The organism is Streptomyces sp. NPDC031225, from assembly GCF_055570355.1.
On sequence record NZ_JBVIHJ010000001.1, the window covers coordinates 230,532 to 271,488 of the forward strand.

The window sequence follows — 40,957 nt, forward strand, 5'->3', positions numbered from 1 at the left end:
CGCGGACACTCGGTCGGCTCAGGCACTCCTGACCCTTTTCCGCGCGGCCACGCCCTGATTCCCCGGGCCGGCCGGGTTCCGCCGCCGGCCGGAGGACTCGGCGCTTTAGAATCGCCGCCATGCCCTTGCGACCGGTGATGGTGAACATCAAGGCTCTCGATGCCCCGGCGGTCGGCCGGTTCTGGGCGCAGGCGCTCGGCTGGACCGCTCACAGCCCCGGTGCGACCACCTACGTCGGCCCCGGCAGCACTCTCGTCTGGCCGGACCCGGTCGCCCTCGGCATCGACGTCGTCCCCGTTCCGGAGCCCCGGACGACGCCGAAGAACCGTGTGCACCTCGACCTCGCCACCACCTCCCGGGCCCATCAGGCCGAGCTGGTCGCGCGTCTGGAGGCCCTCGGCGCGACGCCCGCCCACGTGGGCCAGGGTGACGTCCCGTGGACGGTCCTCGCCGACCCCGAGGGCAACGAGTTCTGTGTGCTGGAGCCCCGGGAGGTCTACCGGGACACCGGGCCGGTCGCCGCGGTGGTGGTCGACTGCGCCGATCCGCGTGCCATGGGCCGGTTCTGGGGCACGGCGACCGACTGGACCCTGCACGAGGTGACCGACGACCAGGCGGTGCTGCGCTCCGCCGGGGGCGGCGGCCCGTATCTGGAGTTCCTCCGCACGCCCGGCGAGCAGACCGGGCCGGACCGCGTCCATCTCGACCTGCTGCCGTACCCCGGTGACGACAAGGCGGCGGAGGTGGCCCGGCTGCGGGCCCTCGGCGCCACCGACCTCGACGTCGGCCAGGGCGACGTCCCGTGGACCTGCCTGGCCGACCCGGAGGGCCACGAGTTCTGCGTCCTCGCCCCGTCCTGACCCGCAGCCCGGACCGACCGGGGGACCACGTCACCCTGTCCGTTCCGCCTCCCGTCGGCGGCGGACGGCGCTGAAGACGCCGAGCGCGACGAGAGAGGCGAGTGAGCCGGCACCGACGGCCGTGCCCAGCCGGAGACCCGGCGGGTGGAAGGTGCAGGTGACAGTCCCCGGCTCCCCGGCCAGCGGTACGGCGATCAGCCCGTGGTACTCCCCCGCACGGACGGCGGGACCGTCGCCCGCGGCGCAGCGCCAGCCCGCGATCCGGGGCGCCGCCAGGACGGCGATCCCTCGGCTGCCCGCCGGGAGCTCGGCCCGGACCGTGCCGCCGGAGCCGGAGACGGTCACCTCGGTGGCTCCGGTGGCCGTGAGCTGTCGTGCGGCGGCGCGCAGTCGCCCGGTGTCCAGACATCCGACGGCATCGTCCGGGACGACCCCCAGGCGGCTCGGCGCCAGCTCGATGGTCAGCCGCCCGGAATCCGGGACCGTACCGAGACGCTGCATGGCGGCGATCTTGGTGAGGGGCCGCCAGTCGGCCCGGAACCGCCCGGTCAGGCCATGGGCGGAGGGGCCCGTGAGCCGGGCGGTGCCCGCGAAATGCGGTGCCCAGAGGTAGATCTCGCTCCCCGCCCGACACTGCGCGGCGATCGTCGCCTTTCGGCCGATGCGCACACCCTGCCGCTGGTCGGTGCTGCGGTCCGGTCGCCTCCCGGCGCTGTTGCGGACCGTGAGGCGGGGCACGGTGTAGACGCGGGAGCCCAGCAGGAGCTCCTGGTTGCGGTAGGGCGACGGCCCGAACGCGGGGCCTGCGGCGGACGGCCGTACCGTCACCAGGGGCGGGACGGCCTCCCTCGTCACGGTCACCCCGCTGCCGTCCTGGGGGAACCAGTTCTGGTGCGGGTCGGGCGGGGAGTGCACCCGGGCGCCGACGGAGAAGATCACGTCCGTCACCGCGTTGTCCAGGCTCTGCAGGCTGCGGCCCCCGGAGGTCCAGCCGCCGCCGAGGGCGGTGAGCGTACTGCTGAGCACGGCGGAGGTGTGGCTGCTGTAGTACTGGGCGCCCTGCCCGCCGACCTCCAACGGGTCGTTGCCGACGGTCGGTTCCCGGCCCGGGTCGGTCCGGTAGCGGGGCCAGCCGTCGGCCCGCGCGACCGCGTCCGCCTGTTGCTGCTGCCGGTCGCCCCAGGGGGCGTAGTCGTCCATGTGCCCGAACCGCATCCGGGTGGCCACGGCCGAGGTGGCGGTGGCCTCACCGAGCTGCGCTCCGACGAGCAGTACGGCGGCGAGCGCAGCCGGTGCCATGCGCAGCACCGGGCGGTCACGGCCGAGCAGGAGCAGCCCGAGCAGCGCGCCCGCGGCGGCCAGGAGGAACACCGGCCAGGCGAAGGAACGGACCAGCTGGCTGCCGCTCGCGACGAGCGCGATCAGGGTGAGCAGGACGGCGGCCGCGCCCAGGGCCCGCCGGTCGAGGGGGCCGTAGGAGAGCGTGTGCCAGGCGGCGATCACCAGCAGCGCGCACACCACGAAGGCCTGGCGGTACGAACTGCCCTGCGGCTCGGCGAAGGCGTGCCAGAGCAGGTGGGTCGGGCCCCACTGCATCGACGCGGTCACGACGACCACCAGCAGTGTCCACCCGGCGCGCACCCTGCGGGGAGCCGCCCTGTGGAAGGGCAGGGCGAGGGCGAGCAGCAGGGCCGTGGTGCCGACGTAAAGCGCCGGGGAGCCGAAGCTGTACGTCGTCGGCAGCAGCCGGGCCAGCAGGTCCGTCGTGCCCACCGGAGCGAAGTGCGTGAACCTGCCCACGGAGGCGTGCGCGCTGCCGAAGTACACGACCGTCACCACGGGTGCGGCCAGGCCCATGCCGAGCGCGAAGGTCAGGACGGCGCGGCCCGCCGCGGTGAGCCCGCGGCGGCGCGGGAGGCCGGCGAGCCACAGCCGCAGCAGGAACACGAGAGCGGCCGCGAGGGTGGCCATGTACGCGGTGTAGAAGTTGGCGACCCAGACGGCCGTCACGACCAGCACCCCGACGAGAGGGCGTCGGCCGTCCAGGATCCACTCGCCGACCAGGCACAGCAGTGGCAGGGCGATCAGCCCGTCGAGCCACATGAGGTTGTACGAGGCGGTCGCCACCGTCCATCCGCACAGGGCGTAGGACGCGCCGAGCAGGCCGGCCGCCCACCAGCGCCCGGGGCGCAGCCGCAGCAGCAGGCAGGCCATGGCGGCCCCGGCGCACGCGATCTTCAGCACGGTGATGACGTACACCGCGAGGTCGATCTCGGCCCTCGGGAACACCGCCACCAGCGGGGCGAACGGGCTGGTGAGGTAGGTGCCGAGGTCGGGCAGGAAGCTGGTGCCGAATCCCGACTGCCAGTTGACGAGGAGCCCGCCGGTGGCCCGCCCGTGCAGCAGGTCCCACAGGTGGGCGTGGAACGGCACGTACTGGTTGCCCAGGTCGTTGACGTTCCGCGTGCGTGGGCCGAAGGGCCGGCTGCGGGCGACGGCGTCGGCCGCGCAGAGCACGACGACGGTGATCGCCGCCGCGAACAGGGCAGCCCGCGCCGGTTCACGCGCCGGTCGCGGTGCGGGTGGGTGCGGGCGGTCGCCGACGACGTCGTCCGCGGTCCTCGGTCCGGACGGGACGGTCGGTCGCACGCCCTGGTCACTGGTGGTCAATTCAGGCCCCCGTCCGGGGCTTTCACCCCGTGCGTTGTTGCTGCGACGGTTTAGACGGGGGGTGAATACGGTTGGTTGTGCCACCAGCGATGGCCGTGAAGTGAATTCCGCGCGACCCGGAAGCCAACTCCGGCACAGGGGGACGCACCCGGCCGCGCGACCTACGACGGAGGAGTCGACATGAGCGAGAGCACCACCCGCGAGGAGCGTTTCGAGCGAGGCCTGGAGATGCTGGGGAGCGTCAACCCCGAGGTCGGGCAGCGGATTCTGGACTCGCTCGCCGACATCAGCCCGGAGATGGGCCACCAAATCGTCGCCTGGGGGTTCGGCGAGATCTACTCCCGGCCACAGCTCGTACCCCGTGACCGCCAGCTGGTCACGCTGGGCATGCTCACCGCGCTCGGCGGCTGCGAGGCCCAGCTGGAGGTGCACATCCACACGGCGCTGAACGTGGGTCTTACCCCCGAGCAGATCGTGGAGGCGCTGCTGCAGTCGGCCGGTTACTGCGGTTTCCCGAGGGCCCTCAACGCGATGGCGGTGGCGAAGAAGGTCCTCGCCGAGCGTGGGCTGCTGCCCGTCGGACAGCACCCCACGGCGGACGGACCGGCTACCTCTGCCTGATCCTGAGGAAGGTGACCGAGTTCGCCGGGAAGGTGTACGAGAACTTCCCGGCGACCCCGTCGAAGGTGGACGTCACCGGGGCGACCGCGGTCGACGTCTCGCTGTTCACGGCGTCCGGCGCGGCCGCCAGGGTGGTCACCCGGGCTCGGGACGCGACCTTGGCACGGCCCAGGTCGATCGCCGTACGGGCCGCCGCGTCCTGGGCGTTGACGACCTTGACGATCAGGTCACCGGTCTTCTGGTCCCTGGTGGCGACCTGGCGGAACGGCTCGGCCGGCTTGTCGTCGGTGAAGCTGCCCCACTCCTGTCCGTCGAGGTAGAGGGTCACCTGGCGGCCCCGCACCTTGACGTCCACGTCGTAGGCGCGGCCCGTCTCGACCGATCCGGCCTTGGAGATGAGCGTCGACTTGCCGCCGTCCACGGCCTGTTCGACGGCGGACTGGGTGTTGTTCCAGCCGCCGAGGTTCCACCAGTAGTAGTTGCCGGTGTCCTTGACGCCGAAGGCGACGAGGAAGCCCTCCTTGCCGGACTTCTTGGTGGCCTTCACATGGAGGTCGTAGTCGTGCCAGCTCGGGTCGCCGGCCGAGACCATGGTGTTCTCGGCGTTCACGTCGCTCTGCACGTACTGCCCGTCCTGGACGCTCCAGCTGCCGCCGCCGGTGTGGGTCCACCGCCCGGCGTCACCGCTGAAGTCGTCGGTGAGCAGCGCGGTCCCGTCGGCGCCGGTGACCTTCACATCGTCGTAGGCCGCCGTGGTCGCCCAGGTCGACAGGCCGACGGCGCCGCTGATCGGGGCGAGCAGCGAGGGCGTGCCGGTGGCGGTGGAGGGCACCACGCGGTCGCCGACGTTGTTCATGAACAGCTTCTGGACCTCGTAGTTGGCGGAGTTCCAGGAGGCGTGGTTGTTGAACCAGACCAGGTCCGGGCGCCACTGGACGTAGTCCTCGTTGGCGAACAGCGGTGCGTAGGAGGCGAGTTTGACGACGTCGGCGTTGCGTTCCAGGCCGGTCATGAACGCGGCCTCGGTGAGGCCGTTCTTGAAGGTGTTGCCCTGGGACGCGTACTCGCCGAGGAAGACCTTCGGGCCACTGCGGTCGTAGGAGTCGTAGCGGTCGTTGTTCTGAAGGAACCACTGCGGGCTGTTGTAGTAGTGCTCGTCGACCATGTCGACCTTGGCGTCCTTGTTGAGCTGCCAGGCCGTGTCGAAGGTCGAACCGGAGTCGTCAGGACCGGAGTTGGAGATCACCTGGACGTCCGGGTGCTTCGCCTGGATGGCGGCGCGGAACTCCTTGAACCGGGCGAAGAACTCGTTCGGCAGGTTCTCCTCGTTGCCGACCTCGATGTGCGTGAGGTTGAACGGCTTGGGGTGCCCCATCCGGGCGCGCACCTTGCCCCACGTGGAGCTCGCCGGTGCGTTGGCGAACTCGATGAGGTCGAGGGTGTCCTGGATGTGCCGCTTGAGCAGTGCCTCGTCGGCGACGGCCTGGTTCTGGCCGCAGCCGGTGACCAGGGCGGGGACGACGGGCAGCGGCATGGCGCCGATGTCCTCGGAGAGGCGGAAGTACTCGTAGTAGCCGAGGCCGTAACTCTGGTTGTACCCCCAGACGTTGGAGTTGGTGGCGCGCTGCTCGACCGGGCCGACGGTGTCCTTCCACTGGTAATCCTGCCGCACCCTTCTGACCTGGGCTTACGGAGGCTGAAACGGCTGTGACCTGCTAGGACGGGTTGCAGAGGCGATCGGAGGCAGTCAGAGGGAAACGCTCTGATTCGACCCCGGTTCGACCCGGGTCGCTCGGAGGCAGTCAGAGGCGATCCCTCTACAACTCGCCTCCGGGAGACCCGAGTTGACGGAGATCGATCAGGAGCGGCAACCTCGACGGCTCTCTGCTCCCGCCTTGGTCGAGTTGCGATGGGGACGCCTGCCTCCTGAACGGAGCCAGGCATACGAATGCCTCCAGGACGGCAGTCCTGGAGGCATCGCTGGCACCGGTCGGAGGTCGGTTCCGGGTACCACCCGTGGTTTTAGCGGGCCTGGGTGGCACCCTCGTCTTTGCGAGACGACCTCACCGTGCCCCAACACAGTCATCAGGCACAACCACACCGGCAGACAACTGAACCGCTCGACCGCCTGGGCCTTCACCGGCTTCGCCCGGCTGCGGCCGACCTCGTCCTTCTCGGGGATCTCACCGGCCGCTACGCGACCGGCAGTTACAGCAGACTCGGCTCCGACGGCCGCACCGTGGTCGCGCGTCAGGACCGGGAGGGTGCGGCCGGGCACGGGCACCGCATCACGGCGGCCATCGCCTGCCATGTCGCCCGGTCCGGCGGCACCATCGACGAGCTGACCCGGCTGTTGCTGCACCCCGACCACGACGGTGGCCGACATGCTCAGCACATCGCGCTGCGTTCGGGGCAGGCACGCGCCCTGGACTACATCCGCCGGGTGTGGGCCAGCGCCTCGGCCGTGGTCACTGGAACGCGCGTGCTGGAGTCGCGTCACCACGCCTACGAGGTCCTCGCCGCGCTGCGGGATCGCATCGAGACCACGCCCTGGCGCGGCGAGCGAGGACGGACCGCACTGCGGGTGCTGCGGGCCCATCTGAGCTTCGCCGAGACCGCCGGCGGCCCGCTGCACCACGCCAGCGAGCGGCAGACCGCGGAGGAAGCAGGGATCTCCCGGACGACGCTGCGCGCGGTCTACGAGACGGTCCTCAAACCAGAAGGCTGGCTGCGTCGTCTGCGGGTCGGTCACAGCCGGGAAGGCTCCACCTGGTACCTCGACCACGCCGGCACGGGTAACCCTCGTGCCCGCGCTTCACTGTCTCGTTCCCGGACCACTCAGTACCCCCCCGACCTGGCACTTGAGGAGTGGACCACCCCTGAGACAGGCATGACGGCCGACATCGACTCCACCGTCGTCGCCCGCCTGATGGGCCACGACGCCTTCGCCCGCCACGGTCTCGGCAGCTCCGCCCTCATGGTCATCGGGGCACTGCACGTCCAGCCTGCCCAGACGGTCAGCGATCTTGTCTCTACGGCCTCGGTGTCCCGGGCCACTGCCTACCGGACCTTGCGGCGCCTGGCCGACCACGGTCTCGTCCACCACGACGGCGAGACCTGGACGCTCGCCCCGCGCGCCGTGGAGGGCTTCGGTCTCAGCCCTCTGGATGCCGCTTCGCAACCAGGCACACGTCCAGCACTGGGGTGGGAGGGCATCGCCCGGTTCTACGGCACGGCGGGTACCGCGGTCCGACGCAGGACGCTGCATGCAGCCGAGCGAGCGGCCTACCGGGAGGCACTGGACCGCCTCGCGGAGCACCGCAGCAAAGCTGTGGTGATCGTCCGCGACGGGCGCCAGGTCCTGGTCCCGGCACCCCGGCCCGATGAGATCCCATCCACGTGGCAGAGCACGGGCGGACGCGTCCTCGACCCGGCCACCGGCCGGCCTGCCGCCGACTGGCGCATCGCCACGGACGGCCGGCTGATCCTCATCACCCCTGCCGACCAGCGCAGTTACGACGAACTGGCCGCCGCCCATGCCGAAGCCCTCAGCGAATGGAACTCCGCAGCATGAACCCACACCCCCCGAGCACACCCGCCGACGATGAAATACCGGCTCTTCAGTCTCTGCGTGAACGGTATGAAGCCGGTACCACGGTCCAGGAACTCATGGCTGTCAGCGGCCTGTCGTACGGCACGCTCCTCAACCGGCTGCACGAGGCCGGGACCGTGATGCGCACCTCGTGGCAGACCCGCCGCATGCGCGCGGACCCCGAAGCGCGCCAACGACTCGCCGACCATCTGCGCACCCTCTACGAGCAGCACGGCGCGACCCTCACCGAACTCGCCTCAGCCGCGGGAGAGACGAGGACCGTCGCGCGAGGCCTGCTCGTCGAGGCCGGCGGCACCGTGCGCACGACGCAGCAGACGCTGCAGATCCGCTTCGCAGCGCGGGCCGCCGAGCGGCAGAAGCTCGCGCAGTCGTTGCGGGCGAAGTACGAGGCGGGGGCCACGGTTCCGGAACTCGCTAAGGAGTGCAGGTACTCCGTCGGCACGGTCTACCGGCTCCTGCACCAGGCGGGCACTCGCATGCGGGCCAAGCACCGCCACGGACCCGCTCGCCGTACGCAGAGGCGGTCATGAACCCCCGCCCTCTTGCGGATCCTCCCGGCGGAGCCGTTCGCCTCAAGTGCCCACCCGCTCACCATCCCAGCCACAGCTGCGTGCCGAGGGCCCCTCCCTCCGCTTGGCAACGCCCGAAGAACGTGTCGACGCCGTCGACAGCCCGACCAAGATCAACACTCCAATTAATGTTGAGGAGATCAAGCACACGTGAACGAGAACACCCGTCACAAGACCCTGGCCGCGGCCACGGCGAGCGTCTGGGAGGCGTTCGTCATCGTCGTCGGCATGCTCAAGGGCGGCACCGGCAAGACCACCTCCGCCTGGTTCATCGCCCTCTACTACGCCGTCGTCCTCGACCTGCCCACCCTGCTGCTGGACGCCGACGCGACGAGCCAGTCCGCCTACGACTGGTTCAAGGTCGCCCAGGCCGCCGGCTTCGAGATCCCCGCCAACCTGGTGGTCGAGCGGTATCCGTTCGAGGACATCGCCGAGTACATCCGTGACAAGCGCGCCGAGTTCGGCGCGATCGTGGTCGACGCCGGCGGCGGCAGCGCCAAGTTGTTCCACGAGGCCGTCACCGAGGCGAACCTGCTGCTCGTGCCGGTCGCCCCCACCAAGATCGAACGCCGCAAGCTCGTCGCCACCTTCGACGAGGCCGAGCGCGCCGCCGCCCGCAACGAGCACGGCGTCACTGCCCACGTCGTCATGGTCAAGGCCGACGACCGCACCGCTCTTCCCCGCAACGCCCGCGAGAACCTCCTGGAGCCTCGCGAGGGCGAAGGCATCGGCCCCGACCGCGACGAACCCTTCCCCCTCGCCGACACCGTCATCCACGCCTGGGTCCACTACATGGAGGCCTTCGGCGAGATCCCCACCGAACTGAGCGAATACGCCGAGCTGATGAAGGAGCTGAGCGCGGCATGACCGACAAGAGCGAAAGGCCGAAGCCTCCCCGCCGTACCGGTCGCACCCTCGGTGCAACCAGGACGACGACGTCCCCTCCTCCGCCTCCCCCGTCTGCCGAACTCACCCCCGAGCAGTTCGCCGCCGAACGGGCCACCGCCCAGAGCGAATCCAATACCGCCGCGCAGACCGCACCTTCCGTCGTTCCCGACGAGGGAACTGTGCAGGCCCGCGCTGCGACGGTGCCCGAGGTGTCGGAGGCCTCCATCCAGCCCGGTGCCGGGGCTGTACCAGGGGAGCCCGCGCAGGATGCTGCCCCGAGCGTGCGGGCTGCTCTAACCCCCGCAGAGCGCGAGGCGGGCACGGGCTCCGTCAGGGAACCGGTGGAGCAGTCGCCAGCCGTTCAGCCGGAAACGTCTGCCGATCAGGCCGCCCTGTCGGCCGATTCCACTTCCCAGCCGGGGCCGTCTCCCATCACTTCCCGGGCGCCCAGCACGGCTCCGGCTGCCGAACTGGCCGTCCGCACGACGCATCCCGCTACAGCAGCCGGTACGGCGTTCCCCATGCGGGATGACAGCCCTGCGGGTCACCAGGAAGAAGAACCGCGCACGCAGGAAGCCAGCAATGGAGCGCCCTACGCGCACGGTTCGGGCCGTCCGAAGGACATTCCCGAGGCTGCTGTCGTTCTCAACCAGCGCATGATCACGCGCGAAAGCCTCGACTCGTCGGTCCCCGCCGCGTTGAAGCTGAAGAGACGGATCAAGCGATTCGCGCTGGACAACGAGCTCGATCATCTGCCGATCGGTGACATCGTCGCCGTCGCGCTGGACGACTGGCTCACCGCGCGCGGCTTCTGAGACACGCGCCACCGAGGTGGCCGCGAACGCTCGTCTCGTTCGCGGCCACCCGTCCGCCCGACTATTCCACTAGTCCACTAGGCGGCTAGCTAGCCGCCTAGTGGATCCCATCGGAGTGCTCCGTGCCCGACCTCTCGCACCACGCTCATCAACTGCGCGCCATAGCGGACGCTCTCGAAGCGCAGTCCGACACGTCCGCCGACCCCTTGGCCCCCCACGCAGACACACTGGAGATCATCAACACCCGCCACACCAGCCGGGGGCAAATCAACTACGCCGTCCCCGACGGCCTTCAAATTCAGCGACGCATCCGGCGCTACCACGCGGACCGCGGAATTCAGCACGGAGACATCGTCGCGCTGGCACTCGACGCGTTCCTTCGCGCCAAGGGCTACCCGCCCGATCTCAACGCCGCCAACACGGACGCCACGTGAGCACAACGAACTATCAGCTTCTGCTGGAAGACAGCGCTCCTCGGTCCCGCCCAGCAGAGCCGACCGCCGAGCAGTGGCGCCGTGCTGGTCGCGCTGTTCCTGTGCGCGGGCATCCTGCGCGTCGGCCGGCCGTTTGGCCTCGGCGGCTGATCGACGGCATACGGTTGCGAGTCCAGACCGGTGTTCCCTGGCGGGATGTGCCCATCAAGTACGGGCCGTTGGGCCGGGTCTGCGACCTGTTTCGCCGGTGGCCGGTGACGGCCCGTACGCCGAGGGGCGGCCCCGGCCGGGATGGCTGGGACTGGCGTCACGACGTACATCACCGGAACACGCCTGCACGGGCCAGCCGCAGTCCGGCTGCCGCACGCAACGGCGGCGTTTGACCACTTCACGACTACGGACGGAGGGTCCGGGAGAGCGCGAGAGGGCTGCGGCCCTCTCGTCAAGACGACCTGCACGCCTGGACCGTGGCCTGCAGGTTTCGCGGGATTGCCGTGCTGCGCGATAGACAGTATTTGAGATGCCGGTGCGTTCCACTTCTTGATCAGACTAATGGCCGTTGGATAGGCTCCACCGATACGGTGGGCGACGCACGGGGAACATCCTGTGTGCAGCCACCGGCGGGGGGGGTGGGCTGTGTCTGACTCGATAGCCGTGCCGACGGGTGTCCAGCCAATCAGCTTCGACGTGCACGCAGTCCGCGGGGGAAGTCCCGGCGGAGCCCGTGACGACTTCGAAACGATGATCGCTCAGCTTGCCGCCGCGACGGCCCCAAACGTACGGTCCATCGCTGCCAACCCAGGCGACTGGGGTATCGACGCCTTCGCCGGGAACCTCGGCGGAGCGATCACAGTGTGGCAGTCCAAATACTTCATGCCGGTCACCACCAAGAAGCACGTGCAGCAGGTCAAAGACTCGCTCGACAACGTGCTGAAGGCAGCCGTCAAGAACGGCCACACCATCGCCAGCTGGATTCTGTGCATCCCCTCCAGCATGGACGGCCCCATGACCGCATGGTGGGACACGTGGACGAAGGCGAGGGAGAAGGAGCACAGCCTCGTCATCCAACTCTGGGACGAGACCGCCCTCCGGAAGAAGCTGCTTAGCCCCGAGGGCGACGACGTGCGTCGCGGCTTCTACGAGACGTACGCTCAGGCCGCCTCCGGACCTGCAGCCGTGGAGCACCTTCGGCTGGTACTCGACGTTGAGGACGACAAGGCAGCCGCCCTTGGCTCCGCTTTGTTCATTCGGCAGATGACCGAGGCCGGCCACGTAGAGCTGGACTCGGCCAAGAAGCAGTTCTTCAATGCCGACCTGGTGGCTCGCGAGATCGCGCACAAGGATGTTCCGGCGGAGGTGGCGGCGCTCAGCTCCGCCGATGCGACGCTCCACGGTCTATGGGAGATGCAGTTCAACGAATGCGTGGCCGAGGACGCGCTTCGCGTTCTCCACCCCCGTGTCTGGCGGGATGTACGCAACGAGCACGACAAACTGCCGAAGTCGCTCCGCCTGGAGCTGGTGCACAGCTGGGGGCTGGTCCACCGGCTCGTGGACAACCGCAAGGCTGGCTGGGTCAAACACTGGCGGCAGATCGCCGCCGAGCACTCCAACGGCTGACCGCCATCGCCTGTCCTGTCAGACCTACGAGGGGTTCGCTGTGGAAGCACACCGGCCGGTGATGATGCCGGAGGACGAGGTGACCTTCCGGCTGGCGCAGCTGCTGCTGCTCCTCGACGCTGTCGCCGGACAGGACGCGAAGGGGGCGAGCCTGGAGCGCATCGGCTATTACGACTTCCTGTCGGCGAATCCCTTCCTCGTCGTCGATTCCGACGGCCGGGAGGGCAATATGCTCAGGCTGGCCGGGTTCGATCCGCAGGTGCTCTCGTACGCGTCCTCCTCGCAGCGCTTCACCAGCCGACGCGAACGCATCCAGCACGACCTTGGACTGCTCGTGGCCTACGGGTGTTGCGAAGTCCACAACAGCAACGGCGCCTTCGCCTATTCGATCAGCAACCGCGGCCGGGAACTCGGGGCTCGTTTCACCGCCACCTACGCCGCGTCGTTCACCACTGCGGCGTCCATCGTCGTGCGTAGCCTCCGCAAGCTCAGCGACAAGGCACTGCGGGAGCAGACCGCACGGTGGCTCCGGCCGGATGGAGAGGGCGGCCCCGGTGCCGCGCTCCTGAGCGTGCTGGGTCCGGGACCGCAGGCACCTGCCATGCCCTGGGAGGGATGACCACCATGCAGCCTCTGCCTGGCATCCGGATCCGGCACCTGCGCCTTGTCGGCGTCAGCCGGAACTACGACGTCGATTTCACGCACGACCAGCGGGTGCAGGGCCTGTCCGTGGTGGCCGGGGCATTCAGCTCGGGCAAGACCGCGGTGTTGGAGTTCATCGCCTACGGCCTCGGTGGGAAGCGCCATCCACGGCATCCCGAGGTGCTGCGGAAGGTTCGTTCCTGCCTTCTGGAAGTCGAGCTGTCCGGCGAACCGCACGTCATCGAGCGGCCCGTCGGGGAGCCGTCGAAGGTCGCCTACGTACGCCGGGGGACGCTGGACAGCCCGCCGCTCTCCAAGCCTGAGAGCAGGACGATCGAGCCGGCGGGAGCGCCCGAGAGCCTCTCCGCTCTGCTGCTGGGGCACTGCAAGCTCGAAGGCGTCCAGCTGCGGGAGGCCCCCTCCAGCCGTGAGTCCCGGACCGACCCCCTGAGCATCCGCGACCTCATGAACCTCGCGTTTCTTCCCAACGAGCGCATCGCCTCCAAGAACTTCCTGTTCGAGAACGAATACATGAAGAAGCACAAGCTGAAGCAGGTGGTCGACGTCGTCTTCGGCGTTCACGACGACCGTGCCGTCGAGCTTGGGCAACGCATCAAGGAACTGGGGGCCCGACTCACCCATGCACGCTCCGAACTCGCCTCAGCACGGGCGTTCGTCGACGAGCAGGACATTCCCGCGGTCGGCGCGCTGATCGCTGAGCAATACGAAGGCGAACTGCGGGAGCTGACCGAGCAGCTAGGGGTCCTCGACGAGGCAGCACAAGCCGGCACCACCTTCGCCGGGCGCCTGCGCCGCGAGCACCAGCAAGCTGCCCAGCGCGCCCGGCGAGCCGCCGGCGTGGTACGTGACTGCGAGACGCAACTCACCCGGATGATGCCGCTGCGGGCGCAGTACGCGGACGACCTCGTCAAGCTCAATATGCTGGCCGAAGCACATCGCCTGTTCGACCCCCTCAGCGTCACGACATGCCCGGCGTGCCTGAACCGGCTGCCAGCTCCCCCGTCTGCAGAGAACGGCTCGTGCAGTCTGTGCAGCCACGAACTGCCCCACGGCGACGGGCACCTGACGCTCGGCACCGCCACAACCGAGCACTCGTCGGATGAAGGGCGGCTGAATGTCGCGGCCGAGGTCAGGGCCACCAAGGCCCGATTGAAGGAGATCACTGCCTACGTTGAGGATCTGGACAGGTCGCTCGCCACGTTGAAGCTCCAGGCAGAAGAAGCCGCCATCGAAGAAGAACGTGCCGCAGCTGCGGTCGATGAAGCCACTTCGCCCACCGTCACCCCGTTCCTCGCTGCTCGCGACGACCTCCAGCGCCGACGCGAGGAAGTCCTCCGTCATCTCCAGCACGCCGAGAACGGGACAAAGCTTCAGGCTGGCCTGGAGAAGCGCGCCGCGCTCGTGGAGCGGCAGGAGGCACAGATCGAACGCCTGCGGGAGGAACGCGACCGGCTGGGAGATGCCGCACAGGACCGGGACCTGGTCGTCGGCCGAATCAGCGGCCGGTACAGCGACCTCCTGCGGCAGTGGCGCTACCCGAAACTCAGCCAGCCGATGATCGACACGAACCTGGTTCCTCACGTACGCGGCGACTCCTATCGCGAGGCATCATCCGGCGCCCGAACACTCCTGACCCTGGCCTGGCAGCTGGCCGTCTTCGAAGTGGCCGTCGAAACATCCGCCTCCCACCCCGGCTTCCTCATGATCGACAGCCCGCAGAAGAATTTGGGCCACGGCGCCACCCGGGACGCGGTAATCGCAGACGCGATCGCCATCGACGACTTCTACCGCCACCTGACCAGCTGGCTGGCTGAACAGGGGGCCGGTGCCCAGGTGATCATCGTCGACAACAGTCCGCCCGTGCTGGTGGAAGAGAACGTGGTGGTCCGGTACAGCCGCAACGAGGACCGGCCCCCCTACGGGCTGATCGACGACGAGACCACCACAGACGAAGGCGGCCCCGAATAACCTCCTCACTGCCGACCTTGTGTGGTGGGTCCAGAATCGGTAGCCGTACGGGAGGTGCGCCTGGGACCGACCCGATCCCGGCCCAGGCGCACCCGGGATCGACGCCCACCGCTGCCTGCCCCGTGTGGCTCGGCAGGTCGGAGGTGCCGCGTCACGGATCACACCTTGGCGAACATCCCGTTGAGTCGGCAGCGTGACCGCTAAGCGCTCATCAGCGCCCCACCGGCCGGGCAGGCTTCGAGTGGGCGCGGAGGCGTCAGCCGAGACCGAGGTGAGCGGCCACCTCCGTGTACAGGTCGGCAACTGCCGCCGGGGTTCCGTGGGGGTAGCGGGCAGCGAAGAGGGCGCCCACCCGCGGCTTGCTGTTGGTGTCCCTCTGCGCCTGATCCAGGACTTGAGGGTCCAGGCGGCGCAGGTACGCCTCCAGTTCGCCGGACTTGCTGCCGTCGTCGCCGAACCGGTCGGCGAGGGTGAACACGCCCGCGGTCTTCCAGTAGGCGCTCCAGGCCGCGAAGTCGTTCGCGTCGTCGGGCGGGTCGAGGGGTAGAAGGTGCCGCTTGGCAAGCTGTTTGGCGAGTGGGCTGGTGCCGCGAAGAGCTGGCCCGTCGGCGACGACGGCCCAGGGGATACCGAAGGCGGTGAGGTAGTTGATGTAGCCCCCGAAGTTGCTCTGGCCCCCGACGTCCAGCAGCGGAACGTTGGCCGCCTCCGGCCCTGACCCCGTGGCGGTATTCCACCATTGGCCCAGGGCACCGGTCTCCGACGCACCCTCGCAGAGGATCACGGCGCGGGCGAAGAGCAAGGCTCTGGTATCGGCGGCGGCCAGGTTCTGGATCCAGCCGGCCAGATCCGAAGCGGTCGTGGCAGGGACGCGCCGGACAGTGGTCGCTCCGTCCGGCCCGGGAGCCAGGCGGACGATGCGGTTGAGGTCGGCCGCCGTGGCCACCGGGACCAGGTCCGCGCTGTGAGTGATCAGGAGGGCCTGTACATCGCGCAGGGCGGTCGTGGCGATTCGTCGCTGCATGGTCGGATGCAACTGGACCGCCGGTTCGTCCAAGACGATGACGCGGCCCGGCCCGCGCGCTGTCAGGACCGCCAGCAGGACGGCCTCCTGCAGTCCAGCACCGCTGAACTCGGCACGGCGCTCACCGTGGCCCGCGTCGATCATGACGTCGATGGCCATGCCGTCGGTCTCGGCCGATGCCTGGACTTCCAGGTGCGCCCCGGTGATGGTGTGAAACATCCTCTGGGCACGACAGAAACCCTCGCGCTGTTCACGTGCACCGTTCTTGAGCCTGTACAACTCGGCCGAGACGCGGCTGCCGTCGCTCAGGTCGAGGGGGCTTGCCAGTTCGTCGAGGGAGAAGTGCCGGCGCGCGGGCAGACGCCGGTTGGCGGTCACCGAGACGCCCGCGGCCCAGATCTTAGCGAGCACGGCGTCGAAGGACACGGAATGCTGCTCGGTCAGCCCCAGTACTTGGGCGAGTGCGGTCAGCGAGGCGGGCCGGGGGCCGGATCCGTCGTTGAGCGTGGGCACGTTGAACGCGATGGGATGCTCGAACCCGTCCTCCAGGACGGCGGGGAAGTCGACCAGCGCAGGCGCGGGAGGCGGTCCTCCCACGGGTGCCGGGCGCGGAGCGAGCATCTCGTGCAAGGTGGTCACCTGGCCGACGGCTGGGGTCTTCCAACCCTGGGCTGCTCCGGTGCGGAGCTGCTGCTGACAAGGCCCCTCCAACTGAATGTGGAAGACGTCCTTGCCGTGGTTGAACTGCCAGGCGCAGGACCAGCCCGGCTGCCGGTGGGAGTCGAAGTCCAGCCGGAGTGTGCCGTGGAACAGTGCGGCCACCGAGTCAGCGGTGATGCTGGCCTCGGCGCTCTGCTCGAAGTCCTCGGTGGTGGGACCTTCCGCGCCTGCGTTCCGGCTGCCGATGCCGATGTACGAGGCCTTCACGAACGCGGTGACCAGGTCCCGTTCCCACCGCTGGTCCAGCTCGAAGGAGACCGTCAGCGTGAAGGCGTGGGCCTCATTGTGACCGGCCTGCTCGTACAGTGAGAGCAACTCGCGCTGCTCCGGGGCACGGTGGCGGCTCAGGAATGTGGATACCGCGCTGAGAACCTGGCACAGGTTCGACTTACCCGCAGCGTTGGGGCCAGTGACCACGGTCAGCCCCTGGCCCATTTCAACGCTCAGCTCAGCGAAGGACAAGAAGTCCTGTGCCGTGATCTCGCTGATCCTCACCCTGGGCCCCGCCCGTCTCTTGGCTGCTGGCGACGATCCTTCCAGAACCTGCAGAGTCCGACCGTCAGAGCGCAGACGTTGGTTCCACGAAGTCTTCGAACACCAGACCAAGGTCAAAAAGGCGAGTTAAAGATCTGCACGCCTTAGCCTCGGGCTTTCAGTGCGACGTGAAGTCGCTGTCATGCAGTGGTAGTTGCAAGGAGAGGAGTCGACTACTCCGGCCTGTGACCGATGGCCGGTCTCCAGCCTCGGGTGCGTCTGCGGTGACGCGGGGGTGCTGAGCCGAGGTGGTCAAGCTCAAGGGCACGATGGGCCATCATCACGCCACAAGCGAAGGGGAAGTCCGAGCGGGCGAGCGAAAGCGAACCCTTGTCCTTACGAGCCGACATGAGGAACACCGCGTCAATGGCGAAGCGGTCGGCGGTGGGAACTCCTTGCATTGAGAAGTGCGACACGGCGCGAGATGTCCGGCCGCACACACAAGATCATCAGGATCTGCGAGCCAAGGCGTCCCCGTCCTCGCCGACATGGCCTGCATCGGCGCGGGCGAGTGGGTCACCACCCCCAAACGCCGACCGCTCCAAGGTGAACTCACCACGACCGAGCGGACGGTCAACCGGGGGCTGTCCGCGGCTCGCGTACCCGTCGAACGAGGAATCGCGCGCCTCAAATCCTGGCGAATCTTCCGCAGAGCCCGATGCAGCCCGAACCGCATGACGTCAATCGCCAAGGCTGTCCTCACCCTGGAGCGGCACCGCTGAAAACCCTCACCGTGTCCTGGTTACGCCCGCCGCTTCAGGCAGCAGATATCGCTCGTGGGCGGTACCGCAGACGCTGTGTTGTTCATCGTTCAGAGTCCGCTTCGTCGGCCGTCTCCGCGACGTCTTCGAACAGCCTGGCAGGCGCTACGTCCAGGCCGGACGCGATGCTCAGGATGGTCAGCACCCCCGGATTGCGCCGCCCGTGTTCGATGTAAATCAGTCCTCGAAAACTCAATCCGCTGCGTTCGGCGAGCTCTTCCAAGCTGTAGCCGCGCTCTTCTCTAAGGCGTCGGATTTGCATTCCGATGGACACAAGTCGCGGATCCGGCAGCGATTGACTTTTGGGCACACGGTGACTCGACCGTCACACCATCGAGGTTCACCATGAACAGTTGTGCATAACTACTCGGTGTAGTGGAAAGCATCGTTCTGACCGGCCCTGAACAGACACCAGACGCACCGGCCACACAAGGCGCTCCACCGCAGCAGCCGCCACCGACGTGAACCTCCGGACCGCCCACAACGCCACGTCGCCGGGCCGGTACGAGGGCGAGCACCCGTGCACAACGCTCCACCGATTTACGGGCGGAACATTGAGCAAGCCGACCGAGCCGTTCGATCGCTGGCACAAGCGATATCCCAAACCAGAACGCGGCGAGGAGCCGTGCCGATGCGGCACCAAAAAGCGCCCCCTATACCCGTCTGCGGATCACCGCCGGGGCCGGCAATGGCAAGCGCGCTACACCGACACCGGGGGCAAAGAGCGAAGAGTCTGCCTGACCACCTGGCAGGAGGCGCGTGAGCACCTGGACAGGGCACTAGCAGAAATCAAAGAGAAGGAATCACCAAACCCCTCCGACAGCAAGCGCGTTGCATACTACGCGGCTCAGATGATTGAAAGGAGACGCCAGCGACAAAAGAACGCCCATACGACCGCCGCCTACGAAGGCCAACTTCGCAGCCATGTCCTGCCGTTCATCGGGGGCCGCTCGGCCGGCACCCTGCGCCGCCGGGACTCCACGTCCTTCGTCGACTACTTGATCGACAAACCCAACATCAACTCGCCCCGCACGGTGGTCCAGATCTTCAAGATCTGGCGCCTTCTCATGCACTACATGGTCGACGAGGATGTCCCGCTCCCGTCCAACATCGTCTCGCGGATCGAACTTCCGGAAGTCACACCGCGCGTCAAGGTTGTGCTGTCACCCGGACATGTCGCAGCAGTCGCAGCTGCGATGCAGCGGGTGGCGCCCCGCTATGAGGTTCTGATCTGGCTCGGCGCGTGCGCCGGTCTGCGTCTGGGCGAAGCCTTCGGGCTGACGCGAAGTCACGTGGCCTGGGAAAATGGCCTGCTTCGCATCATCGAACAGCGTCAGCGCGGCAAGGCTGTACGACTCAAGACCAGATCCAGCTATGCGACGTTGCCAGTGGATCGTTTCCTGATCAAACAGCTCGCCCGCCACGCTGCGCAGTTCTCCGGCCCAGAGGCCAGGTTGTCCTCTGCCGAGCGCCGCAGGCAGGACCGCGCTCCTGTTGACCTCACGTCGGAGGACCTTCTCGTCACCAACCGGATCGGCCGCCCCGTCCTGTACAACGACTTCTATGCGAAATGGCGAAAAGCCGTGACGCGAGCCGGACTTCCCGAGCGAACTCGCTTCCATGATCTCAAGCACTTCTACACCAGCACGCTCGGTGCCTCCGGCCAGCACGACCCGAAGACCGTGCAGGCGCTCTCACGGCATGCCGAGTTCTCCGAGACCTGGGACACCTACGCCCACCCGCCGCTCGCAGTGGAGGCGGTCACGGTCACGGTGTTCGGTGCCGCGTTCTCTGACGTCGCATCGGCTGTCTGAGAATGCTCGGCACGTCCAGTCCGCAACTCCCTACATCTCAACGGGCGCTCCGGCTGCGCTCGTTGACACTCAGTCGTACGGAGATCGTCGAGTCGTGCCCGCGTCGGGGGCCGCTCATGGACCAGGTCGACAGAACCTTCGACCGGACCGAATCCATGGCGCGGAACTGGTCAGGATGGCCGACCCTATGAGCGCTGGCGGGGTCGGGCCGGATGGAGTCGAACGGCCCCTGCTTCGATCCATGGGGCGAGGTTCACCAACCGTCCCCCGGCCGCACCCCAGGCAGGACCGCTGGAGTCGGCGGACGCTGAGCGGTTCTGTTCGCGAGAGCGCAGTAGGTTTCGCGTCAACTATCGGCAGATTCCGGAAGCGCCCGTTTCCCCCGCACCATTGCTCCGGTATTTTCCTCAGGCAACTTGAGTCGGCAGCTGACGGTGCAGGGGGACGCGTGAGCAACGACAGCAAGGGCCAGCCGCACCTGTTGATCTCCGTGCTTGACGATGATCCGTTGAGGGCACGCCGTGATGCCCGCGAGCTGCTGGCAGAGGCGTCCGAGGCTGATCCGACGGTCTCGCTGCGTTTTCCTTCGGCCGGTCCGTCGGTGAGCACCGGCAAGGGCGGCGACATCGCAGGGATCGTCGGGCTGGTCCTGAGTGCCGGCTCGCTGGCGGCATCCTGCGTCCAGGTGTGGCTGGCCAAGGTGCCTCAGCGCACCATCGTCGCGACCCGCCTTGACGGAGCCACTCTGCGCCTCACGGGCCGCGAGGCCCGTGAGGACGACCAGCGCCTTGAACACTTCCTGGCCGGTGGTTCCCTCCCCGTGGACGGGAAGAGCGCCGACGGTGCACCAGGTCAAGACGACTCCTCAACGGCCGGCTGACGGAACGTGCGTAACAACGACCGCTACGCCTTGCTGATCGGCGTCTCGGCGTACGACAGCGACGACTACCACGATCTTCCGGCGGTGCGGGCTGATCTGCATTACATGCAGGCCGTCCTGCAGAGCCCGGATATCGGCCTGTACAACGACTGCGAGATGGTGCCGGATCCGACGCGTGCCGAGATGCTCCACGCCATCGAGTCGTTTCTTGAGGAGCGGCAGCAGAGCGAGAGCGCGTTGCTGTACTTCAGCGGGCACGGGGAGTTCTGCGAAGCCGATAATCAGCTGTACTTCCTCACCCGTGACAGCGACCGGGCTGATCTGCCCCGCACCGCGGTGTCGGCGGAGTTCCTGGAACGGACTCTGCAGTCCTCTCGTGCCGCGTCCAAGATCGTGCTGCTGGACTGCTGTGCCAGCGGTTCGGTTGTTCAGGGCTGGCGGGCCAAGGGCGGGAACGGGTCGGGTTCGGGCGAGGAGGAACGCACCACCCGGCTGCGTCCCACCGGCGTCTACTTCATCACCGCCTCCGACGCGTTGCAGGCCGCCTCCGCCATGGCACCCGAGGGATCGGCCCTCGGCACCTCCCGCTTCACCGGCGAAATCGTCGAGGGGCTGCGGAACGGACGGATCAAGGACAGCGGATGGATTTCGCCCGACGACCTCTTCGCCTATCTGACCACGCAGATGGTGCGCAAGGGTGTGCCGGAGGAGCAGCGCCCGACCAGGTCCACCATCCTCGCCACCCACACGCTGTATTTCGCCAGGTCCGTGGCGCGCCCGGTCGCTCTCCCCGCTCCGCCCGGTGAGCCGCCGACGCCGTCCGCTGCTCTGCTCGAGGCTCGTGAGCGGGCCGCGGCTGACAGTGAGAATGCCGGCGACTGGCAGCGGCTGCTGCGCTATTACGCGCAGTGCCTGAGCGCGCAGGCCGCAGCGAGCATGCTGCCCGACCGTCGGGCCGGACGGAACTCGCAGTACTTCCTGGTGGACAAGGGGTCCGAGACTATTCAGTCCGGCCTGGGTTCGGTACTGCCCGCTCCGGAGGGGCTGCCCGGTGCGCAGGCGCCGGCCGACAGCACGGGAAGGAGCGGGTCAGGGCGCGCTGGTGATCAGCACGAGTACTGGTACGGGTATCCGGCCGTCACGCTTCCCTCCCGTGGCGAGGGCGGCCGGCGCACGGACATGGGCATCGCACCGCTCCTCATCCAGCAGATGGAGTTGGCTCCGGACGAGAACGGGCGGGCGGTGCTGCGCCCGAGCGGAATTCCGTCCTTGCACACCAAGCTGGTGACCGAGCTCCTCTCCGAGGACGAGGCAGCCCAGCTGCTCGCCCGCTGGCAGCCGACGTGGCAGCACGGCAATGACGCACAGATGCTCCGCGCCGTTCGGGACCTGCTCCGCGAGCTGGGGCTGACGGAACTTGAGCCCCTGGACGTCTCCGCGCTGCGTGCGGAGTCGGTGTACGAGGCCCTGCGCCCCGGGGCGCACAACGCCGCGGTGATCCTGGCCCCTTCGAGTGTGGAGCGGTTCGCCACCGACGGTGTCGTGGAGAATCTGCTGGCCATCTCCGCGCGCACGGACGAGATTCCGGGCACTGCTCTGGATGCTCTGCTGAACGGTGCCGCTCCCGCTCCGGGAACGGAGCCGGTGCTCGTGGTCGCGGCCGGGCCATCCAACGAGAGCCAGGAGCAGGTGATCGTCTCGGCGATGACGCAGCCTCTGACCGTGGCCACCGGTCCGCCCGGTACGGGAAAGAGCGAGGTTGTCACCTCGGTGGTGGCCACGTGTGTCGCGGCCGGTGAGTCTGTTCTGGTGGCGTCGACCAACAACGAGGCGGTGGACGTCGTCGCCCAGCGGTGTGACGAGATTGCTCCTGGTCTGCTGATGCGTACCGGCAACGTCGACGCCCTGGTGAAGGAGGCCGGGAAGCTGGAGCAGCTGCTGTCGGATCCGCCTCCCCCGCTCGGCCGCAGCTCCACCACGGTGGCGGGTGAACTGCGCAACCTCCGCTCGCGCGCCACCGTTCTGCGGGACCAGGCAGGCCGGCAGGTCGAGGGCGAGGTGGAGCTCGCCCGAATTCTGGGGCAGCGTGCGGAGCTTGCCACGAAGGTCGGGCTTCCGCTGTCGCTCCTGTCGCGATTATGGGAGTCCGACGACCCTGCAGCGCTCGCCCGCTGGGCAGCACGGGCCCACAAGGCGGCAACGGCGGGAGGCTGGTGGGGGCGTTGGCGCCGGACGCGTGTAATGAAGGCGTTCACCGCAGCTGCCCGTGCCGAGGTGATCCCACAACTGCCTGCATGGGCTGCGCAACGGCCCGTCGCCCCGGACCTTCTCAACGACCTGGCGGATGTGACCAGCCTGGAGCGCCAGGTGCGTGAACTCACGCCGTCTCAGCTCGCCTACGACGAGGACATCCTGCACCAGGCTCGTAGGGCATGCGCCACGGCACGGGCGGAACTGTCGGCGGAATTGTGCACGGCGGTGTCGGCTGAGGTGCTCAGCCGCGGGCGATCGCTGCTGGACCAGCGTCTCCAGACGTTGCGTCAGCGCAAGGGGACCCAGCGAAGCCAGTTGAATCTGCTGGGTCACCTGAAAGGGTGGGCGATCACCACGCACGCAGTGCGCCAGTTGAAGCCGGCCGCCAAGCTCTTCGACCTGGTCGTCATCGACGAGGCCAGCCAGTGCTCCATCGCCTCTGTGCTGCCTCTGCTGTTCCGCGCCCGGCGGGCCTTGGTCATCGGTGATCCGATGCAGCTGACGCATATCCCCGGTATTTCCCCGGAGCAGGAACGCCAGGCCCGTGTCAGGGCGGGGCTGAGCGCGGCGTGGCTGGAGGACCGACGGCTCGCCTACCACGTCCACTCCGCCTACCACGCCGCCGCGCAGAACGGCGAGGCCGCGCTGCTGCTCGACGAGCACTACCGCTGTCATCCGCAGATCGTCGACATCGTCAACGGCCACTGCTACTCCGGCGCGCTGGAGATCATGACCGACGTACGCGGGCAGGTGTCCGCGGTCGATCTCATGGGCACCGGGGACACCGCTCCCGTGCTGGCCTGGGCGAGCGTGCCGTCCAGCGAGTCGGTGCGCGGCCCCGGAGGAAAGTCGTGGCGCAACCCGTCCGAGGCCGACGCCGTGGCCGGCGTCGTGAGAGAACTGCTTCATCACCTGCCTCAGAGCGCAACGGTGGGTGTGGTGACACCCTTCCGGGCGCAGAAGGACGCCCTGGAAGTCATGGTGGGCAGCGACCGGGTGCGCGTGGGAACAGTTCATGCCTTCCAGGGCGGTCAGCGCGACGTGATGGTCCTCAGCCCGGTGGCAACCGCCAACACACCTGCGAGGACGGCCCATTGGGTGGCGAGCCAGGTGAATCTCTGGAACGTCGCTATCACCCGCGCGAAGTCCCAGTTGATCACCGTGGGCGACCACGGCTACTGGCAGCGGCAGACCGGTCTGCCGCACCTGCTGTCCTCACGCTCGCTCCTGTGGGACCGAGCGCGGACTGCCGGTGTGCAGAAGGGGCCCGTCCACGAGTCCGGCCCACGGCCGGATCCCCGTCTCAGGGATCTCACCGACACCGTGCAGCAGGTCCTCGCATCGCGGGGCGTCGTCGAGCTGGAACGCGATGCCATGGTCGGGGGGCAGCGGATCGACCTGTTGTTCACCACGCCCACGGGTAACACGGCGGTAGTCGTCGACGCCGGACCACAGCCTGGCCGTGAGGCGGCACGACATCTCCGCCTGTTGCACGAACGTGCCGGCCTGCTGATCGGGCTGCCATCCGGTGGCCGGGGCGCGAAGGCCGGCCGTGTCGATCGAGTTGTCCGTATCCCCGCCTGGCGCATTCTCGCAGGCCCGAACGCACTGGTGCCGCTGTTCGACTGAGTGACCTGGACGGCCGTCCGCGGTCGACCAGGACATACGACCTGGGGAGAGGCAGTCGTGGCAAGCACTCTGAAGACTGAAGAAGTCCTGCATGCTCTCAAGCAGCAGGTGACCGTACGGGTGCACTCAACACGAGAACTCGTAGGCAGAGTCGAGGAAGCTGCCGCCGACAAGGAACGGGAGCGCTACGACACCTTCCAGAAGCGGCAGGAGGAGGGCAAGACGAAGCCGGGAGACACGTACGAACCATTGCGCCGCAAGCCTGGCCTGCGCGCACTCCCCAGCCCGGAGACCGGATTGTCGGTGCGGTTGACTTTCTGGGACGTACTCCACCATCTGGGCCGCGGGCTTGCCCTGTCCCAACGCGGTGCATCGCGCGGGCTGGCCGAACACTGGGGCAGTCTCAAGTACTGCCAGGCACTCAGCGCAGACGACGAAAACCAGCTCACGCTGTCCGACGAGGGCAATCGGATCGCCATGTACTACAAAGCGCTGCAGTCCGAGGAGTTGGGACATGCCTTCGCTCTGGCCGTCAGCGAACAGATCCTCACCCGCCGCTATCCGGACCACAGTGTGTCGTTCGTCCGTGCCGACACCGCACTGCGGGCCGGCTGGACCCTGACGAGCCGCGACAGGGCGAAGACCAAGACCGTGGGCTATCAGTACCGTCCGCAGTTCTTCGCCGAAGTGTGGAAACCGGGCGAGTCCTCGCGCGTTATCCCCATCGCGTGCAAGGGCAACCACAGCGACCGGCAGAAAGCGTGCGAGCAACTCGCCTCAGCGGCAGTCCATGCCGACGGCGTACACATCGGAGCCTGTAATGAAACGCCGGTCCTGCTGTTCAGCACCGAGATTTCCCTGGAAGGCCCGCTGACCGTCCACGCCCTCCATGCCGAAGGCCCCGGCGGCTGGCTGCACATCCCAGACGACGCCTCCGCCGCCGACATCGGCCTGCCCGTAGGCGACGAGAACCCGCCCGTAGGCATCTTCAAACCAGGACAAGGCAAAGACCCCGACACCTCTGAGCCCGGATGCCAGGTCGGTCCCGACTACTACGAGTGGTTCCAACGGGCCCTGGCCCGAGTTGGTGCCGCCGGTCTGACGGCCTTCGCTGGCGACGGGGAATCCACCGGCGCGCTCCTGAACGCACGTCAGGGCAACGATTTCTTCCAAGGCTTCGCACATGCTGCCGCCGGCAGCATCCAGGACCTGGGCTACACGCTGTTGGGCGAGAAGTTCGAGGGCACGGATCATGTCTTCCGGCTCAACGGCGAAAGGGTCCAAGCGTTCTCAGGAGTCGCGGCCGACGTCCTCGATGCTGTCGTCACCAGGGAAGAGGACAAACGACACGCTGATATTGCAGCCTATCGGCAACGCGTACACGCGTGGAGGGACAAGCGACATGGGACGTTCCGGGACCGCGAGTGGGGCGGGCTGGTCTCGATCAGTCCGGACGGCACGGTGCTGGCCATGCGGCAGATTCCGGCGTTCCAGGACGAGTAGTCCGCGCGGCCTGCGTCACCAGTTATTCGAGCGCAGCTCAGGCGAGATTCCGTGATGCAATCGGCCGGTTGATCAGCTCCACCGTGGCGAGGTACCACCAAAAAAACCCAGTCCAGGAAGGCTTCGTCGTGGTCGCCGCGCTGATCGGCCCGACGGTGTCGCAGGTCGTAGCGATTGGCAGGAGCGGTTCGAGTACCGTCCACTGGGCGTCGGTCAGGTCGTGACGAGCGAACGCGGGTAGCGTCTCTTCGCGGGGTCTCCGTGCAGGTGAGCGTCTTCTTGGTCGATGAACCCACCTACCGGAGACCTCGTTCATACGCATACTGCGATATGCCGCAGCGATCAGATCGTGGCCAGCACCTTCACGAATCGAGCGAAATTCTCAAACGGAACCGAGGAGCTGGCCCCCATCACCGATATCTCCAATACAGCCGATATCGCTGATGTCACCGATGAAGCCCAGCCCCTTCCCCTCGCCTCGGCGCTCCTTCAGCCGGTGCTGCCGTCCTCCAACTGCTCGGCGACGCCGCGGGGTTCGCGGCCGAGCAGATCGGCCAGCAGGGGGTCGACCCCGGCGAAGCGGCCTTCGCGAGCGGCCTGGTATCTGGTGAGCATCATCCGTGCCATCCCCTCCGGCATGCCATCCGCGACCTTGTCCGCGATCCACTCCTCGTCGTCCAGCACGACTCGCTTGACCTCGCGGCCGCTGATCCCGGAGGCCATCGCGGCGACGTCGGCGAGGGTCACGGCCTGCCGCGCGGTGAGGGTGACCGGCCCGTCGAACCTCCGGTCACCGGCCAGGATGACCGCTGCGGCTTCGGCGGAGTCGGCGCGGTCGGTCCAGGAAATCGGGCCATCGGCCGGAGCCGCGATCTCGCCGGTCTGCCGCCAGGGGCTGAGCAGCCAGAGCACGCTGTGGGCGTAGTAACCGTTGCGCAGCGAGGTCCAGGCGACACCGGATTCGGCGAGGAGTACCTCGGCCGCGGCGTGATCGCGGGCCGGGGGGAAGGGGCTGTCGGCCCCGGCACCCTGATGGCTGGTGTACAGGATGCGCCGGGCTCCCGCTGCGACGGCAGCCTCGATGCCAGCGCGGTGCAAGCCGACATGGTCGGCATGCGGGTCGCTGGAGGACACGAGCAGGACCTGCTCAGCACCCTCGAAGGAGTGGCGCAGCGCGGCCGGATCCGCGTAAGAGCCCTGCCGCACCCGCACCCCGCGTTCGGCAAAGTGCCGCGCCTTGCCGACGTCGCGCACGCTGACGCCGATCCGCTCCGCGGGAACACGCTTGAGAAGGTGCTCGACAGTGGCGCCGTTCAACGCGCCCGTGGCCCCGGTGACAACGATCACGATGAATCCCCTTTCACTTGTCACACCCGCCGCACTCAGTACGCACGGAATGGGATTGCCTCAGCGGCCCTCAAGCAGCAACGGCAGAAGAATGTCGTCGACGAGGTGCTCGACAAAGCGCTCATCGCACGGCTCGCCCGCGACGACCACCCGGTGCACGATGACCGCCGGAGCGATCTCGGCGAAGAGCTCGGCGGCCCTGGGCGTCAACCGCTCGCCGTCCCCGATCGCCTTGCGGAACGGCTCATCAGTCATCGCCGCCTCGTCCCGGCGCAGGATTCGACGCATCTCCTCGGCGAGCCGCGGATCCCCACGCATCCCCGCGAACAGCGCCCCGAGCAGTCCGATCTCCTGCTCAGCGATCTCCCGGGCCAGCCACCCGGCAAGCGCAAGCAGGTTCGCCCGCAGGTCGGCCGCGGCAGGCGCGGGCGGCGTGGCATGCGAGCGATAGTCCACCGCCGCGGCAACCAGGTCGGCCTTGTCCCGATAGCGACGGTAGATCGTCGTCTTGGCGACCCCCGACCGCCCCGCGGCCGCCTCGATCGACAACTGCTCGTACCCGAGCTCCGTCAGCAGCGACAACGTCGCCTCCAAGATCGCCACATCCCGACGGGCATCCCGCGGCCGACCCATGCCGGCCGCCGCGTCCGCCCCGCCGTTACGCGGCCCACTCGATGCCTCGGTCAAGAGTGACCGCCCCACTTTCGATACGCTACCGTTGCGTATCGAAACTAACCCCCGATCGCCCCCGAGGCCAACCCGAACAGCGGGCGGACAGTGCTTTCCGGCCACCAGTGCGACGCCCTACTTCTGGGTCGGGCCCGGCGCGGCGGCGCGGCGCGGCTGGGCCCCGGGCAGGATGACGATCGGGGTGCGCGGCCCGCCCAGGGCGGACGGGGAGTTGGTGACGATCGGGGAGCCGGTGGTGGGCTCGTCGGCCAGGGCACCGTTCACGGCCTGCTGCCAGATCAGGGCGCAGATGGTGGAGTCGAAGATCTCGCCGCCGTAGCACCTGCTCGACGCGGTTGAGGTCCGGGCGAGCTGGCCCCTCCACCCAGCCTGACAACGATGCCAGTACGACTGGACAAAGAGCCTCGGACAAGGTGCGCTCCACCGCCCACCGCTTGGGCTGGACCTGGAAGCCGCGCTGGTCAGGATCCTTGCGGACGATCTCCAGCTCACGGCCGAGGATCTGGGCGGTCCAGTCGACCAGACGGTCGGCGAAGCCCTGGTCTGCCCAGACCGTCCGGACCCCGGGGTGGTCGAGCCTGGTCCACAGTAACGGCGCTTCGCGCTGTCGCGGTCCTGGATGCTCGCCGCGACGACGTGGACGGCCAAGCGCAGGCCGAGGGTGTCGGTGACGATGAATCTCTTGCGGCCCTTCACCTGCGGCTTGGACAAGGGCACGTGCCCGGTCAGGCCGCTTCGCCGACGAGGAGACCCAGCAGGATGATGTCGAGCGCGCCAGCGAGGCGCTGGTGGAGATCGAAGGGGGCTGGTTCCTCCCGGATCCAGCGCAGGATCGTCGCGAAGTAGCAGGCGGCCAGCAGTTGTCCGGCCTGGTCGCAGTCGACGGCCGCCCTGATCTCACCGCTCTCCCGCCCTTGTTCGACGATTCTGGCGAGTTCGATCTCCAGAGACGGGTCCTGAAGGAGGCGGCCGTACCGCGCGGAGGCGTCCATCAGGACAGTGGTCTCGGCGCGGGAGACGGCGTTGAGGTCGGCCATCTCTTTCAGGTAGCGGCGCAGCCGGTCGCCGACCGGTATGTCTTCGGCGTGCTGGGATCCGAGGATCTCGTTGACGCGGGCGCGGCGGCGGACGCCCCACTCCTCAAGGAACCCGACCTTCTGCGAGAAGTGGTTGAAGACGGTGGCCCGGGCGACGTCGGCGGTTTCGGCGATCTGGTCCATGGTCGTCGCCTCGTACCCCTGGGCGACGAACAAGTGCACCGCAGCCGCGTAGAGCCGGTCGCGCACCTGCTGTCGCTTGCGTTCCCGGCGTCCGGCGGGCGGTGCTGCGGGCGTGGACACCAATTCGCCTCCTGCCTCCGGGATCTTCATGGCCGTCAGTACAGCACATGGCCGCACGGGTATTGACGCCGCCCCACCACCTTCTTAGATTAGCGGCCATTGATGGACCTCAGTCCATCAATATACTCAAGTCTCGCTATCTGATGCGGGGCGAGAACAGGAGGCAACGTGGCTTCCGTGGCAACCCGCACAGGCTGTGTCGAGCTCGGACACGGCTGTTACGCCTGGATCGCAGGCGAGTCCGGATGGGGCATGAGCAACGCCGGGCTGATCACCGGCCGGGGCGAGTCACTGCTCGTCGACACCCTCTACGACCTGCGGCTGACCAAGAACATGCTCGACGCGCTCACGCCGCTGACCGCCACCGCGCCGATCGCCACCGTGGTCAACACCCATGGCAACGGCGACCACTGGTTCGGCAACCAGCTCGTGGCCCACGCCGAGATCATCGCGGCCCGCGGGTCCGTGGCGGACATGCGACAGGTGGGTCCGGCCGAGATGCTGGCACTGACCGGCATGGACAGCCCCGCCGGACACTTCGCGCGACGGATCTTCGGCCGTTTCGACTACGCCGGCATCGAACCCACCCTCCCGAACCGGATCTTCGACGGCGTGACGGTCCTGGACATCGGTGGCACCGAGGTCCGCCTCATCGACGTGGGGCCCGCGCACAGCGCCGGGGACACGATCGTGCACGTGCCGCAGGCCCGGACCGTCTACACCGGCGACATCGTCTTCGCCGGGGCGGCACCGGTCGTCTGGCACGGCCCCTTCACCAGCTGGCTCTCCGCCTGCGACCTACTGCTGGGCCTCGACGCGGACATCGTCGTGCCCGGCCACGGCCCAGTCACCACAAAACAGGCCGTCCGCGAGATCCGCGACTACCTCGAATACGTCCATGAGCAGGCCACCGCCCGTTTCACCGCCGGCATGCCGGCCCTGGACGCGGCCCGCGACATTCGCCTCGGCCGCTTCGCCGACCTGGACGAGAGTGAACGCCTCGCCGTCAACGTGCACACCGTCTACCGGGAGCTCGACCCCACCCTGCCCCCGCTCAACGGTCCCGGTCTCTTCGGCTGCATGGCCGAACTCCGCCCCCGCGTCTGACGACGCTCCCCGCCCCTCCCTGGCTGAGGCCCCACCCTCCGCTGAAAGCACACCGTCCCCGCCCGGTGCGCCCAGCTCACACCGTCCCCTCGGGCCGTACATCCCGCCAAACCCTGCAAGGAGGAGACATGGTCTCCACCCCCGCCTACACCCCACCCGCCGTCCCGCCGTCCGATGCCGCACCGGCCACCGCGGCACGCCACACCGGCACGATCATCGCCGGCTGTCTGGCCGTCTGCCTGGCCCAGATCGGACTGGTCCTGCCCGCCGCGATCAACGGCGTCATGCAGCGAACCCTCCATGCGTCCGGCGGAGAACTGACCTGGATCAGTGACGCCTTCCTGGTGCCCGCCGCCGTCCTCGCGCTGACCTTCGGTGTTGTGGGCGACCTGTACGGCCGTAGAAAACTGGTGGTGAGCGCGGCACTGCTGTCCGCCGTCGGATACCTGGTGTCCGCCACCTCCCACTCGGCAGCCCAGCTGATCACCGGCCAGGCGATCTCCGGGATCGGAGCCGCCGCGCTCTTCCCCGCCTCCCTGTCCATGATCACCTCGATCACGACCACCCCGGCCGCGCGAGCCAAGGGGCTGGCCTCCTGGACAACGGCCCTGTCGCTCGGCGCCTTCCTCGCCCCGCTGATGTCCGGCGGGATCGTCGAGCACGTGTCCTTCCAGTGGGCGTTCGGCGTGACCGGCGTGCTCGCCGTGATCACCGCGGTGGGTGCCTGGCTGCTGGCCAGCGAGTCCAGCGCCCCCGAGGGCCGTTCGCTCGACTGGCCGGGGCAGATCTCCATCGCCGTGGCTATGCTCGCCCTGCTGTACGGCATCATCCAGGGCCCCTCCGACGGCTGGAGCTCCACACCCGTCGTCGCGTCCTTCGTCGCCTTCGCCCTGTTCCTCGCCGCGTTCGTGCTGGTCGAGAGCCGCAGCGCGGCCCCGATGCTCCGCCTGGAGCTGTTCCGCATCCCGGCCTTCGCCGCGTCGGCCGCCATGGCGGTGATCGGCATGTTCGGCTTCCTCGGCGGCGCGTACGACCTGAGCATCCGCCTCGGCGTCATCCAGCACCAGAGCCCCTTCCGAGCCGCGGTGCCCTTCATGGTCATCCAGGGCGTCACCCCGCTCATCTGGCCGCTGCTGGTCCGGCTGCTGCACCGGGTGGGTCCCGGCCCCATGCTCGTCACCGGGTTCGTCTCGCTGGCCGTCGCCCAGCTGTGGCTGCGTGCGGTGCCGATCCACGAGAGCGGCCTGATCCCCCTGCTCGGGCCGCTGGTGCTCAATGGTGTCGGCTTCGGTCTGGTCGTCGCCGCCCTCACCGCCGCCGCCGTCAACGTCGTACCGCCCAACCTGACCGGCATGGCGGGTGCCACCACCAGCCTGGTCCGCGACCTCGGCCAGACCCTCGGCCCGGCGGTCGTGGGCGCCGTCGCTCTCGGCATGGCCGGGCGTCAGCTCACCGGCAGCCTCGCCGAAGCGGGCCTGACCCCCAAGGAGCACGGCATCGCCTCCGCCGTCCTGCATGAGGGCGGCCCGCTTGCCCTGCACGGCGCCGACCTCGGTCCGCTCAGCGCCAAGCTCGCCCCGTACACCATGGACGCCCTGGCCCACGGCTACAACAGCGGGCTGATCCTCACCGCCGTCGCCTGTATGGCCGCCGCTGTGATCGCCGCCGTCTTCGTTGGCTTCCGGCCCAGCGGCACGCGGCCGGCCGAGGCGGAGGGGAGCCCGGCGTGAAGTTCGCGACCTTCATCCACGACGGGAAACCGCAGTCGGGAGCCATCGCCGACAATCAGGTCCACCCGTTCGAGCACCCCGTCGAACTACTGGATCTGGTCATGGAAGGCGAGCAGTCCCTGCGCGAGGCGGGCGAGCGCGCCCTGACCGGCTCCCTGCCGCTGCCCCTGGCCGACGTACGGCTGCTGCCACCGCTGCAACCGCCGACCGTACGCGACTACATGACCTTCGAGAGCCATGTCGAAGGCGTCGCTCAGGGATACGGCGACACCGTCCCCGAGGAGTGGTACGAAGCTCCCGCGTTCTACTTCACCAACCCGTACGCCATGATCGGCGCCCACGACGACGTGCCCCTGCCGCCGGGCTGTCTCCGCTTCGACTTCGAACTCGAAGTGGCCGCCGTCATCGGCAAAGCCGGCCGGGACCTGACCCCCGAGCAGGCACGCGAACACATCCTCGGCTACACGATCCTCAACGACTGGTCAGCCCGCGACCTGCAAGGCCGCGAGATGAAGGTCAAACTCGGCCCGGCCAAGGGCAAGGACACCTCCACCACCCTCGGCCCCTGGCTGGTCACCGCCGACGAACTGGAACCCCACCGCAACCCGGAGGGCTTCCTCGACCTCACACTGACCGTCCAGGTCAACGGCGAGACCGTCGGTCAGGACCGGCTGGCCAACATGGCCTGGACGTTCGAGGAGATGGCAGCGTACGCCTCCCGCGGCACCTGGATCCGCCCCGGCGACGTCCTGGGCTCCGGCACCTGCGGCAACGGCGGCTGCCTGGCCGAACTCTGGGGCCGCGGCGGCACCTTCGACCCCCCGCCGCTTGCCCCCGGCGACGTCGTCACCATGACGGTCGAGGGTATCGGCACCGTCAGCAACACCGTCATCGAAGGAGTGGCGCCGGTCCCTCTGCCCTCCGCCCGCCGCAGGCAGTGACCCCCTACCGGCTGGAATCGGGCCGGAGCAACGGATCTCCCTCGCGCAAGGCCTCACCCTCTGAGCAACCTGCCTCTGTCAGATCCCTGTGCCCGACACAGCGTCCGGCACAGGGGAAAGGCATGAACAACGTGGACAAGGCCATGGCCTCGACCGCCGCCGCAGTCGCCGACGTCCCGGAAAGGGCCCTCGCTGACGGTGGGCAGCTTCGGGCTGTGCGGCATCCCCACCGTGCTCATGGGCGACCTGCACGCGCAGGGTGCTGGCGGTCTGTGCGTGGTCTCCAACAACTACGGCGTGGACGGCCAGGGCCTCGGCATCCTGCTGGCCGACGGCCGCATCACCCCGGCTGACCGGCTTCTACGAGGGCGAAAACAAGGAGTTCGCCCGCCAGTACCTCTCCGGTGAACTGGAAGTGGAACTCACCTCACAGAATGATGTGGTGTTTGCTGCCCGGGCATGCGCGATCGACCGTGCTGGCTCCACTTTGGGCCCCTGCGGGCTGCTCCGACGTGGGAGGAGCCGATCACCACCCGAGACCAGTCCAGCTGGTTCCTTCGATGTTTCAGTGCGGCTCGCGCGACGGACAAGCCCAGGTGGCGTGAGTCGATGGCCAGCCGATCATCGCGAAGTACACCGAAGACATCCTCAGCGCGGCCTACCGCTTCCACCCGTTCGACTTCGTCCCCAAGACGGGCGTCAGCCACTTCCAGGTGAGCGGTATCAGCCTGGCCGACGTGGACCTCGGCGGGCACACCTCGGGCTACCTGTGGTCGCCGAGCGGGCACTCCCAGGGATCCGGGGCACGGGGCACGGGGCACGGGGCACAGGAATGTCGCATGCGGTTGGACCGTGATCCATCCACCGTCTGGCGGGTCGACGGCGCCGAACCCGCTGTCCCCTGGCAAGCCGACCTGCCCCGCCCGGCCGTCGTCACCTCGTACACGCTGACGGCCGCCCCCGACCGCCTCGAGCGACCACCCCCGGCAGTGGACGCTCGATGCGTCGTAGGACGGGACCACCTGGACGACCCTCGACACGCGGAACCCGGGGGCTCGTCAGCCGCGGCGAGCGCCGGACTTCCCCCGCAACCAACAGCACGGCCTACCGCGTCTACCGGCTCACCCTGACCCCCGGCGCGTCCTCCACCGGCTGCCAGATCGCGCCAGCGAGCAAGGGCTTCGACACCCGCGCCCAGCGCACGATCGTCCACTACCGGCGCACCCTCGACTTCGTCGAGGGCATCCGCCGGCCGGTCCGCTGATGTCATGGTCTTCCGGTACACGTCCGACCGTACCGACGGACTCTCCGGAGCGATCTCGCTGACGTCCGCGCAGGACGCTGGTCGCCGGAGCACGGGCCGTGCGAGGGCGGCCGCACTCAAGTGCGGTTCCCGCGTGCCGGGCCACGGCCGCGGACATACAGGTGCGCCTCGCGCCGAACTTCTGCACCAGTACGTGTCGGCAATCGAGGCCCTGAGACACACGCCGGACAACCGCGACCTGTGATCAGGCATCGACGCGCCGGCGTTTCAACGCGATTCGCGCGACTCAATCGTCCAGTACCCCTTGCGCACATCCCGGACCTCCTCCGGCACCGGCAGCTGCGGATCCACGTACCCCCTCACCCATTCAATGGGCGCTCCGTCCGCGTCGTGCAGCGTGATGACTGCGACGGAGACCGGAGTGTCGAGGTAGAGGCCCAGGTGACGGGAGACGATCGGCGGGGGCGTGGTGGCCTGCATGCGTCGGCGGATCGTGGCGACGTCGATGCCCTCCGCTTTCAGGATCGACATCATCGGCTTGGAGCGGAGATCCTCCGGGCTGTGGCGTTCGCCGGTCTCCGGGAGCTGCACGTTGTGCAGCACGACGTGTGGCCGGCCCTCGTAGACCCGCAGCCGAACGCACTCCCACAACTTGCTCCCCGGTTCGAATCCGAACGCTCGGCATGCCTCTGCGGGAACGACCGCGACACCGCAGCGCAGGAGTTCGTATCCGTACTCGGACGACTCGTCCTCCGGGTAGAACACGGGGAGGTCACTCGCGTCGCCGGGGAGAGGTGGGATGTAAATAGCTCTGGGACGTCTGCCGCGACCCCGCTCGACGAGGCCTTCTTCGCCCAGGCGCTCCAGCGGGGTTCTTGCGGTCACCAGGCTGACGTTGAACCGCTCGGCAAGCTCACGCTCACCGGGAAAGTCGGTCCGTCCCACCCAGAGCCCGTCGAGGATCTCCGAGCGCAGTTGCCGGTAGATCTGCTGCTGCATCGGGACGTCCGGGTTCAGGACGTCACCGTCATCTGCCGTCGGAACAGTGGTTCCTGGTGCGGCAGCACCGGACTTCTGGGGCATGGAGCCCGCCTTTCGTAACCAAGCGCAAGCAAGGGGCGACCTCCATTGTCGCCGACCGACGCTTGACAATCTACATTTCCCCTATGAATATGTGATTCAGGGTTTTACGCTTCGCAAACCTTCCTTCCTGTCGCCCTGTGAGGACATGGCATGACTGCACAGAACAGGTATCAACTGCCCGATATGCCGCTTCCCGAGCTGTTCGTCGCTTCCGAGCGGCGGGCGCGCGGCAGCGTCAACGCCTACCGAATGGATCAGCTTCCGGCTGGTACACAGCGGGAGTTCGTCGACGTCACAGCCTCGGACGGTGCGTTCTCCTTCGGGCTCCTGCATCTGCCGCCGGGACCGCGGCCGAAGGCCGTCGCGGTGTTCATGCACCCGCGTGAGAACCAGTCACGGCAGTACATGAGCCCCGCTCTGCTCACGGCCGGGTACGCGGTGTGGGGGCAGACGAGCCGTGCACTGAACAACGACACCGACATGGTCCACGAGGAAGTCATCCTGGACACCGCGGCGGGCATCCGGATGCTCAAGGAGCGGGGCTTCGAGAAGATCGTGCTGATCGGCAGCAGCGGAGGAACCTCCCTGCTCGCCTACTACCAGTGGCAGGCGTCCCTCCCGCCCGAGGAGCGCCTCACCCACGGCCCGCACGGCGAGCCGACCCGGTTCGCCGCCGAGGAGATGCCTCCGGCCGACTTCTACGTCGCGCTGGCCCCGCACGCTGGCGAGGGCGTCTTCCTGCTCAACATGCTGGACCCGGCCGTCGTCGACGAGTCCAACCCGACAGCCGTCGACCCCGAACTGGACATGTTCAACCCCGCCAACGGCTATCAGCCGTTCCCGGAGCCCAGTAAGTACGACACCGACTGGCTGACCACGTACCGCGCGGGGCAGCGGGCCCGGGCCCGGCGTATCGATGTCCTCGCCCGGACCCTGCTCGCCGACTACCAGGAGGCGAGGCAGGTCGCCGACCTGGAGCAACTCAGCTCGCCCACAGCGCGCAGGGCGTTGATGTCGCCGTACCTGACCATTTACGGCACGGTCGCCAACCCCGCCCACACCGATCCCACGATCCACCCCAACCACCGGATCCCCGGCAGCATCTTCTCTTATGGCCACCCGCTGCGCGGCAGCTACGGCCCCCAGGCGGCGGGGCGGCTACTCACCGCTCGGGCATGGCTGTCGACCTGGAGCGGACTGTCCGCCCAGGCCGAGTGGACGCACGCCGCCGAGCACATCGACGTGCCCACCCTCGTGGTCCTGCCCATGGGCGACACCGACGCGTACCCGGAGGAGCAGGAGGAGATCTTCTCCCGTATCCCGGCGGCCGACAAAACGTTCACCACCCTCGACCACGCCCACCACTACCTGTTCCTGCTGCCGAACGCACCGGTCGACTACAACCCGCGCGCCAAGGCCGGCCAGATCATCACCCAGTGGCTTGACGAGCGCGTCGACGCTTCCTGACCCCCGCTCCAGCCAAGACTCTCTGGAGGCAGCAATGCCGTACTACCGTTCCGTGGGACAGGTGCCCCACAAGCGCCACACCCAGTTCCGCAAGCCCGACGGCGGCCTGTACCGCGAGGAGTTGATGGGCACCGAGGGCTTCTCCTCGGACTCCGCCCTCCTCTACCACACCTACGCGCCGACCGACCTGTTGGCGGTGGACACCTGGGACATCCCCGATCAGGAGTCCCAACCCAACCACCCGCTCAAGCCGCGCCTGGTCCAGACCCACAAGATCGACGAAGGCGGCGACACGGTCACCAGCCGACGGCTGATCGCGGTCAATCAGGACGTGCGCGTCAGCTATGTCGTCGCCGACCGGCCCAGCCCGCTGTACCGCAACGCCATCGGCGACGAGATCTACTTCGTGGAGTCCGGCACCGCCCGCGTCGAGACCGCCTTCGGCGTCCTGGACGTCGGAGCGCGCGACTTCGTCATCATCCCCACCTCCGCCACCCACCGCTGGATCCCCACCAGCGACGAGCCCGTACGACTGCTCATCCTGGAGTCCACCGGCACCATCCACCCGCCCAAACGCTACGTCTCCACCAGCGGCCAGTTCCTGGAACACTCCCCCTACTGCGAGCGGGACCTGCGGGCCCCCTCCGAGCCGTTCATCGTGGAGGGCGAAGGCGTCGACGTGTACGTACGCCACCGGGCCGGCGGCACCCGATACACCTATGCCCACCACCCCTTCGACGTCGTCGGCTGGGACGGGCATCTGTACCCGTACGCGTTCAGCATGGACGACTTCGAGCCGATCATCGGCCGCATCCACACGCCACCGCCCACCTTCCAGGCCTTCGAGGCCCCGGGGTTCGTGATCTGCGCGTTCGTACCGCACAAGGTCGAGTACCACCCGGACGCGGTCATCGTCCCGTACAACCACGCCAACGTGGACTCCGACGAGCTGGTGTTCTACGCCGCCGCGGCGGGTGGCGCACGTAGCGGAAACGGTATCGGCCAGGGTGCGATCACCTGGCACCCGGCCGGCTTCATCCACGGCCCGCACGCCAACGAGCTGGAGCGTGCCGTCGAGGCCTACAACGCGGGCCTCATCGAGATCAAGAACGCGTGTGCCGTCATGATCGACACCTTCCGCCCGCTCGACCTCGGCGAGGCCGCACTAGCCACCGAGGATTCCGACTACATCGCCACTTGGCGCAACGCCTGACCTCACGGCCACAGGGGTGCCACGGCATCGGCGCCGTGGCACCCCCGCACCACCCACAGCCACCGCATGTCCGAGAGTGCCGGTCCCCCTCCCCTGGAGAATCACCATGCGTGCCGATGAGGTCACCAGCCGAGTGACTACCCCACTGACCGCGCCTGCCTACCCGGTGCCTGTCGGCTCCCGGTTCATCGACCGGGAGTACCTCAACATCGTCTACCGCACCGATCCCGAAGCGTTGCGGGCCGTCGTACCCGAACCTCTGGCGGTACCAGAGCCTCTGGTGCGCTTCGAGGTCATGCACATGGGTGACGTCGCCGGCTTCGGCCCCTACACCGAAGCCGGCATCGCTGTCCCGGTGGAGTTCGAGGGTGAGCAGGGCGAGTACCTGCACTCCATGTATCTCGACAACTTCCCGGCCACGGCGGCCGGGCGTGAGCTGTCCGCCTATCCCAAGGTGCTGGGTGCCCCTCGCCTCTACGCCGACCACGGAACCCTCGTCGGCACCCTCGACATCGGCACCCTGCGCGTAGCCACCGCAACCATGGGCTACAAGCACCGGCGGCTCGACCCGGACGAGGCGCTCCGTCAGATCACCGTGCCGACGTACATGGTGAAGATCATCCCGGGCTACGACCTGCGGCCCCGTGTCGCCGACCTCGTCCGCACCCAGATCACCGACATCACCGTCAAGGAGGCCTGGAGCGGGCCCGCCCGTCTCCAGCTCTTCGAGCACGCTCTCGCCCCGCTCGCCGACCTCCCCGTCCGCGAGGTCGTCTCGGCGAGCCACATCCTCACCGACCTTGCGCTGGCCCCCGCGAAGCCCGTCTTCGACTACCTCGCGTAACAACCATCCGCTCTGTTTCAGGAGGCGACGACGATGTCATCCCCGATTCCAGTGTCGAACCGGGCCACGCCCCACGGAGGGCTGTACCTCCGTCGTGGCGGCAAGCCGGACGGCCCCGTGCTGGTACTCCTGCACGGCGGCATGGGAAGCGGCGACGCCTGGCGTGGTGTCGAGCAGATCCTGGAAGAACGCTGGCCGGGCGGATGGATCGTGCCCGACCTGCCTGGGCACGGTCGCTCTCCCCGACTGACCCACTACAGCCTAGGCAGAATTGCAGCCCAGGTTGCCGAAGCCGTGGCCGGGCAGGTGGGTCCCGGCGTGCCGGTCAACGTCGTCGGGCACTCTCTCGGTGGACTGGTCGCCCTCGCACTGGCCAGCGGATGGTTCGGCATCGACGTGGCCACAGTGTGCGCGATGGGCGTGAAACCTGTCTGGTCCGCCGAGGAGAAAGCCTTTGTCGCCGCTATGGCCGCTTCCCCTGCGCCCGTGTTCCCCTCCCGCAACGATGCCGTACGGCATCTGGCGATGATGCCCCCAACAGCGGATCTGCTCCCGGCCGAGTCCCTCCTGTGGGAATCCACGGTGATCGGCGACGACGACCAGTGGCAGGCGGTGGCAGACCCCGCCTCCCTGCCGGTGCACGACCTACCACCGCTGATCGCCGCCTGCCGGGCCCAGGAGATCCTGCTGGCCGCCGGCGAACACGACCCGCTGTGCCCGCCGTCCAGACTCGCCACCGTCTATCCCTCGGCCATGGCGCTGGCCGGAGCTGGCCACTACCCCCATATCCAAACCCCCGAAGCGGTCTGGCCCTTGCTTGACCACCTGCTCCAAACAGCGCTCCTCACCGGGAAGAGCACTCCGCAGATGTGAGGTCAGGCCCCGGAGAACCCTCTCCGGGGCCTGACCCGCCTCTCTCGGCGTCTCGCGCGATACCCCTTGCCGACCACCTTCCAGGCCCGACGGCCCTCTACCGCCTCCAAGGAGAAGTCATGTCCAGTCATCGGATCGGCCTGCTGGTGCCGAGCTCCAACACCACCATGGAGACGGAGATCCCGGAGATCCTCCGCCGACAGAGCGAACTGACGGGTGATCAGTTCACCTTTCACGCAAGCCGTATGCGGATGAAGACCGTGGAGGCGAGCGAGCTGGCGGCGATGAACGCCGATGCTGGCCGGGCCGCCGTGGAACTCGCCGACGCGCAGGTCGAGGTGATGGCGTACGCGTGCCTGGTAGCGATCATGTCCCAGGGCAATGCCGCGCACCGGGGTATCGAGGCGGACCTGACGCGAACCGCCGCCGAGAACGGCTGCGCGGTGGACGTGCTGTCCAGCGCCGGGGCCCTGGTGGAGGGCCTGCACCACCTCGGCGCGCGCAAGGTGGCCATCGTCACTCCGTACATGAAGCCGCTCACGGCCCTGGTCGCCGGATACATCGAGGCCGAAGGCATCGAGGTACGTGACGCCGTCAGCCTGGAAGTGGCCGACAACCTCGCTGTCGGCCGCCTCGACCCCTCCCGGCTGCCCGACATCGCCGCAGGCCTCGACACCCGGGACGTTGACGCCGTCGTGCTGTCCGCCTGCGTGCAGATGCCGTCCCTGGCCGCCATCCCTTCCGCTGAGCAACGCCTCGGCCTGCCGATCGTCACCGCGGCCGCCGCGACCTCCTGGAAGATCCTGCGCGCCCTCGGTCTGGACACCGTTGCCGAGGGCGCGGGCGCCCTGCTCAAAAAGCACTGACCAGCCAGGACTGCGTGAGCAGCGCCCTCAGTCGCCGCCATGTGCTCGAGACCGGCACCGACTCCTTCCGCCTCGCCCAGACCCGGGCCAGGGCCGAACAGACCGCAGGCTGACGCTCACAACAGTCCCTCGTCCCGCGGCCGCTTCGAGCCGGGGTATTCTCCCGCACGCCCCGGGCGCCGCGAGGACGATCCCGCGCGAGGCCCGCATGCCCGGAAAGCACACGCGGGCCTCGCGCCGGGGGGGGGGGCCGCCCCCCCCCCGCCCACCGAGGAGGGCACCCCCACCCCCACCACCCGGGGAAGGGCCATACATTTTTTCTTCCGGGAACAAAAACACAAAGACACCTCCCCACC

The 40,957-nt window shown here is 68.3% G+C and carries 33 protein-coding genes and 3 pseudogenes (1 of these 36 running past the window's edge); 27 read left to right on the forward strand and 9 right to left on the reverse strand.

The window, feature by feature from the left end; all coding sequences use genetic code 11:
• Together ACZ48Z_RS01080 and ACZ48Z_RS01085 are read left to right on the forward strand one after the other, a co-directional pair.
• Positions 1-58, forward strand: partial view of a hypothetical protein gene (locus ACZ48Z_RS01080; RefSeq protein WP_468733671.1) — the 3' end only. It extends 326 nt beyond the left edge of the window; 58 of the gene's 384 nt are visible here — the last part of the coding sequence; its start codon lies beyond the left edge, outside the window; the stop codon is at positions 56-58.
• A 61-nt stretch (positions 59-119) separates the two neighbouring features.
• Complete coding sequence (locus ACZ48Z_RS01085) at positions 120-860, forward strand: VOC family protein (RefSeq protein WP_468733672.1); 741 nt, start codon at positions 120-122, stop codon at positions 858-860.
• Positions 861-890: 30 nt separating this feature from the next.
• On the opposite strand, the gene ACZ48Z_RS01090 is transcribed toward ACZ48Z_RS01085, so the two are convergent.
• Positions 891-3,509 carry a YfhO family protein gene (locus ACZ48Z_RS01090; protein WP_468733988.1) on the reverse strand — a complete coding sequence of 873 codons (2,619 nt, stop codon included), beginning with the start codon at positions 3,507-3,509 and terminating at the stop codon, positions 891-893.
• A gap of 201 nt (positions 3,510-3,710) precedes the next feature.
• Here ACZ48Z_RS01090 and ACZ48Z_RS01095 point away from each other — a divergent pair, with 201 nt between their 5' ends.
• Positions 3,711-4,151 carry a carboxymuconolactone decarboxylase family protein gene (locus tag ACZ48Z_RS01095; RefSeq protein WP_468733673.1) on the forward strand — a complete coding sequence of 147 codons (441 nt, stop codon included), beginning with the start codon at positions 3,711-3,713 and terminating at the stop codon, positions 4,149-4,151.
• Here ACZ48Z_RS01095 and ACZ48Z_RS01100 read toward each other — a convergent pair.
• Positions 4,138-5,820 (reverse strand): annotated as a pseudogene (locus tag ACZ48Z_RS01100) (alpha-L-arabinofuranosidase C-terminal domain-containing protein); the annotation flags it as partial. The gene ACZ48Z_RS01095 and the pseudogene ACZ48Z_RS01100 overlap by 14 nt on opposite strands.
• Before the next feature lie 399 nt (positions 5,821-6,219).
• Here ACZ48Z_RS01100 and ACZ48Z_RS01105 point away from each other — a divergent pair.
• The 9 genes from ACZ48Z_RS01105 to ACZ48Z_RS01145 all read left to right on the forward strand — a co-directional run bounded on the left by ACZ48Z_RS01105 (position 6,220) and on the right by ACZ48Z_RS01145 (position 14,718).
• Entirely contained in the window at positions 6,220-7,725 is a 1,506-nt protein-coding gene (locus ACZ48Z_RS01105; protein WP_468733674.1) for a helix-turn-helix domain-containing protein, read from the forward strand.
• On the forward strand, positions 7,722-8,294 hold the full coding sequence (locus ACZ48Z_RS01110; protein WP_468733675.1) for a helix-turn-helix domain-containing protein: 573 nt from the start codon (positions 7,722-7,724) through the stop codon (positions 8,292-8,294). The genes ACZ48Z_RS01105 and ACZ48Z_RS01110 overlap by 4 nt, the downstream gene beginning before the upstream one ends.
• Before the next feature lie 189 nt (positions 8,295-8,483).
• On the forward strand, positions 8,484-9,200 hold the full coding sequence (locus ACZ48Z_RS01115; RefSeq protein ID WP_468733676.1) for a ParA family protein: 717 nt from the start codon (positions 8,484-8,486) through the stop codon (positions 9,198-9,200).
• Positions 9,197-10,036 carry a hypothetical protein gene (locus ACZ48Z_RS01120; protein WP_468733677.1) on the forward strand — a complete coding sequence of 280 codons (840 nt, stop codon included), beginning with the start codon at positions 9,197-9,199 and terminating at the stop codon, positions 10,034-10,036. Before ACZ48Z_RS01115 ends, ACZ48Z_RS01120 begins: the two co-directional genes overlap by 4 nt.
• Positions 10,037-10,158: 122 nt before the next feature.
• Positions 10,159-10,470, forward strand: a complete 312-nt coding sequence (locus ACZ48Z_RS01125; protein ID WP_468733678.1) for a hypothetical protein — start codon at positions 10,159-10,161, stop codon at positions 10,468-10,470.
• Positions 10,467-10,853: a transposase gene (locus ACZ48Z_RS01130; RefSeq protein ID WP_468733679.1), complete on the forward strand. Its 387-nt coding sequence runs from the start codon at positions 10,467-10,469 to the stop codon at positions 10,851-10,853. Before ACZ48Z_RS01125 ends, ACZ48Z_RS01130 begins: the two co-directional genes overlap by 4 nt.
• 253 nt (positions 10,854-11,106) lie before the next feature.
• Positions 11,107-12,087 carry a serine/threonine protein kinase gene (locus ACZ48Z_RS01135; RefSeq protein WP_468733680.1) on the forward strand — a complete coding sequence of 327 codons (981 nt, stop codon included), beginning with the start codon at positions 11,107-11,109 and terminating at the stop codon, positions 12,085-12,087.
• Between the two features lie 40 nt (positions 12,088-12,127).
• A complete protein-coding gene (locus ACZ48Z_RS01140; protein ID WP_468733681.1) occupies positions 12,128-12,706 on the forward strand; it encodes an ABC-three component system middle component 2 in 579 nt (192 codons plus the stop codon).
• On the forward strand, positions 12,703-14,718 hold the full coding sequence (locus ACZ48Z_RS01145; protein ID WP_468733682.1) for a DNA recombination protein RecN: 2,016 nt from the start codon (positions 12,703-12,705) through the stop codon (positions 14,716-14,718). Before ACZ48Z_RS01140 ends, ACZ48Z_RS01145 begins: the two co-directional genes overlap by 4 nt.
• Positions 14,719-14,974: 256 nt before the next feature.
• Here ACZ48Z_RS01145 and ACZ48Z_RS01150 read toward each other — a convergent pair whose 3' ends face one another.
• The gene (locus tag ACZ48Z_RS01150; RefSeq protein WP_468733683.1) at positions 14,975-16,777 is read right to left on the reverse strand and encodes an ATP-dependent nuclease; all 1,803 of its coding nucleotides are present in this window, start codon (positions 16,775-16,777) and stop codon (positions 14,975-14,977) included.
• Positions 16,778-17,426: 649 nt separating this feature from the next.
• Between ACZ48Z_RS01150 and ACZ48Z_RS01155 the strand changes: the two are divergent.
• Positions 17,427-17,718 (forward strand): annotated as a pseudogene (locus ACZ48Z_RS01155) (transposase family protein); the annotation flags it as partial.
• Positions 17,719-17,800: 82 nt separating this feature from the next.
• Here the strand turns inward: ACZ48Z_RS01155 and ACZ48Z_RS01160 are convergent.
• Positions 17,801-18,019, reverse strand: coding sequence for a helix-turn-helix domain-containing protein (locus ACZ48Z_RS01160; protein ID WP_402421694.1), 219 nt, complete (start codon positions 18,017-18,019; stop codon positions 17,801-17,803).
• A 292-nt stretch (positions 18,020-18,311) separates the two neighbouring features.
• Between ACZ48Z_RS01160 and ACZ48Z_RS01165 the strand changes: the two genes are divergently transcribed.
• From ACZ48Z_RS01165 to ACZ48Z_RS01180, 4 genes are all read left to right on the forward strand, one after another.
• Positions 18,312-19,571 (forward strand): tyrosine-type recombinase/integrase, encoded by a 1,260-nt coding sequence (locus ACZ48Z_RS01165; protein WP_468733684.1) that lies wholly within the window; start codon positions 18,312-18,314, stop codon positions 19,569-19,571.
• A gap of 448 nt (positions 19,572-20,019) precedes the next feature.
• Positions 20,020-20,451 carry an effector-associated constant component EACC1 gene (locus ACZ48Z_RS01170; protein ID WP_468733685.1) on the forward strand — a complete coding sequence of 144 codons (432 nt, stop codon included), beginning with the start codon at positions 20,020-20,022 and terminating at the stop codon, positions 20,449-20,451.
• Between the two features lie 6 nt (positions 20,452-20,457).
• Complete coding sequence (locus ACZ48Z_RS01175; RefSeq protein ID WP_468733686.1) at positions 20,458-24,333, forward strand: caspase, EACC1-associated type; 3,876 nt, start codon at positions 20,458-20,460, stop codon at positions 24,331-24,333.
• A gap of 57 nt (positions 24,334-24,390) precedes the next feature.
• Positions 24,391-25,836 carry a hypothetical protein gene (locus ACZ48Z_RS01180; RefSeq protein WP_468733687.1) on the forward strand — a complete coding sequence of 482 codons (1,446 nt, stop codon included), beginning with the start codon at positions 24,391-24,393 and terminating at the stop codon, positions 25,834-25,836.
• A 489-nt stretch (positions 25,837-26,325) separates the two neighbouring features.
• On the opposite strand, the gene ACZ48Z_RS01185 is transcribed toward ACZ48Z_RS01180, so the two are convergent.
• From ACZ48Z_RS01185 to ACZ48Z_RS01200, 4 genes are all read right to left on the reverse strand, one after another.
• Positions 26,326-27,183 carry an SDR family oxidoreductase gene (locus ACZ48Z_RS01185; RefSeq protein ID WP_468733688.1) on the reverse strand — a complete coding sequence of 286 codons (858 nt, stop codon included), beginning with the start codon at positions 27,181-27,183 and terminating at the stop codon, positions 26,326-26,328.
• A 60-nt stretch (positions 27,184-27,243) separates the two neighbouring features.
• Positions 27,244-27,786, reverse strand: a complete 543-nt coding sequence (locus ACZ48Z_RS01190; protein ID WP_468733689.1) for a TetR/AcrR family transcriptional regulator — start codon at positions 27,784-27,786, stop codon at positions 27,244-27,246.
• A 201-nt stretch (positions 27,787-27,987) separates the two neighbouring features.
• On the reverse strand, positions 27,988-28,137 hold the full coding sequence (locus ACZ48Z_RS01195) for a hypothetical protein (protein ID WP_468733690.1): 150 nt from the start codon (positions 28,135-28,137) through the stop codon (positions 27,988-27,990).
• 461 nt (positions 28,138-28,598) lie between these two features.
• The gene (locus ACZ48Z_RS01200; RefSeq protein WP_468733691.1) at positions 28,599-29,213 is read right to left on the reverse strand and encodes a TetR/AcrR family transcriptional regulator; all 615 of its coding nucleotides are present in this window, start codon (positions 29,211-29,213) and stop codon (positions 28,599-28,601) included.
• 177 nt (positions 29,214-29,390) lie between these two features.
• Here ACZ48Z_RS01200 and ACZ48Z_RS01205 point away from each other — a divergent pair, with 177 nt between their 5' ends.
• The 5 genes and pseudogenes from ACZ48Z_RS01205 (at position 29,391) to ACZ48Z_RS01225 (ending at position 34,255) form a co-directional block, all read left to right on the forward strand.
• Positions 29,391-30,320 carry an MBL fold metallo-hydrolase gene (locus ACZ48Z_RS01205; protein ID WP_468733692.1) on the forward strand — a complete coding sequence of 310 codons (930 nt, stop codon included), beginning with the start codon at positions 29,391-29,393 and terminating at the stop codon, positions 30,318-30,320.
• 128 nt (positions 30,321-30,448) lie between these two features.
• Positions 30,449-32,050 (forward strand): MFS transporter, encoded by a 1,602-nt coding sequence (locus ACZ48Z_RS01210; protein WP_468733693.1) that lies wholly within the window; start codon positions 30,449-30,451, stop codon positions 32,048-32,050.
• A complete protein-coding gene (locus ACZ48Z_RS01215; RefSeq protein WP_468733694.1) occupies positions 32,047-32,991 on the forward strand; it encodes a fumarylacetoacetate hydrolase family protein in 945 nt (314 codons plus the stop codon). Before ACZ48Z_RS01210 ends, ACZ48Z_RS01215 begins: the two co-directional genes overlap by 4 nt.
• A gap of 131 nt (positions 32,992-33,122) precedes the next feature.
• Positions 33,123-33,451 (forward strand): annotated as a pseudogene (locus tag ACZ48Z_RS01220) (CoA-transferase); the annotation flags it as partial.
• 540 nt (positions 33,452-33,991) lie between these two features.
• Positions 33,992-34,255, forward strand: a complete 264-nt coding sequence (locus ACZ48Z_RS01225) for a hypothetical protein (RefSeq protein WP_468733695.1) — start codon at positions 33,992-33,994, stop codon at positions 34,253-34,255.
• A 267-nt stretch (positions 34,256-34,522) separates the two neighbouring features.
• Here ACZ48Z_RS01225 and ACZ48Z_RS01230 read toward each other — a convergent pair whose 3' ends face one another.
• Entirely contained in the window at positions 34,523-35,338 is an 816-nt protein-coding gene (locus ACZ48Z_RS01230; protein ID WP_468733696.1) for a GntR family transcriptional regulator, read from the reverse strand.
• Positions 35,339-35,488: 150 nt separating this feature from the next.
• Here ACZ48Z_RS01230 and ACZ48Z_RS01235 point away from each other — a divergent pair, with 150 nt between their 5' ends.
• The 5 genes from ACZ48Z_RS01235 to ACZ48Z_RS01255 all read left to right on the forward strand — a co-directional run bounded on the left by ACZ48Z_RS01235 (position 35,489) and on the right by ACZ48Z_RS01255 (position 40,601).
• Positions 35,489-36,805 carry a hypothetical protein gene (locus tag ACZ48Z_RS01235; protein ID WP_468733697.1) on the forward strand — a complete coding sequence of 439 codons (1,317 nt, stop codon included), beginning with the start codon at positions 35,489-35,491 and terminating at the stop codon, positions 36,803-36,805.
• 34 nt (positions 36,806-36,839) lie between these two features.
• Positions 36,840-38,018, forward strand: coding sequence for a cupin domain-containing protein (locus tag ACZ48Z_RS01240; protein WP_468733698.1), 1,179 nt, complete (start codon positions 36,840-36,842; stop codon positions 38,016-38,018).
• 106 nt (positions 38,019-38,124) lie between these two features.
• Positions 38,125-38,862, forward strand: coding sequence for an acetoacetate decarboxylase (locus tag ACZ48Z_RS01245; RefSeq protein WP_468733699.1), 738 nt, complete (start codon positions 38,125-38,127; stop codon positions 38,860-38,862).
• 117 nt (positions 38,863-38,979) lie between these two features.
• Positions 38,980-39,735 (forward strand): alpha/beta fold hydrolase, encoded by a 756-nt coding sequence (locus ACZ48Z_RS01250; protein WP_468733700.1) that lies wholly within the window; start codon positions 38,980-38,982, stop codon positions 39,733-39,735.
• 119 nt (positions 39,736-39,854) lie between these two features.
• Positions 39,855-40,601, forward strand: a complete 747-nt coding sequence (locus tag ACZ48Z_RS01255) for a maleate cis-trans isomerase family protein (protein WP_468733701.1) — start codon at positions 39,855-39,857, stop codon at positions 40,599-40,601.
• Positions 40,602-40,957: the final 356 nt, after the last annotated feature.

Coding starts and splice junctions, on each gene's coding strand:
- ACZ48Z_RS01085 (WP_468733672.1), top strand. CDS start 120: ATGCCCTTGCGACCGGTGATGGTGAACATCAAGGCTCTCGATGCCCCG.
- ACZ48Z_RS01230 (WP_468733696.1), bottom strand. CDS start 35,338: ATGCCCCAGAAGTCCGGTGCTGCCGCACCAGGAACCACTGTTCCGACG.
- ACZ48Z_RS01210 (WP_468733693.1), top strand. CDS start 30,449: ATGGTCTCCACCCCCGCCTACACCCCACCCGCCGTCCCGCCGTCCGAT.
- ACZ48Z_RS01240 (WP_468733698.1), top strand. CDS start 36,840: ATGCCGTACTACCGTTCCGTGGGACAGGTGCCCCACAAGCGCCACACC.
- ACZ48Z_RS01160 (WP_402421694.1), bottom strand. CDS start 18,019: ATGCAAATCCGACGCCTTAGAGAAGAGCGCGGCTACAGCTTGGAAGAG.
- ACZ48Z_RS01245 (WP_468733699.1), top strand. CDS start 38,125: ATGCGTGCCGATGAGGTCACCAGCCGAGTGACTACCCCACTGACCGCG.
- ACZ48Z_RS01120 (WP_468733677.1), top strand. CDS start 9,197: ATGACCGACAAGAGCGAAAGGCCGAAGCCTCCCCGCCGTACCGGTCGC.
- ACZ48Z_RS01110 (WP_468733675.1), top strand. CDS start 7,722: ATGAACCCACACCCCCCGAGCACACCCGCCGACGATGAAATACCGGCT.
- ACZ48Z_RS01145 (WP_468733682.1), top strand. CDS start 12,703: ATGACCACCATGCAGCCTCTGCCTGGCATCCGGATCCGGCACCTGCGC.
- ACZ48Z_RS01235 (WP_468733697.1), top strand. CDS start 35,489: ATGACTGCACAGAACAGGTATCAACTGCCCGATATGCCGCTTCCCGAG.
- ACZ48Z_RS01255 (WP_468733701.1), top strand. CDS start 39,855: ATGTCCAGTCATCGGATCGGCCTGCTGGTGCCGAGCTCCAACACCACC.
- ACZ48Z_RS01225 (WP_468733695.1), top strand. CDS start 33,992: ATGCGTCGTAGGACGGGACCACCTGGACGACCCTCGACACGCGGAACC.
- ACZ48Z_RS01095 (WP_468733673.1), top strand. CDS start 3,711: ATGAGCGAGAGCACCACCCGCGAGGAGCGTTTCGAGCGAGGCCTGGAG.